Raw genomic sequence first — 57671 nt, 5'->3', positions numbered from 1 at the left:
ATTTTGATCATCCCAATCCAACCAAGCTTTTTGATAGGAGGGCGAATAAAAATGATGATGCGTATCAATTACTTGAGTATCAGCCGCCAATGCGGAACCAAAATTCAGAGCACTCGCACCACCAATTGCAGCGCCGGCACTGATACCCCCCAATTGCTTCATAAAACTTCTTCTAGTTGGCTTGCTTTCTTGACCATCATGCAACTGAATACCGTTACAAGAACAACTTAACTCACGACACTGTTCAAAAGGGTTGAGCATCTTGTTATTTCCTTTTATAGGCTTGGTGGAAATCCAACTTTTTGGGGCCATAAATTCTCAAATGGATATACGCTCACGGTGGCATAGACACCCGCTTTCGTAAATGGCTCATTACGAATCCACTCATTGGCAGATGCACGATCCGGGAAGTCAATCGCTAGCATGCTGCCAACCATTTCTTGGTCATCATCAGACTTTAAAGGGCCCGCGAAAGCAACGCGGTCCGCCATTTTAGCGAGATACTCTTTGTGAATAGGACGTAACTCTAGACGCATAGCGCTAGCATTTGGCTTGTCAATCAAATGAAATACAAAAATCATTACTATCTCCTAAAAAGGTTTTTTAACTTATGTTATGTGTTCTTTGCAGCAATCATCCTGATAAGAGTTTGATCACTTCTCTACTTGTTTTTAAAATTAGGCCCGGTTAGAAACAAACTCTTTGCCGCTTGCTTCATAATTCAAACCAAAGTCAGGCTTCACATCCGGACCCCAGGCGTATAAAGAGTCATCTGGTGGATGGTTCGCGGCAGGCCAATCAATCGTATGGGGCACAAAATCGATATCAAAACTATATTCACAAAAACCGCCCCATGGATCTTGAATATAACGGAAGTAATTCGATCCCAACACATGACGCCCCACACCCCAGCCTTCTTTAAAGCCCGCCGCTGCCATCTGCATGGACCCTAGGCCAACAGCATCAATCGACTCAACGGCCCAACTCGCATGATGAAAGCCATAATCGTCGGACTTTAGAAAAGCGAGTAAGTGATGGTCACTGCCGTGTGGTGAATGTACAAAAGCAATTAAGTCATCGCCAGCAGAATCGGAGAGTCTTAAGCCGAGTACATTTTCGTAAAAGGCCAATGACGCAGTCACTGATTTGGTAAACAACAATACATGGGATAAATACTGCGGATGAACTTTTTTTACCTTGGATTTATTCGGGGATCTACCAGCACCATTTGACTCTGGAGCAAAAGTTCTCATCGGTGGCATGGAGGGAGATGATTTTTGACAAGCCTTAATTTGCACAGGAAAGCCATCTGGAGTTTTAATCCAAATCCCATCAGAACTCGTTGGATCCAATGATTCGACAGTTTGAATACCTAAGGACTTGAAATGCTCTTTGAACGCATCAAAATCTTCCGCATACACACCCATCGTTAACCACTGAAGACGTTTCTTCGCGCCCAAAATGACTCGGCCATAACGGTGCGTTGTATCGAAGGTATAAAGTCCGAGAGCATTGCCTTCACGCTCTACCCGCAAGCCAAACAACGAATAAAATTCTGCAGCAACTTCTAAATCAGGCACGGCAATGACAAATTCATCTAGCGAGTGAACAGCTAAGACGCCAGGTCTCTTTGTTTGCGCCATGGTTAAAGGCTTATTCATGTCATATCCCCCTTTATATTTAAATATATTTTGTCTATTTTAATAATTGTTCTACTTTACTCCAAAATAGTTGTTTAAATGAAAAAAACCGCCTGTTTAAAGCGGTTTTTATCTGGTTTTGCTGCACCTAATCTTGAAAACGATCTGGCACATACATCTCCATAGGGATTGGCCCACGAATGTAATCGGGGTTATGCACCCGTTCTGGTAATTCAATATGTAGATGTTCCACTTCCTCATATGGAATTTGGGATAAAAGGTGGCTAATACAGTTAATTCTGGCTCGTTTTTTATCATTGGCGGCGACTAGCCACCAGGGCGAGGATGGTGTATGAGTTTTTTCCAACATCGTTTCTTTTGCTTTTGTATACATCTCCCAACGTGCTCGAGATTCCAGATCCATCGGCGAAAGCTTCCATTGTTTTAATGGATCGTTAATTCTCATCATAAAACGCAGGTGCTGCTCATCATCGGAAATTGAAAACCAATATTTGATCAGAATAATGCCAGATCGAAGTAACATATTTTCAAACTCAGGCACGTCGTTATAAAACTGTTCGGATTGTTCATCCGTGCAAAAGCCCATGACCTTTTCAACGCCAGCACGGTTATACCAACTTCGGTCAAACAAGACAATTTCACCGCCAGCCGGTAAATGGGACACATAACGCTGAAAATACCATTGGGTCCGTTCGCGTTCGTTAGGAGCTGGCAGCGCTGCCACTCTACATACGCGTGGATTCAAGCGCTGGGTAATCCGTTTGATCGCCCCACCCTTACCGGCTGAATCGCGTCCCTCAAATAGAACGACAACTTTCAACTTTTTATGCACTACCCAATCTTGCAACTTCACTAACTCGCCTTGTAAGCGCAACAACTCTCTAAAGTAGGTTAGTCTTTTTTCACGGGATTCAACTGAATCAGGATCGCCAAGACGTGCATCATCCAACTCCATCTCAAGCTCTTCGTCAAGACTGTCCAGCATTTCTTCATGCATTCGCTTCGATATATCAGAATTCGGCATAGCATTCCTCAAATTAGTTCAAATCTTCTTAAGTTTCCCAATTATTTATTACACTTTAGTGAAATTTAATAAAATGCATTTTTATGGCACATCATAAAAGGCTACTTTGCATGGATTTTGATATCATCAAATAATAGGGGAGCGGTATATTTTGTCTGCTTCTCCTCTCAATTTTTCACCATTTTGCGTCATTCAAAAAAAGGAAGATTTATGTCGAATGCTAAAACTGTTTTAGTTACTGGTTCAACGAGTGGTATTGGTGAAGGAATTGCAAAACATTTTGCTAGCCTAGGTCATAACGTGATTTTGAATGGTTTTGGTGATGCAAACGCCATCGAGACATTACGCAGTAGTATTTCAGAGCAATATGGTGTCAAGGTGCGTTACTACGGTGCAGATGCTGCAAAAGTTTCAGAAATTGAACAGATGATTGCGTCGATTGAAGCTGAATTTGGCTCTATTGATATTTTGGTGAACAATGCCGGCATCCAACAAGTTGCACCCGTTGAAGACTTTCCAGTAGACAAATGGGATGCTATCTTAGCCATTAATCTTTCGGCAAGTTTTCATACCATTCGCTGCGCATTGCCAAAAATGAAAGAAAAAAAATGGGGGCGAATCATTAATATTGCATCAGCTCATGCCTTGGTGGCTTCTCCCTACAAGTCAGCGTATGTAACCGCGAAACACGGTATCGCAGGGCTCACAAAAACTGTAGCTCTTGAAACGGCAACCTTTGGCATTACCATGAATGCAATTTGTCCTGGTTACGTTTGGACCCCACTTGTCCAAAAACAAATCCCAGAGACAGCAAAAACCAGAGGTATTACTGAAGAGCAAGTGATTAATGATGTGATGTTACATGCACAACCCACTAAAAAATTCGTGACGATTGAAGAAGTTGCCGCATTAGCAGGGTTTTTAGCTTCCGATATTGCGTCCTCCATCACTGGCTCGATGATTCCGATTGATGGCGGATGGACAGCCCAATAATGAATCCAGTGATGATGGATGAGATTTTAAAAAATCACGTTGCATTGATTGATCCATAATAATTTCATATGGTGAATCGATTTAACAAAATAACGTGATTCATTTAACCGATTTAACAGATTAATAGATGCATTTTTCTTGAATTAGTTTTAAAATATATAAAGGTTATTATTTATCGATTAATATATTATAATAATCAAAGTTTAAAGCTACATTTTTTTACTTTATTTTCAAAGACTTACTTAGGTTTCAAAGACGAATTAAAAGGGTCCCCTTATTAATCAAAAAACAGTAGTTTTTTGATTAATAACTTACAAAATATTCTAAAAAAATATATACTATCTACTAGTAGTATTTTTTTATCAAACACAGGGTTTGATGTAGTTCGTAAGCAGTATCAAGGGGGGTATTTCATGCTAACAAATAAAACTTATATGCAAAAAATAAACGAGCAGCGACAAGATTTAGAGTTACGCAATTCGGTAGACAGCTATCTTGAGTGGATCAAATCGCATTTCAAAGAAAGTCTCTATTCTTCTGGATCATGGGATGAAGACAAAGTGAAGTTGTACTGCGATGGTGTTTCTATTGCTAGTAGAGATAAATTCTTACAAGTCGTCGTCGGTAAAAACAAAACGCACATTTTTATTGCGAAGAGTAATAGCAATAGCAATGGTAACGTTCTTAAGCGTGGCGATTTAATTAAGAAAACTTTGCTAGGTAGTCCAAATCCAAAGGTTGTCATCGGCAATATCCTAGAAGATAACTTCGCGTTTAACTAATTCAATTTAGAAAAAACACCACAAGACTAGCAATAACAAATCTTATAAGCCCAGTCTGTAAAGTTTTTCTCGTCAATACCCAATAATTGTTGCTTCAATTATTACTCAGTAAGTAAGTCCTCTGTAACACCATCCTCAGTAAGTCAGCCAATTCAAAACAAAATTATTCTCTTCATTACCAATGGGTAATTAACGAAGCTCGTCTCAAAACTGCGCACGCCTATTTCTGTTTAGAGCTCCGTCGTATGCTTGATCCTACTGGCGTATCAAACCACTAGGCATCTGGCTGGACACTAGGTTGAGCCCGTTGGAACTCTGGCATACTTAAACAGTGTTGATTGATATTTGCAATGATTGGCCAAGCAGTGATGTCCACATTAAAGCGTAAGGCACTTTCAACTTGTGGAATCAAATACACGTCTGCTAAGCTTGGAGTATCGCCACAACAGAATTTTCCATAGTATCCGTGCCTACTGAGCTGGGCTTCAAAGGCATTGAAACCATCAATAATCCAAGTTTGACACCATTCATTAATCGCTGCTTCATTTTGACCTAAGACCTTACGCAGTCTCTCGAGGACCCTACGGTTGTTTAAGGGGTGCATATCGCAAGCCACAATAGCCGACAAAGTACGCACATAGATTCTTTGCTTACTATCGCTTGGTAGTAATGCAGGGTTTGGATACGTTTCTTCTAACCACTCAATAATTGCTGGAGTTTGTGTCAAGACTTCATCACCGACAATTAAGGCCGGTACAAAGCCCTGCGGATTGATTTGCCGAAATGCTTCACTAAAGTGTGCCTCTTTGCGTAAATCTACCGGTAAGTACTCAGTTTCTAAACCTTTTAAATTCAAGGCAATGCGTAATCGATGGGAAGTACCACTTCTAAAAAAACTATATAGTTGCATATTCGACTTTCAAATGTTATCGGGCTTGTTTGGTACGATTTTCAAACACCCCAAGTTTTTTATGAAGGGGGGTTTCATCCGTAATAAAAATAAAACAAGGTTGTGAACTCGATGGGTTTTCAATTTGAATCGGCGTATAACCTGGGGCACAACATGTGTCAGCTTGACCCATTTGATAGGTTTGTTGGGCAATCGCGACGACCGATTCACCTTCAATCATATGAAAGACCATCGCCGGAGACCTTACCGGTAATGAAACCTTTTGACCAGGGCGAATCATCATTGCGTAAAAACCTAAGATATTTTCAGCATCTAATCCTGTCTCTGGATTAATGTAAGTTACCTGTATTAAATCTGTCTCCGGGAAGTCTTGTCCCATGGTCACCAAGGTTTGGCGAACGTCGCACCATGGATATCGGTACATGGAGTAACGCTTCTCTGAACGTTCAAACATCGGCGTAGGTACCACGCCACCGAAACGATATTTAGATTCGTCAGATTTCTTAATCTGTTCTTGTTTACCACTTTCTTCATGGTAAGAAGCTTCAATGTAATACACAATCGGTAGATCCAATACATCTAACCAAATCACAGGCTCCGTACCGTCATGGCCATGTTCATGCCACATACCAGTGGGTGTAAGGATCAGATCTCCACGACTCATCGGGCACTTTTCTCCCTCAACAGTTGTGTATGCTCCCTCCCCCTCTACGATCATTCGAATCGCATTTGGAGTATGTCGGTGAGCCGGCGCCCATTCACCAGGTAGCAACAACTGCATCCCTAAATAAATCGCTGAGCTTGCCTGCATTTTTTCCAGAGTATGCCCCGGATTTGCTAACACTAAGACTCTTCTTTCGGCTTTTTCAATCGGCGTTAACTCGCCAGCCTCAATCAGTAATGGTTTGATATTGGCATAACGCCATACTGTCGCCTGGGTTCTTGGTTGTGGCTTGTGAGGAGGCATGACCCCTCGCAGACTTGGCCAGAGTGGTACCAAATTTTGCTCGGTTAACGCATCACGATATTCTTGAGGTAAATCTTCTAACTTTCCTAAGTCTCTCAAACTATTCTCCCAAATGAGTTAACTTTTAACTAAACAATTATCCACTTTCCAGCCATATAACCACTGACAGGCTTGATAAAACTCTTGTTGCGTGCGCCCTGCCCACAATGAGTTCCGTACTAATCTCTCCACCCCACTAGCATGATAAATACGCCCCATCTCCCTAGACCCCAGAACAATTCTAGCGGTTCGAGTGATGCGGGAACGCTGATATAAATCAAATGCTTTAGCAAAATCTAAATCATGGATGGTATCGCAGACTTTTAAGGCTTCGCCAAGCGTTACAGCATCTTCAATCGCCATACAGGCGCCTTGAGCAAGGTATTGGAGGGTGGCATGCGCTGCGTCGCCGAGAAGGGTGACATTACCAAAGGTCCACTGGGCAATCGGATCGCGATCGGCCGTGGCCCAGCGCTTCCAAGACTTTGGTAATTGAATCAACTGTCTCGCTTTAGGGCTAATTCCTTGAAAGTAGGTTTCAACTTCAGCATAACTACCCGTCGTTACACTCCACTCTTCTTTTTGACGACTATGGAAAGTAACTACGACGTTATATTGCTCTCCGCCACGCAGCGGATAATGCACGAGATGGCAATTGGGCCCGACCCAAATACTGGCCGAATTCCATTGCAAATCGACTGGAAAATCTTTTTTATCCACGACCGCGCGATATACCACGTGACCAGAAGCTCTCGGCTGATCTCCCACATATTGCTCTCGAATCACGGATTTCACGCCGTCAGCACCAATCACGGCTAAACCCTCATAACGATGACCTTGCGCATCAATGACCGTTACGCCCTGTGCATGTTGCTCAACGCGCTCAACCGTCGTAGCTGTCTTCACTTGTATCCGATCGGTCTCTAACGCACCTTCATACAATGACAAGTGCACATCAGCACGATGACAAACTGCATAGGGATTGCCAAAAAATTCAATAAATTCTTTACCAGTTTGAATTTCCCCAACTAATGATTCATCGACGGCATCATACATCGCCATGTTATCGGTATAAACAGCGCGAGCTCGTCCACGCTCACCAACCCCAAGTGCATCTAAGGCAGCAAAGGCATTCGGCCCGAACTGGACTCCAGCACCAATCTCACCCAGCTCAGCAGCTTGCTCTAAAACTAACACTTTAAAGCCTTGTTTTGTCAGGGCAAGTGCTGCGGCAAGACCACCAATACCTCCACCACAGACAATGACTGGTTTAGATAATGCATTAGACATCTGATTCTTTCCGAAAGTAATGAAGTAATTTTTCTAAAGATGATTTTATTCCAAACAGCTCTAACTCACCCAAGAAGCAGGTGCAATTCATCTAACACTTCATTTTCACTACGATGGCTGTGGCGATTGACGATTTTTTCTTAGAACCTGCAGAACAATTACCACAATAAAACCAACGATACCAACGATGTCAGCTTCGAAGGATGGGTAGGCTAAAGCAACGCCTGACAAAATCAACATCCAGCGTTCAACGAAATTATCTTTCACAATAAACCACCCCTGCAAACCACCCGCAAGTGCAATGACCCCAATCACTGCCGTCGCAAAAGATTCAAAAATCATGAACCAGTTCGCACTTGCAAGCGCGGTGGTTGAACCCATCAACAATAAACTGACACCAGATTTATCCAACACAAACATAAACGGTACCAAGATTGCTGGGGCAACATATTTCCAGGTTTGTAAAGTCGTCTTGTAGGGGTCACCTTTACAAATGGCAGCGGCAGCAAATGGCGATAAAGCAGTTGGTGGGGAAACCTCGGAAAGTACTGCGTAATAGAATATAAACATATGTGCAGCAAAAGCTGGCACGCCTAAATTAATGAGGGCTGGAGCGGCAATCACCGCACAGATAATGTAGGAAGCGGTCACTGGCACGGCTAGGCCGACAATCCAAACAATCAGCGCAGTGAAAATAGTGGTCAATAATAAAGAGCCGCCTGAATATTGGATCACAATACTACTAAACTTCAACCCTAAGCCCGTCAAAGTGACAGTACCGACGATTAGGCCAGCTCCCGCACAAGTCACAGCAATCGCAAGTACCCCAGTTGAGCCACTCGCTAAAGCTTTCACGAGGTTCGATTGATACAGACCCTTCCAAAAGGGTTCTTTACCTTTCATGAAAGCCCATGACAAGATTGCAGTATCAGCGCGAATCATACTTGAAATCGCTGAAGTAACCGTCGCCCAAAAGACTGCCATTACGGGTGAGAATCCAACCAACATAAAGACCACAATAGAGATCAACGAAAAGAAGTGGTACCAATATTTTTTGGTCAAATTCCAGGCCGTATCGACGGCATCAATTTTTTGTAAATGGAGGGAATATTTACGTACATCAATTTCTACCATGACAAACAAACCCAGATAAAACAAGATTGTCGGGATCGTCGCCATGAGCAAAACATCTAAATAAGATATTTTAAGAAAATCAGCAATTAAGAAGGCTGCCGCACCCAGAACAGGTGGCGAAATAATAGCCCCTAAACCACCAGCAGCTAAAAGTCCGCCCGCCGCATTTTTATCGTAACCAATTTTATTCAACATACTAGCGGCAACGGAACCCACTGTCACGGTCGTCGCAACCCCAGATCCTGAAGGACCGCCCAGTAAAAAAGAGGACATCACAATCGTGCGTCCTACTCCTGAACTTTTACCACCCATAGCAGCAAAAGAGAAATCAATAAAGAACTTACCAGCTCCCGTGAATTGTAAGAAGGCGCCAAAAATGGTAAACAGAATGATCAGGGTTGAAGAAACATCAATCGCCGTACTAAAAATGCCCTCCAAGGTCATATACATATAACCCACTAAGCGAGACACATCGTAGCCCTTATGTGTCCAGGGTGCTGGCAAATAGTTACCAAGTAATGCATAGGCTAAGAAGCTCAAGGTCACCGCTAATAAAATCAAACCGTTGGTACGTCTCAACGCTTCTAAAATGAGAAAAATAAAACCTAAACCAACATACAAATCGAAGGGATCTGGACTAGTATTGCGGTCCATAAAATCATCCCCACCTGACAAAATATAGTAGACCACCCCAAGTGATGCAAAAGCCATCAAAATATCCCACCACATTAATCGATTTTTAAATCGTGCGGCAATTGGGAAACTTAAATAAACTAAAAACAGGACGATACCGACGTGCACAGTACGCAGAACTTGTGTCGGCACGATCGAGTAAGCAGCATATAAATGAAATAAAGACATCCCCACCGCAACGAGCGTAATGACGACACCAATCCACCCCCTGTAATCGTTTGCATCTCCCTCTTCTTGTTTAATAAAAGAATCAAGTTGTGCTTGCGTTAAATCATCAATCTCCGTTGATGCAGTCGTCTGTGTCGTCATAGTTTTATTGATATGGGTGCTAATTTAGTGGGGATCATCCAGCAAATACAGATGCGTTAATCGACTTTAACCCCTTTTTCTTTAAAGTACTGCAAGGCCCCAGGGTGAAATGGGACAACTGCTGCATTCGATTTTTGAGCCTCAAGTTTGATATTTTTGTACTCTGAATGCACGTTAATTAATTCAGGCAATTTATCAAAAATGGTTTTTACAATGGTGTAAGCATCTTTATCTGACATACTGGCATTAACGAATAAGATATTTGCTACAGAAGCAATTTGATTATCCTTTGCCATACCAGAGTACATCGCTTTAGGAATCACATCTTTGAAATAAATGCTGCCGTACTTCTGATTCATTTTGGCGACATAGTCATCATGATCCACCATGGCAATTTTCATGCCAGGCGAATTAGCAAGGTCAGTCACTGCTGCCGTTGGTAAACCACCGACCCAGAAAAAGGCATCAATCTTGCGGTCTTTGATGGCGTTCACCGACTCAGCAGCACCCAAGCGCTCTCTTTTAATGTCTTTATCTTTATCTAAGCCCGCTGCTTCTAGTAATCTGAAAGCCATTACTTCTGTTGCACTACCTGGGCTACCTGTACTGACATGCTTCCCTTTGAGATCCGCGACAGATTTCACACCCGTACTTTCCACACTCACTAAATGCATCCGATTTGGGTACAGCACTAATAAGGCACGAATATTTTGTTTCTTATTAACGAATTTTCCTTGACCAGCAAAAGCATCTTGAGCAGCATCGGTCATTCCAAAACCAATATACGGCTTACCTGAGCCAACTAAATTAATATTATCTACGGTACCGCCAGTTACTTCGGCGGTAGCTTGCATCGTTGGCAAATACTTCGAGAGGACAGCTGCTAGACCGCCACCCATCGGATAGTAAACCCCGCCAGTACCACCGGTAGCAATCGAAACATTTTCAGCTTGAACATGGCAAGTTAAAGCGGTGAACCCTAAGGTAATACCCACGATAGTTTTAATTATTTTGAATTTCATGAACGTCTCCTAAGCATGATGAATTGTAAGAATCTAAATTAAAGGCCTGGCATAGCAAATTGAATCGTATCTAAATCCGTAAAAAGTTTTTCCTGAGTCTCTTGCGGTAAGGTCAGGAGTGGGGGGCACAATTGAGACCATTGATTGTTACCTGAGTATCTGGCACATGCAGCTTTCATGGCTGGAATCATCGGGTATTTAGCAAAGGTCGTTCTCACCACGTCTAAACCAGCTTGTAACTCATCGGCATTGTCATCTTGCCAATGGGTCGCTAAATGGGCAATTGCGGCAGGATTCACATTGGCAGTGGCAGAAATGCACCCGGCTCCACCAGCTCTTAATGTTCTCAGTAAAAAACTTTCGCTACCAGCGTAAACTCTAAAGCCTTTGGGACTTAAAGCATCTAAACAAGCTTTGGTATATTCCCAATCGCCGGAACTATCCTTCATGCCCACGACCGTATTCGGGTAAGCAGCGACGAGGCGCTCTAATAGCGTGACTGGAATGCCAAACTTTACAACGGGTGGAATGTTGTAAACATATATTTTTAATTGGTCACTGCCAATCTTTTCAATGATTTGGGCATAGTAAGCAAATAAGCCATCCTCTGCGGGATCCTTGTAATAAAAAGGCGGTAACATCAAAGCCCCTGAACAACCCAGTTCAAGAGTAGCGCGGGTCATGGTAACTGCATCCGCTACTGCACAAGCTCCCGTACCAGGCATCATTTGATTCGCTGCTAGGCCATGATTCACCAAATATTCTAGGGCATTAATCTTTTGAGATGCAGAAAAAGAATTCCCTTCGGAGTTGGTGCCAAACACCGCTAAACCGACATTGCTTTTTTGCAACCAACCACATTGCTTAGCAAAGAGTTCTAATAAAATTTCGCCATCACTTTGCACTGGTGTCAAAACTGGTGAAAGAACTGCGGGAAGGCTGCTAGGATGTAATGCCACTTTGATCTCCAAATAGATATTTTTTCATTAAGATTACACTAGTTTATTTGAGTTTTTTAGGTTATTTAAAAAATTAACCATAAATTCATTCAATTCAAGATTCCGCTTACTATTGCTCTGGCTTAATGTTGGCTTGTTTCACAATTTTTGACCAATTATTCGTTAAATTCTGCACCTCAGAGGTCCAAAGTTGTGCGCTTCCGCCATTCGGCGTAAACCCTAACTCGGATAAGCGTTGCTTCATTTCCGGCGACTGTAGACTGGCATTAAATGCCAAGTTAAGTTTTTGCACAATTTCTTTAGGAACACCAGCCGGTAAAAATATTCCCCAAACAATATTGGCATTGACTTCCGGATAACCTAATTCAGCAAAAGTGGGGACTTGAGGTAAGGCCTCTGAGCGCTTATCACTCGTAATTCCCAAACCCTGTATTTGACCAGCTTCCACGTAGGGTTTTGCTGCGCCAACGGTAGTGAAGAGAATACTTACGTGGCCGCCTAAAGTGTCTGTCATCGCAGGACCTGCACCTTTGTAGGGGATATGTACTAAATCAATCCCACCCACTACCTTGAGCATCTCACTAGCCATATGACCACCCGTACCAAAACCAGCAGAGGCGTAACTTAATTTACCAGGAGCAAGTTTGGCTTGTTGGATAAACTCCTTTAGATTTTTGAAAGGCATCTTCGTGGATGCCAACATAATGGAAGGTGTTGAAACGAGCTGTATGACAGGAATAAAGTCTTTTTGACTGTCATACGGCAACTTCGTAAATAAACTTGGATTGACTAAAAATGCCATATCGACAATGAGCGCTGTATAACCATCTGGATTACTTTTAGCAACCAAATCAGTTCCTAAAATCGTACTTGCGCCGGGCTTGTTTTCCACAATGATGGCTTGCCCCAAGTTTTCCGCAAGTTTATTCTGCAAAGCCCGAATAATAATATCGGACCCACCACCAGGGCCATAAGGCACAATGATCTTTACAGGTCGAGAGGGATAGGAATTCAGCGTTATTTCTGCCGCTAATACCATTGAATGAAATACTGTGAATGCAATGAAAGTAATCACTTTCATTAGAAAAGCTTGCCTCATGATTAATCCCCGATATTTTTAATATTTGAACTATTTTGTTCAGTTTTAGTTGTTCTTTGGGAATACTTTAGCATTTTTAGATCGGGTGATCCTGTAATTGAAATACATACGTAATTTTCAAACCATGGTAATTCATCAACTCCATAGACTAAAATAGGTATCTAATAATTAATTAATCAGAGACTAGCGCATGTTAAAAAGCTTCAAAATGAATGCCTTGCATTGGGTACTATCCTTTTTTTTATTCGTGTCCATGTCAAGTCACGCAGATCCTAGTTACCCGAACCGCTCAGTCCGTTTAGTGATTCCCTTTGCAACGGGTGGCAGTAATGATATTGTAGGCCGATTTATCGCTGATCAACTTACAAAGCGCTTAGGTGAGCCATTTGTGGTTGATAATCGTGGTGGTGCAGGCGGTACCATGGGGACCGATTTGGTTAACAAATCAAAGCCAGACGGCTATACCCTGCTATTGATTTCGACTCCGCACACGGCGAACGCATCTCTTTATAAGAAACTACCCTACCACCCACTCAAAGATTTTGCGCCAATTGCTCGGATTGGCACAGCGCCTCAAGTAATTAGCGTTTATCCTGGGCTACCTGTTAAAACCTTACCTGAATTAATTGCTTATGCAAAAGCTCGTCCTGGTCAAGTCAATTTCGTCTCTTCAGGTGTTGGTAGTTCTCAACATTTAGTCACTGAGATGTTCGCTAGTCAAGCTGACCTGCAATTAGTCCATGTTCCATATAAAGGGGCAGGGGCTGCCCTAGCAGACGTTGCAGCAGGTCATGCGCAAATTTCTGTAGGGACAATTTTGCAAGGCTTATCTTTAATCAAAGGTGATCGATTACGACCACTCGCAGTCAGTGGCAATAAACGTCAGGCAGTGTTACCAGATGTACCCACTGCCAGCGAAGTTGGTTTAAAAGGTTATGACGCCGATAATTGGTGGGGTATTTTGGCACCGGTTGGAACGCCACCAGAAGTCATCCAAAAATTATCAACCACTTTAGCCGACATCTTATCCAAGCCTGAAACCATTAAAAAATTAGCGGAAGAAAGTGCCACTGTAGCTTACCAGGGACCTGAAGATTTCAGCAAATTTATGGAAGCTGAAAGCCAAAAGTGGGCACAACTGATTAAAAAACTAAAGCTACAACCTGAATAAAGTATTTGGAAAACACATGAGCAATCCACACCCCCTCGTATCAGCAAAAATCATCAGAATTGAAACGATTCCACTCAGAGTAAAGATGGAGCGTTTAGCAACTGGCTCCACGCTCAAACTCTCACATCGTTGTACTATATTAACTCGGATTCATACCGATACAGGCATCATTGGTGAATGTTTTAACGGCAATGACGATGCTCTCCAAGCATCAGTGATTCAGATGATTCAAGAAGAAATGGCGCCGGCTTTAATTGGCAAATCTGTATCCTCGCTTGAGGACATTTGGGCACTTACCAGAAAAGCGACAGAACCTTTTTTACGGGATCGTAGAATCGCCTTGCGTGCTCAATCCTGTATTGATAGTGCCTTACATGATGCCATCGGTAAGTTGGTCAATTTACCGATTAATATTCTGTGGGGTGGCGCAAAAAAAGAAATCAAGGTATTTGCTTTAGGCGGATATTATCGTGAAAAAAATGATTTAGAAGGACTGGTTCAAGAGGTAGAAGAACTAAAAGCCTTTGGGATTTACGGCATCAAATTAAAACTAGGCGGAAAATCACCGAGCGAAGATGCCAAACGAGTTGAAGTCGTGCGCAAAGCCGCGGGTGATGACTTCATCTTGGGCTGTGATGCGAACCAAGGATGGACCATTGCACAGGCATTGGAATTCACAAGAATCACCAAAGATTTAAACATAGATTGGTTAGAAGAACCCTGCAAATGGGATAACGATCGAGCAGAAATGCCTTTAGTGCGCTCTATCTCTGGCGTGCCAATTACTGCTGGTCAAAGCGAGCTAACCCGCTTTGGGTGTCGGGACCTCATGCAAGCCAATGCGATTGATATTTGTAATTTTGATGGTAGCTGGGGAGGTGGTCCGACAGAGTGGCGCCGAGTTGCAACTCTTGCCAATTGTTTTGGTGTCAAAGTCATGCAACATTTAGAACCGCAATTTGGCCTCATGATGTCAGCAGGGGTTGCCAATGGTTTCTATGGTGAAGTGATGCTACCTTGGCGGGATCCATTTTTCTATCAGTTGATTGCAAATCAAGCACAACGGCCATTTAATCATGGTATTTACACATTGCCAACAGAACCTGGTTGGGGAATGGTGATTGATGAGGACTATTTAAAATCTGTCACGAGAGTCTAGTTTTTGAGGCAGGCTCAGGCAGAAAGCATCCCTTGTTTGAACAGGAGATGCATCAGAAACGTGTTGTCAAACGGGCTTGCATGAAATTAGCATGAATCGAATCCTTAGCTACGGGCATGAAGGTATATTGAAATGTTAAGAGGGAGTTAACTGAGGGTAACGGAAACACCACAAACGGTGAAATTGCCGTAAAGGTAGTCTTTTGCCCATCATCAATTGGTACAGAGGTCCCTAGCAGAGATGCCAAGCCACCAGGGCTTTGGGTAGTTGAAATACTAGTCACGGCACCTGAAAAACTATCCGCTGTGAGTTGATTGAACTGAATCACATTGACGCCAATGTTTGCCCAAGCAGCCATACGATACGCACCCAATAATTCAACGGCTAGAAAGTCTCCACTTTTATAACTGGTACTATTGTTCGTAGTGTTATATCCATAGGAAGCCCGCCCAGCCAGCGTCCATTCTTTCTCTTGGTAAATCACTGCCATCGCAGGTAGGAACGTGTAATATCCAAATCCGATATTGACCGGGTAATTTTCATTAAATGTCCCGGTTGGAGTTGTGACACTGAAGCTTGCCACATATTTGGTATTCACGCCATTAAAGTGTGACCAAGCTCCTGTTAACTGGATATCACCCAATCCTTCAGCGTTGCCAGACTTGCTTGCAGCCAATGATGCGGCCTGTGAAGTTAATGCGCGTATGGTGTTATTAACGTTGGCGGCAATACCGGGGTTGGCTACTGCATAAGCTTGCAACTGAGCAATTTGATTAGGATCAACCGTTGCGGTTACTTGACGACTCACGTTGGCATAGGGAATGTTAACCGCACCGATCAATTTTCCGCCCCAATACGAGTCTAAACTCACATATCCACCAATCAAATTGACTTGCCTCTGGGACTGTGTAAATGCTTGTCCAACACTTAAGGTGTTAGAACCCGTTGCATTTTGAAAAAGAGTGGCTATGCTTGGAAAAGATTTGATGTAAACACTCTGATTAGCAGCGTTATTACCCTCCTTATCATTAAGCTGATCGGTATTGATGAATGAGCCTGTCATTATCCCAAAAAAACCTGGTCGATCATTTAAGACCACAGCTGCTTCGCCAGTTAAGGCACCCGCTGGAGAGTAATGCGTACGAAACCCCTCTCCTGCAAAGGTTTTAAAGCTAATAAACAGAGAAAATACGAATAGTCCTAAACTTAAAAAAAGCTTCATAGAACGGTGCATGGAGTTCGATTATTTTTAAACAATTAATTCAATTAATTTTATCTTAATCCATATATTGTTGGGCAACTCGTTGGAAAGCCTCTGCTTCGACAATAAATGCGTCAACAATCAGCGGTTCAAATTGGGTTCTTCGCTTGGAAAGAATATACTGATAAGCCTCTTCATGTGACCAAGCTTTTTTGTAAGGGCGATCGCTGATCAGTGCATCGTACACATCAGCCAGCGCCATGATTCTTGCCTCTAGCGGAATAGCCTCTCCAGCTAAACCTCGAGGATAGCCCGTACCATCCCACTTTTCATGATGCCCGCCAGCAATCTTAATCGCCTTAGCAATCACCTTAGACTCACTAGCATTCTCTGGATTCGCTGCCCCTAGGACCGATTCACCAATGAGAGCATGCGTTTTCATGATTTCCCACTCTTCTGGATTCAATGGGCCTCCTTTCAGAAGGATGCTATCAGGAATACCCACCTTGCCAATATCGTGCAGAGGAGCCGCTTTAAATAACAAATCGATACAATCATCGGTTAAATAATCGGTGTAATGACCATTTTCTTTGAGGCGCACAGCAATAATCTTGACATAATTTTGGGTTCGAACAATATGGTTACCCGTTTCATTGTCACGAGCACTTGCTAGCGCATTGAGTGTGACAAGAAATTGCTCTTCAGATTGCTTCAGCTTATTACTTGCCAACTCTGCCCGAATTAAATGATTTTCAACCATCAATTCCCCCTTGGCAATAGACTCAACGGAGGCTAATAAACTGAACATACCTACATAACGTAGCAGAATCAGCCCAATAATCGCTCCATAACAAATCAGATTCGAGACCGTATTTACCTCTGGAGGTTGTACAAAAAAATAAAGGACGATACTAACTAAGTGAGTTGCACAAATTGGTAAGGCTACACTGAGTTGGTATTTTTGATAGGTTTTAAAGGAAAGAAATGCGAGGATAAAATTAAACACAATTCCACAGAAACCAACTAGATATTGAACTTTAGCAAAGCCAATTTGATCAAAAAGAACCTTTACTAAAATCACATAAACGGTGCCGAACAGCAAAGACCTTGTCACCAATCGTTTAAAAGAAATTTTATTACCTAAGAGAATTTGATAGGAATAAATAAAGCAAACCCATGAGGAGGTAGTAAAAAAGAGTCCCACTCTGTAGGGTGTATCTGCATAGTGCGGTAAACGAATGGCAGTGGATAAGCCTGCAAGGCCCGCTAATAAGCAACCCAGTGCAAAGGCATCTGCAGAGTATTTTTCATTATTTTTGAATGCAAATAACAGCAAAATAGATACGCTTGCTGAAAATACCCCAAAGAATATGAGCAATGTGAATACAAGGTTGCTAACAGATAATTCCATAATGCCCCACTTAGTCATCTAATTTATAAGTTTTATTGTGATGTATTCTAGCAAAGCTCCATTCCTTGAACCAAAGTAGTGTTAATTTTTTATAGTAATTTTCTTTAGGTACTATTGCAATTAATTGATTAATTTGATTAATCTGGGGAAAAAATCATCCCCAAAAGTACTCTTTTCAAGTTAATACCTATTGTTGTTCGAGGGTGGTAATTTTCAAAATCTAACGAAATCACAGAGTTTTTCTATTTTTAAATGAAAATGATTTTTTGAAGAGCTACTGGTTTTAGGAATTTCCAAAACTACAGACCAAGATTCTTCGTTTTAGGCTCCTGGTATGGAAAGGTTTCTAATTATGCTCATCCCCCGATGATGGTGATGAGCCATTTTTAGTTGGTATTTAATTCCCAAAACTTTTCCAAGGATTGATGACTTTAAGACCAGCAGCCGCGAAAGGTGATGTGTCGCGAGTGGCAACCGCAAAATTATTTGCCGCAGCAATAGCTGCGATATATCCATCTGCGGTAGCAATAGCGAGTCCAGAGGCTCGAGCCCTTGAGCGAAGGATTGCATAAAATTGAGACGCGGCTTCATTAAACGGCAGAATGCGCTCAGAGAACAAAGGTAACACTCGTTGCTCGAATGTAGAATGAAGCGTGTCACGACGCTTCCCATCCGGCAAAACCGCGATACCAAAACGAATTTCAGCCAGACTGATTGTCGAAAGGTACAGAGTTTCAATCATTTGTGCATCCAACCAAGCAAGAACGCTTTGGTCTCTGGCTGTTTTAAGAGCTTCAGAAATAATATTGGTATCAAGCAAGATCATTCAAAACTCATCGGTTCGCTTGGCGTTTTATCACGCTCTATCTCAATATCAAAACCTCCAACCTCACGGCCAATCTCAGCCAGCAAGCTACCTAGCTTAATTCTACTCTCTGGGCGGACTGCGCCTTCGAGGATTGATCTGATTTCAGCCTCCGTACTACGACCATGCATAGCAGCACGGACCCGCAAAGCACGATGCGTTTCATCAGATAAGTTACGAACAGTGACAGATGCCATCGTATTCACCCTAAATTTGATATCAATGATAGCATTATAGGTGAAATGATTAAAGCTAACAAAACCAATAGAGAAAATAAGGTTAAATTGCTTTGTTTAGATGAAATGGACTCAACGTATCAATCAACGCCCCCACCCAGATGATGGTGAAGAGCCGATTTTTTATTCTTTGGAATAAGAGGTAATGGCGGAAGCTGTGAGATTCGAACTCACGGAGGACGTTAATCCTCGTCAGTTTTCAAGACTGATGCATTCAACCGCTCTGCCAAGCTTCCCGCGTAGGATAAACATCGTATTGAACAATGATTGGTTTGCACTACAGTGAAGTATTATAACTGTAAAAATATTTTTTAGTCTGTATTATTCTTATTACTGGTTAAGTTTTGCACAGTTGTGCTGTTTTATTGAGTTTTTTATCTTTAGATTTCAATGAGTAGCAACAATAGATTGCTAGAATAAGTACACATGACAAATACCGCACACAATACTGAATCCCCACTTTATGTTGATACCCTTTATCAAGGCATCAACAGTTTTCAATGGCGAGAATTATTTGATATTGTTGAAAAAAAAGGCTTCTCTGAAAAGAGGAAGGCCCTTTTCTCTGGCAAAAAAATCAATCAATCAGAAAACCGTGCAGTACTTCATACTGCACTGCGTAATTTGCAAGGTGATCCCGTCCTAGTGGATGGCGAAGATATCATGCCTGCCATTCAAACAGTTTGGCGCCAAATAGAACAATGTTGTAATAAATTTGTCGGTATTACTGACATTATTCATATTGGCATCGGTGGTTCTGATTTTGGACCACGCTTGGTCTGTGATGCATTGTGGACTGATGACTCTGTAGCAAAGACCTCCGTAAATGTTCATTTTTTGTCGAATATTGATAGCGCAGACTTAGCAAGAACGCTTGCGCGGGCAAAACCACAAAGTACTAGGGTGATTATTGTCTCGAAAACATTTACAACCCTAGAAACCATGCAAAATGCCCAGTCTGTTTTGAAGTGGTTAACAGAAGCCAAGCTCACAAAAACTCAACTTTCCAATTTGCTGTATGCAGTGACCACCAATACCGATGCGGCATTACAGTTTGGTGTCAAAGAAGAAAATATTTTGCCCTTTTGGGATTGGGTGGGCGGCAGATTTTCTGTCTGGTCAGCTGTCGGGCTGCCAATCGCCTTAAAGTTTGGGTTTGATACTTTTAAACAGTTCTTGGCAGGCGCTCATGCCATGGATCAACATTTTTTAAATGCTCCGATTGAACAAAATCAACCACTAGCATTAGCGCTATCTCTGTATCGTAATCAATTAAAGCGTGACGTCAAATCGCAAGCGATTATTCCTTATGCCCAGGCTTTGAACCTATTCCCAACATGGCTTCAACAGTTAGAAATGGAAAGCAATGGAAAGACTTTTGGGCTAGATCATCAACCTGTTGCCACGAGTTCAGTTAGCGTGTTTGGTTCAGCGGGTACTAATGCGCAACATTCCTACTTTCAAATGCTTCATCAAGGTACTCAAGTGGTCCCCGTTGACTTCATCGCAATTAAGGCACCCTTGAGTAATTTACCCTGTGCTGAAGAACATCATCGTCAATTAATTGCTAATTGTTTAGCCCAGTCCCAAGCACTCGCCCAAGGTTTTCGGCACCCCACTGATCAAAACCACACTTATTCTGGGAATAGACCAAACACTCTCATTTGGTTAGCGCGTTTGGATGCCTATAACTTAGGTGCATTAATGGCCTTATATGAACACCGCACATTTTGTCTCGGGGTTCTCTATGGAGTGAACTCCTTCGATCAACCAGGAGTTGAACTCGGTAAAAAATTAGCAAAACCAATTGATCAAGCTTTAGCAAATCCTGAAGATACCAATTTACTGGCTGGTTTTGATGACATTACCAAATCGCGTATTCAGTGGTTTAATCTCCCATAACTTATTTCAAATACATTTAGGAAAATCATGCTGTCACTATCACCATCCATTTTTAAAGCCTATGACATCAGAGGCATCATTGATAAAACACTAGATCGCCATGTCGCAATGCAAATTGGCCAGGCCTTTGGTTCATGCATGGTTGAAATGGGTGAGAAGACGGTAGTCGTTGGTCGCGATGGCCGTTTATCTGGTCCTGATTTAATGCTAGGATTAACTGAAGGACTGATGTCCGTTGGTTTACATGTGATTGATTTAGGGGTGGTTGCTACACCGATGGTTTACTTTGGAACAAATGTGCCTATTAATGGCGTCCAAGCAAAATCGGGCATCATGATTACCGGTAGCCATAATCCTCCTGACTACAACGGCTTCAAAATGGTTTTGGGTGGTCAAGCAATTTATGGTGAGCAAATTAAAGCCCTCTATCAACGCATTATCGACCTAAAGTTTGCGCCAACGATGGATGGTACTCGGGAAGATTTTGATATTTTCCCAACTTATTTGGCAAGAATCACGAGCGACGTCAAGCTCAAACGCCCAATGAAGATTGTGGTTGATTGTGGCAACGGTGTAGGTGGTGCTTTTGCTGGGAAACTATTCCGTGCCTTAGGCTGTGAAGTGACTGAACTATTTTGCGAAGTCGATGGAAACTTCCCAAATCATCATCCAGATCCAGCGCATTTAGAAAACCTACAAGACCTGATGGTGGAATTAACCAAATCAGATGCTGAACTTGGTTTAGCCTTTGATGGGGATGCAGACCGTTTAGGCGTTGTTACTAAAGATGGATCAGTGATTTTCCCAGATCGTCAAATGATGTTGTTTGCCAAAGATGTTTTATCAAGAAATCCCGGTGGCGAAATTATTTATGATGTGAAATGTACGCGTAACTTAGGTATCTGGGTTGAACAACATGGTGGTAAAGCCACGATGTGGAAAACGGGTCACTCTCTAGTAAAAGCAAAACTCAAAGAAACTGGTGCTCCTTTAGCGGGTGAAATGAGTGGTCATATTTTCTTTAAAGATCGTTGGTACGGATTTGATGATGGTTTATACACAGGTGCCCGTCTTCTTGAGATTCTGTCTCAAGAACAAGATCCAAATGCCACGCTCAATAACTTACCGAATGCTATTTGCACACCAGAGTTACAGATTCCATGCATGGAAGGCGAACCCTTCAGCTTATTAGATACCATCAAAGCCAATGCAAGTTTTGATGATGCATTGACCGTGAACACCATTGATGGTATCCGGGTTGAATATGCAGATGGTTTTGGCTTAGCAAGACCCTCAAACACGACCCCAGTAGTAGTCATGCGCTTTGAAGCGGATTCAGAAGTCGCTATTGCCAGAATTCAAGCAGATTTCAAAAAAGTGATTTTGGCAGCTAAACCAGATGCAAAACTACCTTTTTGAAAACCACTAAGTTGTAAAGTCATGAGAAAATAAGACTTCGATAGATGCTCCACTTTTGAAATCTTATTCTTATGACTTTATCAGCAGAACCACAAGCAATTAGCTACGATTTTTCACTACCTAGCGTGGATGGACCGACTTGTATTGCAAGTGCTTGGGCGAAAACGCCAACACCTTTAAATGCAGCGGAAAAATCAGTCACCAAAGATAAAATTAAACGTCTTTTAAAAGCACAAAATGCTGTGATTGTCGCTCACTATTATGTGGATCCTGATATTCAGGATTTAGCGCTTGAAACAGGCGGCTGTGTTGCTGACTCACTGGAAATGGCCAAATTTGGTCGGGAACATCCTGCACAAACCTTGATTGTGGCTGGGGTTCGTTTCATGGGTGAGACTTCAAAAATTTTATCTCCCCAAAAAAAGGTGTTGATGCCAGATCTTGATGCAACCTGTTCATTAGATTTGGGCTGTCCAAGCGAACAGTTTAATCAATTTTGTGATGCCCACCCCGACCGAACCGTGGTGGTTTACGCCAATACCAGTGCTGCTGTAAAAGCACGCGCCGACTGGATGGTTACTAGCTCTTGTGCACTAGCCATTGTTTACGAACTTAAAAAACAAAACAAGAAAATACTGTGGGCGCCAGATCGACACTTAGGCAAATATATCCAAGAACAAACTGGCGCGGACATGATTTTGTGGGATGGCGACTGTATTGTGCACAATGAATTCAAAGCGGAAGAGTTACAGTTATTAAAAGAACGCTACCCGAATGCGCAAGTTTTAGTGCACCCAGAGTCTCCCGCAAGTGTTGTATCGATTGCCGATGTGGTTGGTTCCACAGCTGCCATGCTCAAAGCCGTCGTAGAAGGAACTGCCTCTGAGTATATTGTGGCAACTGACCAGGGCATTTTGCATCGGATGCGTCAGTTGGCACCCAATAAAACCTTGATTGAAGCACCAACTGCTGGTCAAAGTGCAACGTGTAAAAGTTGTGCAAATTGCCCTTGGATGGCGATGAATGGACTCGCCAATTTATTAAATTGCTTAGAAAACGGTGCTGGTGCAATTAGCGTCGAAGAATCTACTCGTAGTAAGGCACAGGCCTGTATTGAGCGGATGTTGGACTTTACAAAAAATCATCCGGATTTATTAGCGAAAGCTCAACATGGCTTTGTTAAAAATATTGGTGCTGCCTAAATCCATTTTTTAAAAGAATAATTTATGTTTTCCTACAATGAAACACTAGAGCAAGCGATTGAACGTAATGTTAAAGATGCTTTGCTAGAAGATATTGGTATCTCTGACTGGACAGCCATGCTGGTGCCAAGCAATGAGATTGTCGAAGCTCACGTCATCGTGAAGCAAGATGGCGCCGTTTTATGTGGCCGACCTTGGTTTGATAGGTGCGTTCTCAGTTTAGATCCACAAGCTAAAATCACTTGGAATTTTGCTGAGGGTGATGTGATGCCTGATCGTGCCGTTGTATGCACGATTATTAGCAATGGCAGAGCCATTCTTTCGGCGGAACGGCCTGCTCTGAATTTCTTACAAACATTGTCCTATACAGCTAGCGTTACCCATTCCTATATGCAAGCGATTGCAGATATCCAAGTGAATCCAAAGGGTTGCAAGATGTTGGATACCAGAAAAACCTTACCGGGTTTGCGCCAGGCCCAAAAATATGCCGTTCGAATTGGTGGTGGACACAATCACCGCATGGCCTTATGGGATGGCATTTTAATTAAAGAAAACCATATCATGGCAGCGGGTAGTATTACAGCGGCCGTTAAGGCTGCAATTGGTTTAAATGCAAATGTAAGTATTCAAGTTGAAGTGGAATCTATTACAGAAATGGAAGAAGCTTTAGCTGCTGGTGCACAAAGTATTTTGATTGATGATTTCAGCTTAGAGCAAATGCGTCAAGCAGTCGAAATCAATCAAGGACGCGCTCTGTTAGAGGTTTCCGGTGGTGTCGATATCGAGCAACTGAGAAAAATTGCGATGACCGGAGTCGATCGGATCTCAAGCGGAAAACTTACCAAAAATGTGGAAGCGATTGACTATTCAATGCGAGTCATTGCTCGCATTGAATAAGCTATTTATGCTTCTTCAGCAACTTTAATACCATCTTTCTTCCGAACAGGGGTCAGGATGGTTGGGTAAGAGACTGCAAATGTATCAGGGTAGTCGCGGTTGTAATGTAAGCCACGACTTTCTTTTCTAGCAAGTGCTGAGCGAACAATTAATTCAGCGCAATCTAACAGGTTGCGCAATTCGATTAAATCACGGTTCACTTTAAAATTCGAATAATACTCATCAACCTCTGTCTTCAGAAATTCAATGCGGTGTAAGGCACGTTCAAGACGACGTGTTGTTCTTACGATGCCAACGTAGTTCCACATGAGAGATCTGAGTTCATCCCAGTTATGTGAAATGACCACTAATTCGTCAGCATCCTCCACTTGACTATCATCCCATTGTTTTACTAAGGGAATGGAAGATTGATGCTCTTCCAAGATTTTTTTGGCCGTAGATTTGCCAATTACCACACACTCTAATAAAGAGTTACTAGCCAAGCGATTAGCGCCATGTAATCCCGTGCAAGTTGCTTCTCCAACCGAATACAAATGTGGCAAGTCGGTTTGTCCATTTAAATCAGTCACTACCCCACCGCATGTGTAGTGTGCTGCAGGAACGACTGGAATAGCTTGTTTCGTAATATCGATCCCAACCGATAAACACTTTGCATAAATCGTTGGAAAGTGTTCCTTTAGAAAGTCAGCTCCCAAATGGGTGGCATCTAACAAGACATACTCAAGACCATGCTTTTTAATTTCAAAATCAATTGCACGAGCCACAATATCCCTAGGCGCAAGTTCCATTCTCTCATCATGGTCCGCCATAAATCTCGTGCCATCAGGTAACTTAAGTTGACCGCCCTCACCTCTTAAAGCTTCGGTAATCAGAAAACTTCTTTCTTCAGGATGGTATAAACAAGTTGGATGGAATTGCATGAACTCCATATTGCCAACCCGACAGCCAGCACGCCAGGCCATGGCAATTCCGTCGCCAGTAGAGGTATCTGGGTTAGTCGTATATTTATAGACTTTACCAACGCCACCAGTCGCTAAAACCACGGCATCAGCCGTTAATGTCTTCACTTTGTTTTCTTTAATATCTAAGGCGTAAACCCCTAAACACTGATCTTTTTGAATTGATTTTTTATAGTCTTTATTCGGTTTTTGTACTAGGTGTCGGTTCGTGATTAAATCGAGTGCAATCCAGTGCTCAAGCAAATCAATATTGGGATGATTTTTTACTTTAGCAAGGAGTGCGTCATGGATAGCCTTACCAGTAGCATCAGCCGCATGCGCAATTCGACGATGGGTATGTCCACCCTCTCTCGTTAAATGCAAGCCTAATGGACCCTCTGGATCCGTAGTAAATTCAACGCCCTGCTCAACTAACCATTCAATCGCGTTGAAGCTATTTTCAGCGATATAGCGTGCGGTTGATTCTGAAACAATCCCAGCTCCCGCCTCAAGCGTATCCCCAATATGAGACTCAAAACTATCTTTTTTATCCAATACACCGACGATTCCACCTTGTGCCCAAGCTGTTGCTGCTTCGGTTAATTGACGCTTGGCTAAGATGGCGATTTTCTTGTGAGAGGCAACTTCAAGAGCTACAGTTAATCCAGCTAAACCCGCACCGACCACAATTAAGTCATATTGATCGTTTTGCTGACTCAATTGCATTTGATTTTTATCTTTCAAACTCTTCACCCTAAATTTTTTATCTAAACGACTTGATTGTGTATTTGGAAAGTACCATTACTATTACCAAATATTTCGATTTCTCTAGGATAAACCATTCTTAGAAGAAGGATTTAAGATGTGTAAATTATCAGAGCCAGTTTTTTGCAGAGAAATGCTTTAATTTCAACAAGATAAGATCTCAGGCCACCAAAATTTGCACAAAATGGTGTTTTTGGACAAAAATTAGGCCATTTTTCGTGCTACAGCACCAACTAAACTAGACATTCCTGCATGCCCACTACCTTCGGCAATTTCCGATTCATAGGTTTTTAAGACTAGGAATTCGAAATTTGGTAATAAATTGAGTAGCAATTCTTCTTCGTACAAATGATCTAACTCCCCAGGTCCTCCGGTTTTAAAGCGCAATTGCTCTTTGCCATAACCTTGCAAAATGATCAAACCTCCTACTTTTAAAGAGTTAATCATCTTCTGGAAAAGTTGTAAGCGTTTTTCTGGGTTTACAAACTGAAAAAAGATCCCTACAACATAGTCATATTGTTCTTCTGGCCATAAAAACTCTTGCCATGAGGCACAGGTAAAGTTAACACTTACTTGGTGTTTTTGGGCTAATAAATAGGCTTTTTGCAAGGCTTTCTCAGAAAAATCAAAAGCATCCACAGTCAAACCTAAAGTCGCCAACCACACGCTATTACGTCCCTCACCATCTGCAATCGACAGGACTTTGCCACTTTGTAAATAGGACTGTTGTTGTTTTAAAAATTGGTTTGGTTCTTCTCCAAACAAATAATCCGTAGTTGCAAACCGGGAATTCCAGCGTTCTAGAGGATTTGCAAACTCCGCCATTAATCTTCCTCGATATTTACTTTAGAAGGGAACGAGGAGGATGCGTAGCGCACCACTAAATTAGCCAAGGCAAGTACCAAAATGGTTCCTCCCAAGAAAACAACCTCAATACTTGCCTCATGCTTGACATTAACCAAATCAATAATTAGCCTTGTTACAGCAGTAATGGCCAAGTAGATTAAAAAGCGCACTGGCATATGATTTGTTTTAAAGTAAATCCCCACCATTGCGCCTATTTCCAAATAAATAAAAAGTAACAATAAATCTTCAATTGAGGCATGTGATTTTTTTGCCATATCAATCGCTGCATAAGCAGCTGACCACACTGTAGCAATTCCAATCACAAATAAAGCGAGATGGTGAAATACCGACACCAAAATATTGCCGACAATTTTGACCCAATGTTCTAAGTTACGCTCGAAGCGTGCCAACTTGGAGTCTATTTGATTATTTTCAGGCTTATTCATATTAATATTAATGACCTCAATCTATGTATTTACTCATGATAATTCAAAAATGGTTTAATATTCAACTCAAGGAGAAGTGGCAGAGTGGTCGAATGTACCTGACTCGAAATCAGGCGTACTAGCAATAGTACCGTGGGTTCGAATCCCACCTTCTCCGCCACCAAATTGCATGTTTACCATCACTTGAGCTTGGGTATCAATAATTACGATTGGTTCCGGCATACCAAATTAAGAATACTAATAACAACATTCAGTTTTAAGTATTCCAAACTCACTAGTCTTTTTCAATAACGCTTCAAGACGAAGTTAGAAATCTTTAATTAATAAAATTATCAAATAGTAATCGGTTCTACAAACAATGATTTGAAACACAACTTAGGTTGCACTCCTGAAACACTGCTATCTCGCATACTTCTGTATAAGATAAAAAATACTCTAAAGCATCGTCAAGCCCAATTTGAGCTTTAGTCCTATCTTAAATATTCTACATCTCAACTCATTGCTATTGATTTGATATTTCTCAATATTATTTTTTCATAAATATTTAAATTATTAATTCATCTCTAACTTTTATTAGGAGATTCAGCAATGAGATATTTCAAAGAAAAAATGATGTGGTGCTATGAATAAAATTTTCACACCCATAATGACCGATAGAACTCTTCATGAAAAGAGGGAATATCTAGTATCCGACGTAGAAAACGCCAATCTGAGTATATTACCTGTTCAAGTTCAGATAATTCTGCAAACGCCATACGCATCTGATTACATTCGAATTAATCAATTTATCAAAGATGTAATTAACTACTGTCATTTTTCTAGTAATTCTATAACTAAGGTAAGGATAAAAAATTGTTCCATCAGACTTTCTGGAACTATAGAGGGAAGTTTGATCAAAGATCTATTTGATCAAAGAATTAATGATTTAAATTCACTGTTCAAATTCAAGAATAATTCAGCAGTAGAACCAATCCTATTCAGAGTAGAAATTAAAGAAGATAGGATCCAAGAATTGAAACGCCCGATGTTTAATACAGAAAATACTATCGATGTTGTTGTGCATGATGAAATTGTTATTATGAAGGGCAATCTTTTTAACAGATACTCCTCTAAAGGAATTACATGAAAAGTAATAATTTTATGGAACACATTCAATCTACTAAAGCTGTAGCAGCTGTTGAATTTGCTTTGATACTTCCAATATTGCTCATTATTCTATTTGCAACTGTAGAACTCAGCACCCTTCTTTATGATAAGAGCGTGATCACTAACGCCGGAAGGGAAGCAACTAGAGCTGGCATAGTAAGTAGTTCAAAAACTGATGCAGAGATACAAGCATATGTACAAAATTACTGCCTTAACCGGTTAATTACTTTCGGAAGTAATGCAACTCCAACTGTAACAATTACTAGGCCATTAGGATCTAGTTCAGGTAATCCACTAATAGTTACAGTCACTTATTCATTTACAGGATTGGTACTTGGTCAACTTGTACAACCCAAAAATTGGACGCAAATGTTAACTTCAACAACCATCATGAATTATGAATAAAAGACGTCTATTGCTCTAACTAAGAACAAGAGTGGATCAACCAGTATGCAAGACACATGATCCGAAGATAAGTTACAAGGATCATCTTAGAATATGTATAAGATTTTTTTGCAACGAGTGCTCTTGTTTTCTATTTACTTATTCATATTTTTTAAAGTTCATCTCTCACCAAGACGCTGGAAAAAAGATGTTTAAATATCTATTTTTTTGATTCTTAGAAATTAAAAACTACGTCATCAAATTTTATGACGGAGAAAAATACTTAGCGTAGATTGCATTAAAGATAATCAAAACACTCCATAATTATTTGCCCAAAGGATTTCCAGTATTTTGAAGCGTATTAAACAAACTAATAATTGCAGGGCCAATAATTACCACAAATAGGGCTGGAAAAATACATAAAATGATTGGTATTGAAATTTTAACGGGTATTTTAGCTGCTAATTCTTGAGATCTAACTTTACGTTTTGCTCTTAAGTCCTCAGCAAAAACATGCAATGATTCGGTCACGTTAGTACCAAAGCGATTAGCTTGTTTTAACATTGCAACCAGTGCCTCAATATCTTTGATTCCCGTCCGAATCGCTAAATTAGTTAAAGCATTATCTCTAGAGCTTCCAGCTCTAAGCTCAATGCTTAGTTGCTCAAATTCTTCAGCCAAAATAGGACTAACGATTCTAACTTCATCACCCACTCGAGAAATTGCGGCGTCTAATCCTAAACCAGTATCGACACAAATCCTTACTAAGTCTAGGGCATCCGGAAAACTATTAATTAATGCTGTTTGTCTTTTACGAATTTTATAATTGAGCATTAAATCTGGAATTATGTATCCCACGATTGCTAAAGCGGTTGCCAATAGAAAAGCATTAGATATGGTGTGCCCTTGCTTATAAGAATAAATAAAAGAGGCCGCAGGAATAATGAGTGTAAAAAAAGTCTTAGAGGCATAGTATATTAATATTGATTTTTCGCCATGTAGCCCTGCGTTTAATAATCTAATTTTAATTTTTGAGCTCTGCCAAGCGTCAACTGGCATTGAAAATTTCCCTAAGAGATTTAAAATTCCTGTGAATGATTCTCCACTTAATATAGTGTTATTTGATAATCGTTCAACCCGTATTTTTTTAAACGAATCTAACCGATTATCAAAGTTAGGAATTAATAATCTCTTAATCACAACAAAAGCTATTCCTGTGATTGTTAACCATATGATAATTAAAATAAGTGCATTTTTCATCTTTTCATCCTTTATTATTCTTCAATAACACACATTCTATTTATCCAAAAATACCCTATGAGCATTAAAACTCCGGCATACATAAATAGTTTTCTTCCAAGGGGATCATGAATCATCAATGTATAAGATTCAGGATTAATATAAAAAATAAGAGCGCCGATCACAAATGGTAAGACCCCTAGGACCATTCCGGATGCACGACCTTCCGACGTTAATACCCGAATTGTTTGCCTTAGTTCCATACGCTCACGAATTAATTTACTTACTTTTCTTAAAATTTCAGCTAAATCACCACCTATTTCACGATTTACAACTACAGCAATGACAAAAAATCTAACTTCTGCGCACTCAATGCGATCTGCTAATCCCGATAAAACTTTTTCAATTGGCAAACCATAATTTAATTCTTCAAAAACTTTTTTAAACTCTCCTGATATTGGCATTGGGGATTCATTTGATACCATCTGTAAAGAATTATTAAGCGAATGTCCGACTTGCAAAGACCTCGCCATAAATTCAAGTAAGTCTGGTAATTGACTTTCCAATAAGCTTTGACGGCGTCGAACCAAATATTTAAGAATTAAATACGGAAAAATAAAACCCAAAAAAGCTGATACAAGAACGATTTGAATGTTACCTACTAATGCGTATGAAAGAAGTGATAAAAATATTCCTGCTAATAAACTTAACCCTAAAAATACATCAGCTTTTAGCACCAAACCACTTTTAAGAATCTGATCGTGAAGATTTGAATATAGTTTTGTATTGTGTAAATTTTCTATTAGTACAGTCTGAAAATCCTGCGCATCAATATTTAAAGGGGTGTAGCCCATCGATTGGTTTGCCAATAATATCTGCCTCGTATTAATCCTCCTTACTTTCAAACCTAAATAGGTATCGATATATTTGTAGGTAAACCAAAGTAGTGAAATTAATGATAGAAGCCCGGTGCATACTAAAGCAGTAGTTATCATGAATTGCATATTTAACCCCCAACTTTTAAAAACAATGCATCGGGTAATGGAGACCCACGTGCAAGCAATTTATCTGCAAATCTGGGTCGTATCCCTGTAGCAATAAATTTGCCCATTACGGAACCATCTGAATCTACTCCGGTTTGTTTATATCCATAAATTTCTTGCATGACGACAACATCCCCCTCCATCCCCGTAATTTCATCAATGCTTAATATCTTCCTACGACCGTCACTTAATCGCGCGATATGAACTACCACAGAGATAGCAGATGAAATTTGTTGTCTTAACGATTTTTGTACAACAGGAACTCCTGTTAAACCGACCATATTTTCCACCCTGGTTAAGGCATCTCTTGAAGAGTTAGCATGAACGGTAGTCAATGATCCTTCGTGACCAGTATTCATCGCTTGTAACATATCAAGTACTTCTGCCCCCCTAATTTCACCAAGAACAATTCTGTCAGGTCTCATTCTCAAAGAATTTTTTACTAAGGCACGTTGATTAATTTCACCTTTTCCCTCTAAATTTGGAGGTCTTGTTTCTAAACGTACGACATGGGATTGTTGAAGCCTTAACTCTGCAGCATCTTCAATTGTTATGATGCGCTCGTTATTGGGAATAAATCCTGACATAATATTTAGCAATGTAGTTTTTCCGCTACCAGTGCCTCCAGAAACCAAAATGTTGGTCTTGGACTTTACTAATGCTGCCAGTATCAATGCCATATCATGGGTTAAAGAACCAAATTGAATGAGATTTTCCATGGTGTATGGTATATCTGAAAATCTTCGGATAGAAAGAGCCGGCCCATCAAGTGCTAGTGGAGGAATAATTGCATTTACCCTAGAACCATCAGAAAGTCGAGCATCCACCATCGGACTAGACTCATCAATTCGACGTCCAATTTTTGCAACGATCTTTTCAATGATTTTTAATAAATGGTTATTGTCATCAAACTGATAATTTACTCGCTCTAATCGACCAGCTCGTTCTACAAAAATTGTGGAATATGTATTTACTAAAATGTCAGAAATTGTTTTATCTGCTAATAATGGTTCTAAAGGACCAAGGCCGAAAATTTCATTTTTGATTTCGTTAACTATATTAATTAAGTCAATCTGATTTATTACTAGTTGATCTTTTTTTACAATACGCTCTATTGCATTAACTAACTGGTCAAATATTTGTCCCTCACTTAAATTCTCCATACTATTAAAATCGACGTCTTCTAATAATCTAGAATGTATCGTTTGTTTTAGTTTATTTTGATCAGAATGATTTCCTTTGACAACAAGGGGCTTAGTAGTCTTTGATTCGACTTCTTTCTGTGAGAGAGTTTGCCTTAATGACACAATTAGCTCGCTTTCAAATGGAATATTTTAGAAATAATAGATTCGGACTTTTCAGCAATATTATTTCCCTCTAGAGTATTTACTAAATTCTCAATTGCATGTGAAACTGCATTCATCTTAGCCATTTTGACGATTGGGATGCCAGCATTGAGAGATTCATCAACAACTGAAGATTCATATGGAATTTCAGAATCTACTTTTCTACTAAATAATTGATTGATTTTTTCAACCGGTAATGCAGCATCAACGTCACATTTATTCATAACGAGTTTCATACGTTGTGAAGGATAGCTTAACTCGGAAAATACTGAATATATATTTACTAATGCCTTTAAATAAGCCAAGGTTGGTTGAGTAATGATATAAATCAGATCACTGCGATCTAATGCTCTCATTGCAATAGAGTCTAATGTATAACTCACATCTAAAAATATATAATCATATTCATAGGCTGCTACCGATAAAAGCGTATCGATATGATGTGGTTGAATGCCAGAGGACTTTTCAATACTGTTAGAAGAAGGCAACAAATAATAATTATCAGAAACTTGAATTGCTGCTGCCGCTATCGTGACCGAATTCAGATAGGGTTGGGCAACGATATCTGCAACATTGCTAGCTGCAATAGTATCAGTTAGATAGTAAGCTGCATCTCCATATTGGGGGTGTAAATCAATAAATAATACTTTTTTGTCATATTTTTCAGAAAGGAGATAAGCCATATTTACACCTACCATCGTTGCCCCGGCTCCCCCTTTACAAGAAATGCAACTAATGATTTTTCCTCTTTGTTTATAATATGACGCAATATTTGCTTTCTGACGAATACGCTCTATTGCATCTAATAAATCTTCACTAGTACCGTTCAAAGGTAAATGGATTACTTCATTGACACCAGCTCTCATTAATTCGATAAGTTGATCTTCAGACCAAGCCGTAGCTAAGTAAATAATTGTTGGAGGAATTCGTTCTTTATTCAATAAAGAGATATCATCTAAATCTTTTTGTGAAATTTGCTCAGAGTCAACTATTAAAATATTACTTTTTTCTATATTAATTCTATTTAAACGTAATTCATGATCGAAACGCGTTAAGTAAATATATTCATCATTACTGGGTTTTCTTGCAAAAACTTGTTGTAAATTTTTAACCATCTCTTCATTGCTTGCCACCACATTAATTATTAATTGTTTATTAATATTTTTCATATTAGCGTCCTGTAATAGAGGGTAAGGAACTATTGCTAGATCCCATTGGGTTTACAAACGCACCTGAATTACCACCGTATACCGATGATCCTCCAACTTGCTCAAATGATCTTTGATAGTTATCGATGGATGATTTTGCTGTAGGTCCATCCATTCCCATTGAGTCTCTATCTACAGATTCAGGAGAATTTTTATTAGCAGTTTGGTCATAAATAGCCTTATTTACTGTAGAACCAAAATTAGACTCTGGATACCAGCCTGCTTGACAACCTTGAAGAATAATCAGCACTAAAAAAAATCCACCTAATTTGTAACTAGTAAGTAGTTGTAAGCCGTATTTCATCATCTTCATTTTTTAACTCCATCATTAGATAGTTCAACATTACGAGGGGATTGCAAGCTACTTTTAGTTTCCGATTCTGGTAAGGTTAAAACTTGACCCTTATTGGGTTTTTCTTCCCGAATAATCTCTTTAGTTGGAGGTGGATCGCCTTCTAACTTGCCATTGAATAGAAATTCATTTTGTGAAGGTTGAATAAACTTATCGGTTGGTAACTCAGGTTTATTATTTAATGGCTTAACAATCCTAGGGGTCACAATAATTAATAATTCAGTTCGATCATTTTGGAATGAACTACTTCTAAATAATGCTCCTAAGATGGGCACATTTGCCAACCAAGGAAATGCACTGATTACTTCGACCACATTATTCTTAATCAAACCACCTATTGCAAAGCTTTGTCCATCATTAAGTTGAACTGTAGTGGAGGCTTGTCGAGTATTAATCGATGGTAAAACTGTGGTTGAACCATTTGAAGAAACTGTAATTCCTGTAGGATTTACTTCTGATACTTCTGGAGCTACCTTAAGATTAATTTTTCCACCACGCAATACCGTCGGTGTAAACTTGACTCCAACACCATATGGTTGTTGTTGTAAAGTAATAACCGATCCACCGCCCGTACTACTACTTTGCGGTATTGGTAGAAAAACAATCCCACCTGCTAAAAACTTACCTTCTTGTCCGCTAATTGCAACAATATTGGGTTCAGCCAAAATCTTGACCAACCCAGATTGAACATTAGCTTGTAAAAAAGCATCCGTCGAACCTATTGAACCAATCAAATTTGAAGTAGCTGTTGCAGAAGCGGCACCAAGAATACCAATCGGATTAAATGAAAAATTACTGCCATTAATTTGAATGCCTAATTTATTAGCAATGGTTTTGTCGATCTCAGCAACTTTTACTTCTATTAATACCTGGGGTAAATCTTCAGTTACCAACATATTTAAAACTTTTTTTCCAGAGTACTCCTCTGAAATTTTTACAACTTGCTGAACTCCTAGAGCATCACTAATTTTTCCACTCAAAACAAGAAAATCACCGGCGGTAGAAACACTGTAAGATTTTTCGGTTGGGAATAAGTTATCTAGTAGGGTTCGTAAAGATAAAGTGTCCGAACCAACCGTTACATTAAGGACTAATATTTTTGAACCTTCTTGCCAGATTGAAATATTCGTAGTTCCTGGTTTTTTACCTAGGACATAAATTTCTTTATTACTAATCAAACGAACATCCGCAATTGACGGATCTCCAACTGCCACTCTATATGCGGATTCACTGAGATCATACACAGCAGATTTTCCAATCGCCACAGGAAAGTTGGCATGAACAACACGATTAATTGGACGGTTTTCAACTCCATAAGAGTTAGTATGTATCCCTAAAATGCTAAAAGAGAGAATATTAGCAATGGCAACTGATATTACCGACTTAGATATATTATTCATTTGCATCCTTTAAATTAATTTGCAGATTCTTTTGATAAACCACGAATCACCTCAACAGATTTCCCCTTAATTTCTTTGATGATTGGTGGTTTAGTTTGTGCAATATTAAATACCAAGTCTTTTTTAGTAACGCCACTACTTTCCCAATAGGAGTTATCATTTTGTTGGCGTAAAACCAAAGAGACAGATCCAATTGATCTAGCCAAATCTAATATTTCGGCTTGGGATGGTGTCAGTTCAATTGTTATTGCATTAACGACCTTAGGTTTACTATCATCTGATAAACGGTCTTGTGCTACAGCTAGTACTAAGATCTTATGTATGATAATTCTTGATATCTCTTGGCTGTTTTGATCCTTGCTATTTAACATCACATCAACAAAATTTCCTGGCATAGCAAATCCTGCAACTCCAGCAGCTTCATTGACACTCATTGTGAAGGCGCGTTTACCTGGTGAAATCTGTACTGATAAACTACCATTTGAACTAATAGGAAATAACATTCTTTCTAGAATTACCTCACCCTTCGCTATCTCCATCTTCGGTGTTCTATTTATTAATTGATCAATACTTTTAACTGCTCCAACAGGAATGTTACCTTTTGGCCAGTTACTTAATTGCAAGTCTTTCTTATCCAACTTCACACCTAAATCTAATTTATCCGCTGCCACAACAATTTCACTCATCTCAACGGAATCAATTTTCTTCAACCAGATGGCAGCGACAATTACTACAGAAACTCCAATGAAGGCTGAAGCTAATATTGCAATTAAAAACTTATTATTTGGCAAAATATTCATGCTAATCTTTCTATTAATAAAGTAAAAATTACTCCACCAAAAATTGCTACAGCATAAGGAATTTCAATAGAGCGAAAATGCATTAATTGAAATTTATTTCCTCTTAAAAACATAAGAAATAAATCATTCAATAAGTAGATTAATGCTAATAACCCACCAAAAATTGCGATATTTAATGCGACTGTGAAAACCTTATCTGCGCCAAGAAAAAAACCAGATGCTGCAAACGCTTTTACATCTGCTGCCCCCATCACCCTCACAAAATATGGCGGAAGGAATAAAGCAAAGGCTAATAAACTACCTAAATAGGAATTAGTAACCTCGCTCCATCCTCCAAATATCCATGGGAAAATTAAACCAACAATGATTGCAAGGCTAATCCAATAATTTGAAATTTTTCTACAATAAAAATCATTTATTGCGGAAACCCCCAAAAAGATGAGCAAAAGATAAGCAGAGAAAATCATCATTGACTAATCTTCTTTTATAGTGCGGTAGCAATACTTTGGAAAATACTAGCTAATGAGGTTTTAATAGATCCTAGAGCCACGATGATTGCAACAGCGGTTGCAGCGGCAATAAGACCATACTCAACAGCAGTTACTGCTTTTTCTTCATGAATCAAAGTTTGTGTACGAAACTTAATAAGTTGAATAATGTTTTTCATTTGATATCCTCTCGATTAATAAAAGTGAAGTACTACGAGATCAATTTATCAATGAAGAACAATTTCAATTTGACTAATATCAATTTATGAGAATTAAACTTATTTAAAGAAATAAATTTATAAATTTATCGTACCGAATAAATATATCTGGAGTCTGAATACAACATTCAGGCATTTGAAATATCAATACATAAGCCAATAGAATTAGAAATGTATATGATGTCTTATTAATTTTTAACTTTGATTCAACTAAAATTAAAATTAGTCGTTGAAAGAATGTCGTTCTATTCTTAAAAATTAACGAGTCTTTAATGGCAAATGCAAATAGTAAAGATAAATTAGAGGCGCATGCAATCCATCTTCCGTAATCAGATGCAATCAATAACATTGATAACGAGATAACATAACTAAACATCACAACAATGAAATAGCTGGAATTTATATTTTGCTTTTTATTTTCGTTTGATTTTTCTTGTTCAAATTTATTTTGTATCTGAAATACAATCCAACCCAAGAGCCATCCATTCATTAAGATAAAAAATATCCAATATACCCAAGTTCCAGATATAAACACCCCGTAAATGGTTGATAAATGTTGCATCAATGTCCAACCAAGTCCACCAGTTGCAAAGCTTGAGGTATATGGCGCATAGGGGGCTAAAGTCAATCGATCTGCTAAGGCATACGAGTCCCATATCGTTTGTGCTATCTTTGGGTCGCCATGATGAACGGAACAAATGATAAATACAAATGGAATTAAAAGAGCATATATTCCAATCAACCACTTTAACAAGATTGAATTTTTATTTTCTATTACCGCAATTGCCATCAATAATATTGTGATGGGAAATGCCATGAACATATATGGCTCATGTATTAATGTTAAAAAAGTCCCGCCAATAATTGCATGTAGACCAAATATCCACTTTGACAATAAGTTCTTGTCAGCTAAGTTTAAATAAAAAACACAAAGTATCCCAAAGTGAATTAGGAATAATATTTCTTTTCTGGTAAAAAAAATTGCACCAATAGCCATATGAAATATTCCTCCAGGCATTAACAATGCAATAACGAATACAGCCGTAGATTTCACTCTCGATCTCAAATACACGTAGGTAAATATTGTTATATATGCATAGAAGAACCCAAGTACTAACTTATTCAATAGTGGTATTACACCATTCAACAGATGCAATCGATGTAATATTTCTCCAAATAACCCCCTCCGCACGAACCCGGCTTGATAATTAATTAACCATTCTGAAATTGGCCAAACATTAAATCTTTTTATTTCATAATCTCCGAGCATCCAGAATCCTGTCAAGAAGATTGAAAATTCAATAATGACTAGTGGAATAAATACTTTCAAATACTCTTTATTTACTTTCAAGATTCATATCCTTATAAGAATATCTATAGCCAAGATACCTGCAAGAATAAGCTCCGCTAGATATGATTTTTTTATCTTCTAAGGTTCGTTCCTCATCAAAAAATAAGAAACCTGTGTTTTTACTGAGAACACCTTCCCTTTGATACTCTTTTAAGACACCATTCTGATCTTCCATAGAAGAACAATTGGGATATTTAAAAATGACTTTTTCTGAATTATTGATACAAATTTCATATCGACCAAATGTAGCTGGTGCTGCAAATTGAGAAAGTGATTGATTAAAAATTTCTATCATTAGAACCTGACGCCCCTCGTAAATCTCTAATTTATTTTTGTTTTTATTAATTACGACTTGAGTATTTGTGCCATGACAATTCCAATATTCAGGTTGTTTTGGATATCGGCATGAATCCAATAGGAAAGACATGCATAATAAGATTGATAATTTAAGCCACATAAACCTTAGTGGAAACAATACGCGTTGGGTAGATTTTTGAATTTTTTTCACTCGAGAAATTTTCATTAAATCAGTATTCAGTATGTTTAAATCCAAAATTTGAGATTTATCAAAATTTTAAAAACACAAATGAAAAACCTATTGCCAAGTAAGTTCTAATAATTTGATTATTGTCAAACTTTAGGTAGGGAATCAATTTACATTGAGTAAAGATTCTTAAGTTCTAAGTTAAATAATTTTTTTAGGAACTACTCAATAATGATTTCACATCTAAAAAAGATTCGAACTGAGGAAAATGCCTCTGTAATTGTAATTTCAGCGTTATTGCTTGCAATTCTGATTGGCTTTATGGGTCTTGCCATAGATATTTCATATGCTTTTTATGCGAGGACAAAAATGCAATCAGCTGCGGATGCCTCTGCTTTAGGAGCTGCTTCTAGCCTAGCGAATGGTGGTTCAATTGAAAATGCACTTTTAACCGCACAGTCACTATCAGCAGGGAATGGATTTTCGAATGGATCCTCTTCAGTAATCACTACCCCAACGATTCCTCCAGGCCCTAATCCTGATGGATCAGTACCAAGTTATTCTAACGACACCTCTTACGCAAGAGTCAAAATTAGCCAAAATATTCCTTTATTTTTTGCTCCTGTTATTGGCTTTAGTAATACATGGGCAATACAAGTAAATGCTGTTGCTGGAATAAAATCATCTCCCGCTTGCCTTGTTACCATTGCTGGTTTTACGATAAATGGCACGAACATTGCTAATTTAAATAATTGTTCAGCTGCCATTGGTAGGAATTTACAGGCAACCAATCAGTCGAAAATAGTTATTAGTGGAACAGGATCAACAAGCGTATTCAATGGTGGCTCAATTAACTGTAATTCTTGCTCACCAACACCAGTTAGTAAATCTGGAACACTACCAACTTTGCCTGTTGTTAATATTCCTACTGGTCTTTCTCCAGTGGTAGACCCGACATGTTCGAATCATATATGTCAACCCGGTATATACAATGCCCAACTGATTCTTAACAAAGGGGTTAGCTACACTTTTACTTCAGGATTCTATTTATTCAATAATGGAATATCTACAAATTCGGCAATTGTAACTAGCGCTCCAAATGGAGTAACGCTCTATGTCGCCGCAAATCAACCGATTGATTTATCTGGCACTTTAAATCTCTCAGCTCAGACACCAAGTGGCTGCACTCCCGGCAGTGGTATTTTGATTTATCAGAGTCCTTCTACTATTACATCGTTTGCCCTCGCTGGTTCAAAAGATCAACTCAATTTTAATGGGATTATAGATTTGCCGTCCCTTGATATTAAAGTAAGTGGTACATCAAGTAACCTTACTTTAAATGGAAGCATCATCGCTCACTCGTTAGATTTAAACGGAAATATGAGTCCAAGTGCTTCTTCTAATTCTTGTAATAATTTCATATCTGAAAATAAAGTTTCACTCTTTCAATAAATCTTGAATACCTGATTTAATTTTGATTTTTTTTATAGCTTTATTTACTGATGCATGAATTCGATTTTAGTTTAGTCACCCATTTACATAACATTGTTAGATTTTGATGATATGCGAGAAATTAATATTGAACATCAGAAATATGCTCCTAATAATTTTAGGATTTTCACTAATACTTATCATGTTTCTAATTTTTTAATAAAGTCACTCTCAAGAAAAACTGTTTTCCAAGTTGATATTGATACTGTATTTATATATTTTAAAAAGCACGTCGATGTAAAGTCTGCGCTTCAAACAAAAAATAAGATTTATTTAACTTTTTTATTCGAATGGTAAATCATGAAATCCTATTCTAATCATATGAATAACTCTTTTTTTCATATTCTATATTCAAGAAGGTCCATTCGAAATTTCAAACCAGATTCCATTGACTCTGAGTTGATTGTTCAATTATTAGATGCAGCTACTCAGGCGCCATCAGCTATGCATGCTCAACCGTGTGCTTTTGTAATTATTCAAGATCCAGCCCTCCTCAAAACAATATCTTCAGATGTCAAAAATAACATACGCGGCCAATGTAAAAAGTTGAATGAAGTTTCAAACCACACTTTAGAGATTATTAACCAAATGAATTATGAAGTATTTTATAACGCACCCGCTTTGATTCTTATTTGTAGTCAATTTTTTAGTAAGTTTAGCGCTGCAGATTGTTGGCTAGCGGCAGAAAATTTAATGCTGTGTGCGCAAGCAAAAGGACTAGGGAGTTGCATCATTGGATTATCTATCGAAACGTTTAATTTGGATAAGTGGAAGACCCTATTAGATATTCCTGATAATGTAGAGGTAATTGTTCCTATAATAATTGGTAAGCCCGATGAAAATCCTCTTACTCCACAGAGAAGACCTGTAAAAATTATTTCCTGGAAAACTCAAACTTTAATCGATTAGTTTTTTTAATTAAATTTGGGCTTTAATATTTTTTAATCTGAATATATTCACCATCGCCTCAAAGATGAAGATGAATATATTTGATGTTTTACTTAGTCAAACGATCTCTTGAATTTCCCGTAAAACCTTTTGAACTAATTGCTTCATTAGCCTCAGGCTCCATAGAATTATTGATATTTTTTGATAAATTTACGACTTGCTCTAAACCTAGGAGCGTAGCATTAATTACTGACTGATAGGGCTTTATGAATAAACCATTTCCATTAGGCACATTAGCGATTGTTATATTAAACCATTCGTCTATACCTGTCTTAGTTTGCATTAATAATTCATCGGAATATTCCGACATATCCTGAGTATATTTTTTAAAAATATTTTTCAACTCATTTTGATATTCATTCATTTCCTTCATAAATTCATTCGAGCTTTCATTATTCAATAAATCAACAATCGCGACTGGTGATTTGATTGCTAATATTTCAATTGATTTTTTTTGCAAATTCTTCACTACACTATGGGTCAATGAGGAATGAGCCAAAGATATTTTCTTTGCGCTTTCTCCAGCTTTTTTAGAAAGGTCTTGAGACGCCTTAATTGTGGTATTTTGAATTTTTGCAATTGTTTCATTGTATTGATTTTGAGTCATTTTCTTCTCCAAATATCTAATGCCATAATAATGAAATGATGCTAATAGTTTTAATTAAAAGATTTTACTTTTTTAGACTTTTCGATTCATTTCTATAAAGTTTTCAATTCTTTTTAATTTTTAGTTGTAAGCTTAAATTTTGAAATTACATCTGATAATTAATTCATCAATGCAGCAGTAAGAATAAAATTGACGAATAAACCGTCTCAGTAATGTATCTTTCTAAGTTCACCCTACATTTATATATTTATCAATAATTTTTATCTTGATAAATATCAATTTTATTTCGACTGACTATAAATTTTTTTTAAATTTTGTTGTTCTTTTTTTTTTAAGTTAATTCGAATTTTTCACGATTGTGAAATACAACAGGCAATGGTTTCAAAGAACTCTTTTTTTAATTTTTATTGAGTTTAGTCAAAAATATTTTCTGTTAAAAATTCATCATGTGAGTTATTGACAACTACATGGAGTCTAAGTAATCATGACTTTTCGAACAAATGAATCTATTCATACCTCAACCAATAGATTTTCAAAAGATGTTGGAAATCATGTAACAAATAATTTTATTCTTGATAAATCAAATCTTCATCGGAGAATTCAATTCATTAATAGTCTTCATTGTGCATTTTATGAGGGTGACATTAGTTTTATTTGTAATTATCTTGATAGGCTTAGAGAAGAGAATGGGGGATGGCAAATAAATAAAATTGAATATGTAGATGTGGAAATTTTTTATCGCCATTATTTAAGTCAACATCCTCCAGATGGGATTTTACGAACAGCCCAATTTATAGTTGCTGCTATTGATCGTTTTTGTTAACTGTTCCCATTAAATCTATTGAGCAGAGTTGTTCAATGAGAAATGTTTTAACGCCTACATAAAAGATCTTCTTTAAACCATGTTGAGAAACCACCTTGGTTGAGTGAATGGCATTCACTCCATGTATAAGATTTATCCGGATAAATCTTCTCGACGGTTTTTTGTTTCAGACACTCGTCTAAAAGCACCTAACCTCCTAAACGTTTTACTTTCTATATTTGTTCCATAGAAGGATATTTCAGACTTTAGTGAGATATTTATCTTTTTTTTCAAGAAATAAACCTTCAATAATTGAGGTATTTAGGTTACTTTATTATAGATTTAATAATATAGAATCTAAAATATTGATTTATATCATTTTTTTCATTTTAAATTTTATTAATCTAATTTTGTTGTCATTCTAAAATTTATAATTTTAAAAAATAGAAGGGTCTAAGATGGAATCACTCCAACTAGGTAGTACCGTTACGATCAATCTTTTAACTGAAAAACGTAATTTAAGCCCGTGTACATGCTGCATTAGTAAATCAAGCTGCCTGCATAAACAACTTGATATTTATCAAGTAGAATCATTAACTGGCCAGTACACCCATAAATTTAAAGTTAAAGCTGGAGATGCAATTTTTCATAATGGCGACCCGATTGCATCTATATATAGTGTCCGAGTTGGGTTTTTGAAAGTAGAGTTTAGTCTCCCAAATGGTCAACATCAAGTAACCCGTTTTGTTGGGCAAGGGGAATTATTTGGAGTTGATGGCCTTGCAGATGGCAAACACCATTTAGATGCTTATGCGCTAACCGATGGTGAAGTATGTGGCTTGAATAATGCGCGACTTCATGAACTCATGAAAAGGGATGACGCTCTGAATAAAGCGCTTGAATGCGCAATGAGTAATGAATTAGTTAGATCTCAAGAGCATCTTTTTTCTTTAGGTACGCACACCGTTGAACAAAAGTTGGGGTATTTTATTCTTGAGATATTCCAAAAAATGGGTAAACATCACTCTAAACCTAATTACATATCTTTACCAATGAACAGGGAGGATTTAAGAAGTTATTTAGGCATGACTACTGAATCTTTGAGTCGAGCTTTAACAAGTCTTGAGAACAAAAATTTCTTTAAAGTAAAGAATCGTGAAATATCTAACATTGATGTTGAAGCTCTTACAAAACTCATCGACATGGCTGAAATCAATCAAAACAATATCGCCTCAGGACTCTCAGATCAGTCGTACGGCAACCATCAACACCCAACTTTTCATCAACAGCTTAAATTGAATTAATAAATCAAGAAAAGTAATTTTGGCTTGGGTTTATTTGACTATCTTCGATAACATGTGCTTCTGGAAAAATCGAAACACTTAATTAGAAGATGGAAAAATCTATTTGAATTCAATTGTTTAGTATGCTGAATGGATTTTAATTCAAGCATACAATTATTCTAAAATGAAGCATTCTGCTTCAAATTAGGGGATTAAAGATTAGACATTCTTAATCTTCCTTACGCTGCTTGTTTATTTCTTGACACATTGGATGAAACTTATAGCACCCAAATCCTTGATTTTATTAGCAGCAACCAGATGCTAGCTTTTATGGGTAAAACATTTCTAAGGATGAATCACCAAAAGTGCCTTAGTTAGTGAAAATTGTTTTAACCTAGCAATTTAATGAGGATCCCCTTTATTTTGAGAAGGAAAACGAGGTCATCCAGTTTTTGAGGATTAATGCGACTTCCACAGCCAATCTTTTAAATGATTACAATCAAAGATAATTATTATAAATAAATGAGATTAGACAAAGTATGAAAATATTGTCCATTAACTCCTTGTTTTTTTCATACGCGTTTCTCCACCTTTTTGTGGGAGCGTTGCTGTTAGCATTCTTAAAAAAAACTAAAAATAAATCACTGCAATTCATTGTATATAGTTGTTTTTCTCATGCCACTCTTTACTTCCTTCTGGTATCTAGGCCAAGTATTCCTGATTTGATCGGGCTGACTCTGCCAAATTTTCTTTCAGTTTATACATTGTATTTTTTTTATAAAGCCCTCAATAATGATTTATTAGACAACCAAGATAAATCAACCTTTAATTTCTATATTTTTGTTTTTGCGATTGGATATGCAACGAGCATTTATCTTATCAGTCAAACCCCCTATCAGGCATTTACTCCTTTAATCGTTGGGCTTTACCAAGGAGCTGGGAACTTAATCATAGCAAGGGCTCTTCTTAGACTAAAGAAAAAGACGCAAAGTTTTTTCATTCAAAACATGTACCTCATTAGTGTAATGATCACGATGCTTTGGATTACAAGAGCAATACTGAGTTTCTTTTTTGAAATCAGATTAGCTGTAGATCAGACTCTGATTAATTCTTTATTTTTCTTAGTGATTCTTTTGTTGGTTTTTGTCCGCGTTATTTGCTTTATTGGACTACATCTCGACAATTCAATTCAATACCAATTTCGTTTAGAAAAATACAACGGAACATTACTTCAACTGGTTGAGGAAGTAAAAAAGGTTGAAGGCTTTGCTAAAGGTATTGAAGATGGCATGCTTAATGTTTTAAACCAACTTTCAAAAGAACGGGATAATGAAACAGGAAATCATATCATTCGTACCCAACATTTTGTAAGACTGATTGCGAATCGATTAGATGAGTTAGGAAAATTTGAAATTAAACAATCAGAAGATTGGCTCAACATCTTATTCAAAGCAGCACCACTCCATGATATCGGCAAGGTTGGCATACCAGATAATATTTTGTTAAAAAATGGCAGATTAAGTCCTGTAGAGTGGGAGGTAATGAAATCACATGCGTTGATTGGAGAGAGAATCTTATCTTCTATGGACGCTGATGGTCAAATAAGTTCTCAAATCATCAAAACAGCCATTGAAATTGCGGGCTCACATCACGAAAATTGGGATGGCACGGGTTATCCAAGAGGACTTAGCGGAAAAGACATCCCGCAGTCAGCAAGAATCATGGCATTAGCAGATGTTTATGATGCATTACTTTCTACGAGGCCGTATAAAAAACCGTGGAGTTACAAAGAAACCGTAAATTACATCATCTCATTAAAAGGAACTAAATTTGATCCCGATGTAGTAGATGCGTTTATAGATTTAAAAGCTGAATTTAGGTTAATAAGAAAACAGTTTAAAGAAGATTAAGCAAACGCATCATTCTATTAAAGTCGAATGAAGTAGTTAAAATCTTTTATACCTTTGGAAAGGCATGTGCTTAGCATCTTAGACCTAAAAATTGAATACTAGGTCTAAGAAAAAAATCAAAAGGACTGTGACCTGCCTCAACAGTTACCTCATTTTTTATTTTTTGCATCCAAGAATAAATCGAGTGGAATTGAATTTCCCATGATTTGATATCCAATTCGATTAGGATGTAATTTATCACCAGCTCCACCAGTTGTACTTTCGGGTACAAACTCAGGCTTCATCTCCCCAGTTTTCATATCCACAATAACTGCATCAAAATCGATAACACCATCAAAGATTGGGGAGGATTTAATAAATTGATTGAGTGATTTGCGTTTCTCATCTTGCTCTTTGAAACCATGGGCCGCGCTTGAACTGCCCAAAGCCGTAGTAACGGTAGCACCAATAACACTAATACCTGCTTTTTTTAAGCGCTTTACACCCTCAGTCATTTTTTCAATAACGAAGTCTGCACTTGCATTCCCATTTTTACTAAAGTCATTAATCCCCTCTAACCAAATTACGGTATTAATACCAGACATACTTAAAACATCACGCTCAAGACGCATCACAGAAGATGGACCGCCCAAAAATGGCTTTGTTAGCGAATAGTCACTTGGACCGGCAATTTGATTTCCGCCAATTCCAGCATTCACCACAGCAAATTGATGGCCACCTACTTTTCTTAATCTTCTATTCAGAACATCTGGCCAACGATCATCGCCGTTCATCGTCGAGGCGGTACCATCGGTAATAGAGTCGCCAAAAGCCAAAATGCCAATCGTGTTTATAGGCACAAACATATCTAAGGCATCAACGAAAAACCAAGAAGCTGTACTAAACGGAAAATCCGCTTCAACTTCGCTTTTAGAGACATCTCCTGCACCAGGCAATGTGACATATGAGGTTTGTAAAGCTTTTGCATGCCAAGTCATCGGTCCACTCGCATTAGGGACATAAAAGCTAATGGCAAGTTTTTTGCCAAATAAATATTCGGGATCTATCCTCGAGACAAATGGCAAAGTAGTTGGATCACTCCAAACAGACTCGCCAGGAGCAACCGTGATGGTGTTTTTACCGGAAAAAAGTAAGGGGCGGTTGGTTCCTTTAACGATTTCTGCTCCACCAGATTGCAAACCAACAAATACATTAGAAAAAGTGACTGGCTGTGTACCAAGAGCATTAGATAATCGGATACGTGTCTTACTTGACCAAATACTAGGTTTAACAACCATCCTAAAGCTTTGATTTTCAGCACCACTTTCAGGCTTTGGGAAAACTAAAGACATATTTGGTTGGGCTGATGGATTGCCAAATGGATAGGGGCCTTGCACAGAACCCGTCCAACTGGTCATCCATTTGTAAGTTGGCTGAGCATACGCACTAAACATACTACTCAGAAGAAAAACTGCACATAACCAATTTTTACTCATCTTTACTCTCCATTAAGAAGGTGCTAACTCATCGCTCTCAAAAAATTACGGGCAATGGTCAGAAATAAGTGACATTCGCCCACAACTATTGATGACAAACTGTTTAGTTTATTAAAACATTCAAACTCGGAACCTATGGCAAACCCTTAGATGAAAAGTTTGGAGTAATATTTAATAAATTAATTTTAATATTAATCACATCGGGGACCTTTGGGCATGCGCAGTTTTTTTACTGTCATCTTCTTTATCATCATTTCAACATTTTGTTCTGCACAAAATGTAAAAGCTATCGACCTGCCTGCTTTGACTTCGACATCTAATTTAGAGTTAAAAAACCTCATGGAATGGCTCATTGATCCTGCAGCAGATGCTATTTGGGATTCCGTTTCAACTATTATTGATAGAAATGGTACAACGAATATTTCACCAAAAAATGATGCGGAATGGGAAACCCTGCGACAACAGGCAGCAGTATTAACTGAAGCAGGGAATTTATTGATGATGTCTGACAGAGTTCGGCCCGGCAAAATTTGGCCACTTGCAGCTAAAAAATTAAAGACCTCTGGTCTTTTAGCCCTGCAAGCTACGATGAATAAAGATCCGGATTTGTTATTTAAAGCTGGAGAAGAAATTTATAAATCTTGCGCAGGTTGTCATCATGCCTATGCTAATTTTGAAAAGTCGACTAGCTCCATTCCGCAGGGAAGTAATAGTGTCCTTCACTTAAGTCGTCAATCTCAACCATTCCAGTTTGCTAGTCACTAATTCATGATCAATCCCTTTCTAAAACAACTCTCCTTAACTATCGAGCAAACTGCGATGAGCCAGTCTTTGCAAGGAGTTGAATGGGTGGTTGCTGTCGTACAAACAATCCATATTTTCGCGGTTTGCACCTTAATGACAGCAATGATGCTGAGCAACTTTAAAGCCCTTGGGGTATTGAAAAGGGGGCATGTTTTATACCCTCTAGCAAGCGCCCTCAAAGGACCAGCGCATATAGCGCTTTTTATCTTACTGTTAACTGGACTCGTAATGATTATCGGTGAGCCAGCACGTGCCTTACTGAATCCAATTTTCCAACTCAAGATGCTATTACTATTAGTTGCTACTGTTTGTTCAGTGAATGTCGCAATTCAACAAAAGAAATTTGAAAATAATTTTTTTTCTAACTCTGGTAACAACCTTTTACAAAAACTTTTAGCACTTATTGCAATTTCTCTCTGGATATCGATCCTTTTTGCTGGACGCTGGATTGCTTACACTTAATATGAATTTCATCTCAAACATCGCAAACTTTCTGCAGGATTTACCGCTTGCCATCCTCATTAGTGAACATGAATCTCTATTTCCATGGATAGAATCATTTCATGTACTGGCTATTACGATGGTGATTGGCTCCATCTTTTTGGTCGATTTCAGACTTACTGGTATTGCTTTTAAAAGTTTTGAGTTCAGCACCTTCTCTCGGGCTTTAACTCGAGTCACTTGGCTTGGCTTTAGTCTTGCCGTGGTTACTGGATCTCTATTGTTTATTTCGAATGCCAATACCTACCTGAACAACACAGCCTTCCAGTTGAAGTTTTTATTTCTGTTTTTGGCAGGTTTAAATATGCTATTTTTTCAATTCATCTCTTCTAGAGAAATGAGTGTTTGGGGACACCCGGATTATCGAGTACCGCCGCTTGGAAAAATTGCAGGATTTTTCTCTCTCACCTTCTGGTTGATTGTAGTTGCTTGCGGAAGGTGGATTGGTTTCACCTTGTAATTTTGCGATATTTAAGTAGTATCAATAATAGTCAATATTAAGGAGATCATTGACATGAAAAAAAGTCTGAAAATGATGTTGGGGATCACTATCGCCTTTGGTTCTGTGCTTGGTGGAGCTGTTGCTTACGCGCAAACTAAACCGAAAGCACCCGTGATTATTAACCCGGCCCCAACTGCAAAAGATTGGGCCGATATTGCTAAGCTACCAGATTGGAGCGGCGTTTGGAATCCAAATATCACAGATCAAGATAAAAAAGCTGTTACAGAAATGCCACCATGGCAAGAAAGACAAGCTAAGATCATTGCCTTTCAAAATGCTGAAGAAAAGGCTGGTAGACCAACTCCTTTATTTACCAATTGTCTGCCAGAAGCGATGCCTTCATGGATGTTAATTACCCATAATGCAATGGAGATCCTATTTACTCCTGGAAGAGTCACTATGCTGGGAGAATCTGACGGCAATCGTCTTCGTAGAATTTATACAGACGGCAGAGATCATCCCAAAGATCCTGATCCTACTTTTCATGGTCACTCAATTGGTCACTGGGAGGGGGACACTCTCGTAGTTGACACAACGGATATCATCCCAGAATCGCTATTAGCGATCAGCGAAGCTGCTGGTGTGCCAAATAATGGTGATATGCGCATTAAAGAACGTATTTATTTAAAAGATAAGGATCTATTAGTCGATGAAATAGAAGTGATTGCGCCAAAAATCCTCACAAAACCATGGAAAACTACTCGCTTTTTCTTTAGACAAAGAAACCGTAAATTTGATATCGTTGAAGGTGTATGCTTGGAAGGTTATTTTGTACCTAAAGTCGATAAGAATGGTGATCATGTTTTTGAAGCGATCAAACATGATGTTGGTGGTAACAGATTAGTCAATTAAGGAGAATATTTATGAAATCATTCAATAAAATTATTGGTAGTACGATCGCTGCAACTGCAGTAGTGGCATCTTTTGCAGCTTTTGCACATCACTCAACCACCATGTTTGAGCACTCAAAGACTCTGCAAATTACTGGCGTGGTTGAACAAATGCACTGGACGAATCCTCACGTCGCGGTCATCATCAAGGGTAAAGAAGCCGGTAGTGCAGAAGAGACTACTTGGCTCATGGAAATGACTAGTCCAGGTAACTTAATCCGTGCCGGTGGTTGGTCTCGAAATGCCGTGAAGCCTGGTGATAAAGTGGTTGTCGACTTTAGTCCTTTGCGTGATGGGAAAAAAGGTGGGGCCCTTAAGAAGTTAGTGAAGTCTGATAGTGGGGAAGTATTCACTGCGAATATTCGTGCACAAGAAGCAGCTAATTTAGAGTAACTCTCTTTATTCATCACAAGCAACTAGGGTTGAAGTCCATTCAATCCTAGTTGTTTTTCTTTGTAAATTAAGTCCTTCAATTTCAATCAAGGGAAAACGCCTATTTTCTTTTTCCTCTGCCTTAGAAATAATATTTATTCTATAAATCACTTAGCAAGCTTTGTATTTTTTTATGAAAATTCGATTAAATTTTTTCAACAAGAAAGTGCCAAGTCCGTTTCCCAAAAAGCTCTATTCTTTTTTTCAAATAGGTATCAAATTAACGCTAGTTGGTTTCATTATTTTTGTTTTATTTAAAATCATTTTTGAAAATAATTCAATACACTAGTTTTCATCTTGAGATGAGTGACTTTGCAGTAAAAGAATCATAAAAATAACTCATCATTCGATTTCAAAATTTAGGCGATAAAATAAAATTCAACAGAATTTTTACTACCGCATTACTAGGTTGTTACCTTTCTTTGTCAACGCAGACGTCACTGAAAGAGCCATTGAAGAATTAAAAGTGGAATCGCAATTAAGGGCTGATCGCACAGCCTACCCGATGGGTGGTATTAATTCCGCAGATGCGCAAGAAACGCTAGCATGGATCTCCACTCGTGACCGTGAAATGAGCTAAGGGCTGGAGTTAAGTTGCACAAAAGTATTTAGATGAAGTTGCTAAGGCTCCTGATCAACAAAGTGCAGGATGTTCTCAATAAACCTTCAGTGCCAATGCTGATTATTGGTGGTACCAATGATACCCAAGTACACATCTCAGACCTTGAGCTGGTGACACGTTCTGGTACCAACCCCAACTACTCTTGGGTTAATCCAAAAGCTGGGCATTTAGGTCGTGAGGCAAGAGGATGGACTGACCCAGTGATTTTTGAGAAAGTCATTATTCATTGGGAAGTAGACCTCTTCAAAAATTATTTAGTCCCTAAAAAATAATTTTTGAAGTGTTGTAGCAAATGGTATCGAATCATATTCAACCCCATTTGCCACCTTCATCATTTTTACACCGGTATGATGTTAAATTTTCTTTAGTCGCCTTGTATAGCTATGTAGATGGTAACTAATCTGCAGTAGCGCCAGATTCTTTTACTACCTTACCCCAGCGCGTCAGTTCAGTTGCAACAAATAGTTTTGCGGCCTCGGGAGAAGCAGAAACTACTGCGTTTGCACCACCATTTGAAATTTTCTCTTTAATTTCTGCTGAATCTAAAGCTTTCGTAATCGCTATAAACAGTTGATTAACAATTGCTGGCGGCGTGCCGACAGGCACAAAAATACATTGCCATGAACCAGTCACCAAGTCGGGATATCCTTGCTCCAGCATCGTCGGAACATTCGGTAAGCCTGGTTGTCGAGTGGTACTTGTCACGCCATAACTTTTAACCTTACCAGCAATCATAAATTGTTTAACAGAGGGTAAGGTGGTGAACATGAGTTGGGTATCTGTGCCGATTAATCCAACCACAGCTGGGCCCGCTCCACCCTTGTAGGGTACATGCGTCATCGTACTACCTACAAGCTTCATGAACACTTCCATCTCTAAGCGATTAGCGCTACCTGAACCAGGAGAGGCATAGTTAAATTTATTAGGATTGGCTTTTAAGTAGGTCGCCAACTCAGCGGTATTTTTTGGTGGGAAGTCCACGTTGGCAACCAGTGCGCTCGGCACATCCGCCACCTGAGTAACCGGGATAAAGTCTCGTAGTGGATTGATATTTAAATGAGGATATAGGGCTGGGTTAATTGCAGAAGTACCAATATTACCTAAGAAAATAGTATATCCATCTGGTGCTGACTTAGCAGCCATTTCCATGCCCAGATTACCAGCAACTCCCGTACGATTATCAATCACAATTTGTTGACCGAGAATTTCTCCTAACTTAACCGCTAAAATTCGGCCAATAAAGTCTGAAGCTCCACCGGGTGCAAAGGGAATTATCATTTTAATCGATTTACTCGGATAATCAGCTGCAACGCTTGGGCTGGCAATACTGATTACCACGAAGGAACTTATCAACAACTTCAACCATGCACCGTGGAACATTGATTTCATTTTGTCTCACCTATCATTCTTTTTGAAAGGGCCACTGATTCATGGAATGAACCAGTTATTTGAATTTAATAAATATCGTCTTTTGCATCAATTGGCAGAGAGATTGGTTTTTTCAATCTTGCTGATAAATCAAATGCTTTAGTCATCATTAAATTAAAATGCGCTTCTTTGGCCGTAGCAGCTGGTGTTGGGACATTGAGTGCGACCCGATTGAGCCAAGACTCTGTCTCTTCTCGCATAGGGCCACGTAATTCACCCAAAGCCATATCGCCAGGCGGATAGCTACCCATAAAATCGACCCGCCTTGATTGGTCTGGCGCATACCCCTCACTTTGTGATTTGCTCGTGGCGAGAACGATATCGCGGTGTGTATCATCAATCGTCAATACCCCCTCCGTGCCGACAATACCAACATCTAAACTATAGACCGCGCCAGGCCAGACCACTGGTAATGCCCATGAAATCGTGGCTTGATAAATCGTGCCGTCGGAATAAGTAATGACCCCACTCGTCGCATCAATCCCCTTCCAATCAGGTCCCAAGGCTTTATCAATAGAGCGGGCATAAATCTCCACCGGTGTTTTTCCTTGCATCATCCACATGACGATATCTAGTGCATGCGTACCAGAAATTACCATGGGGGATATCTTTTCAGGATGATTGGTACGCTTATAGTTATCGATAGCAACTAAGCGGTTCATAAATGCTCTTGAGGTTACAAGCGTGACATCACCTAATTGGCCGGAGGAAACTTTTTCTTTGGCTGCTAGCCAACGACGACGAAAACGCTGGGTATAGCCGACCACCGCGTCGACGCCGGCCTTCTCAATCGCCTCTAGAACTCTGGCAGAATCAGCAAGATCAGTTGCTAAGGGTTTTTCAATTAAAAGAGAATGGCCACGTTCCGCAGCTTTTAAGATGGGGTCGACATGCAAGTGTTCATCCGTGGCAATAATAGTTGCGTTTACCTCCGGTCGATTTAATAACTCTTCGTAGGAATCAGTTACAAAATCGGCTTTAATTTTTTCCGCAACAAACTTTGCTCTTTCAGGATTTTTTTCAGCAATACCAATCCATCCCACTTGTGCATGGCGAGCAGCTACTTCACCACGAAATAAACCGACTCGACCTGCACCAACAATCGCTAATCCAATATTTTTTGCTTGACGATCACGCATACTTTACCCTGCCATTCAATTGATTGAAGAACTTGATCCAAATAAAACCACCCAATCAGGATGGTTTAACCATTCGCTGCTTTAAGGATCTCGTTAGGCAGTGGTAAATAGACAGGCTCGCCAGTTTCTGCGGATAAGTCAGCAGCCATATAGACCTCCATGACTTGACGCGCTTGTTCACCCGTCACGAGTACGTCACGATCCAAGGCAACAGCTTCTAAAAAATGTACTGTTTCGTAAGCCATTGGGCCGGCATAAATATGATCGACTTGCTCGCCTGGCATCGTTGACATTGGTAATTGCATACCATTCTTCATCGTGTTCAAGACCACATCCTTGTGACTATCATCGACCATTAAGGCACCCTCAGAACCAACAAACTCAATCCATGTAGAGGAGAAGTTTGGATATCCTGGAGGCAAACTCCAGCCGCCGCCAACCACAAAGGATAAGCCGTTATCCATCGTCACCATCATCCATTGCGTATCAGGGATGTCACCACCCGTGCTTTCACGCATCGCACCATAATTCACTTGTGAATATACTTTCACTGGTTTTGCTGGCTCTAAACACCAGAACACAAAATCTAAGTCATGGGTTGATTCCATCGCCGCTGGCGAAAGTTTTACACGTCCACTGATTTTTTTACCTAAACTACGAGTGATATGACGACTGACCAAAATACTCACTGGTTTGCCAATCGTACCGTCATTAATAGCCTTTTTTACATAGGCATATTTAGGGTTAAATCGTTGTGAATAACCAATGGTAAATTTCAGATTCTTTTTCTTGGCCAGTGCAATTAACTCATCAGCTTGTTCGAGTTCAATCGCAATAGGTTTTTCTAGAAATACATGCTTACCAGCAATCAAGGCGTCTCTAGCCATTGGGAAGTGGGTTGTTTCTGGAGTTGCCGAAATAATGACAGCATCAATGCTATCAATTTTCAATAAATCCTGGTAATTCGTGGTGGCCGTCTTGGCGCCAACGAGCTGGGCCATTTCGTGCAAACGAATCTCGTTCGTTTCCGCAATGTGGATTTCATTCACTAATGGATTTCTGCGGGCAGTTTCGGTCCGAATACCACCACACCAGCCAGTACCAATAACACCAATATTGATTTGTTTCATTTTTGTCTCCTAAAGGATTTGTACCTATTATTTAATTAACTATGATGCTAACTTTTGTACTAATACTTTACAACAAATTTAAACCAAATCTGTAATTTTTAGGGGGTTAATACTGCAATTCCCGCCAAATATGGTCTCAACGCGACTGGAATCTTAATGCTGCCATCAGCTTGTTGGTTATTTTCCAATAAAGCAACTAGACAACGGCCAACGGCTAATCCCGATCCATTTAAGGTATGAATTAATTGTGGTTTGGCTTGTCCAACTTTAAAACGAGCCTGCATCCGACGCGCCTGAAAATCACCCATGGTGGAGCAAGAACTAATTTCACGATAAGTGTTTTGTGAGGGTATCCAAGCTTCTAAATCGTAAGTTTTAGCACTCCCAAAGCCCATGTCACCGGTACAAAGTAGCACTTTTCTGTATGGGATTTCTAACTTTTCTAAAACTGCTTGAGCGTGACCAACCAGTTCTTCGAGAGCAGTTAAAGAATCTTCGGGTTTAACGAACTGGACTAGCTCTACCTTTTCGAACTGGTGCTGTCGAATCATGCCCCGGACATCACGACCATGACTTCCTGCCTCAGATCTGAAACAAGGGGTATGAGCAACATATTTTTGTGGCAATTGCTCTTCGCTAAAGATCACATCACGAGCCATATTGGTGACAGGGACTTCAGCAGTAGGGATGAGGTAGAAGTTTTCAATCCGAGCTTCACCAGCCTCCCCTTCTTCAACGCCACCCATTTTGCGAGGGACTTTAAATAGATCCTCCTCAAACTTTGGTAATTGTCCGGTGCCACGCATACTATCTGCATTGACGATAAAAGGAACGTTAATCTCTTCGTAAGCATGATGCTCACTATGCAAATCCAACATAAATTGTGCTAAGGCGCGATGCAATCTTGCAATGGAGCCTCTCAACACAACAAAGCGCGATCCGGTAATTTTCGTAGCTGATTCAAAATCAAGCCCGTACATGGAGCCTAAGTCCACGTGATCTTTAATCGGAAAATCAAAAGAGGGAACATCACCCCAACGAGAAATCTCTACGTTATCAGTTTCATCTTTGCCAAAAGGAACCGTCTCATGCGGCAAATTCGGAATACCCATGACAAACTGTTGAATCTGTAATTGCAGAACTTCTAACTGTTCTGAACTTGTTTTTAACTCTTCATTGATTTGGTTAGAGAGGGCTAGTTCACTCGTCGCATCCTCCCCTTTACCCTTTTTCATACCAATTGATTTTGCTAACTGGTTACGCTTCGCCTGCAATTCTTCGGTAGCCGCCTGTAACTGTTTACGTGTATTTTCTAACTGTGAGAATTTTTCACAATCAAGGATGAATTTACGGTCGGCTAAACGTTTGGCTACGAGCTCGATATCTTTACGAAGTAACAGGGAATCAATCATATTGTCAATCTAAGGTTTAATTTGAAGAGGAGATCATTTTAATTTAACGATTTCTGCATTTGGTGGAACGCTAAAGTTAAATTCGTCATTGCTAATCGGTAGATTTGTTTTTACTTGGGAAAACGTCAGCAAAATCGTATTATCCAGCGCATCTCTTAACTCCATAGCAACTGGTAAATTATCCTTCATTCCTATCCCAATTTTATTAAATGCTAGATCATCGAGACCTTTTTTTGCGGCTTTTGGTATCAGTTCTACCCAAGAAATACCGTTATTCTCACCTTTATTCATCAATTCAAAGAACTCATCTAATTGATTTGTGCCAAATAAAATAGCGATTGGCGTAGTTGCCAAAGCCTTACCTGCTGGACGATAGGTCACTTGATTGAGATCTTTATCCCACATGATTAATTGCTTACCATCCGAAATCAACTTTTGTTCATAGGGCTTGATCGTTATCCAAGTAAATTTACTTGGCCGCACAAAGTTAAATTGTCCAGAAAATTGCCGTAAGATTTTTGGCTTATTATCAGCGCCTAATTGATTGGCAATTTGTTGTTGTAGAAATTCACCGCGAGCAGATTGAACGGTTTTCGTAAATGTCTTGAGTTGTGAAATGCCGTCCAATGCCTGAACAGGGGTATTCAGCAATAGGAGGCTAAAAAATAGAAGGATCGACTGGAAAAGTTTTTTCATAGAGTTTCTAGAAACAAAGATCTCAAAGATGCTCTGAGCGGGGAGCTAAGATCTCACGTGTCCCAGATCCGGACATTTTCGACACTAATCCAGCACGTTCCATATCTTCCAGTAATCTAGCGGCTCGGTTATAGCCAATCCTTAAGTGGCGTTGGACAAGTGAAATTGACGCCCGCTTATTTTCTAAAACAATCGCCACGGCTTGATCATATAAAGGATCAGATTCACCACCGGCTTCACCACCAGCACCCTCAGCACTTTCATCGCTACTACCATCGATGATCTCATCTACATAGTTTGCTGTTCCTCTTTCTTTAAGCCAGTTCACGACGCGTTGCACCTCGTCATCCGAGACGAAAGCGCCGTGCATTCGCTGGGGATGGCCACTGCCTGGCGGCATAAATAGCATGTCGCCCATCCCTAAGAGTGCTTCGGCACCCTGTTGATCTAGAATCGTACGACTATCAATCCGGCTGCTAACCTGAAAGGAAAGACGAGTCGGAACGTTAGCTTTAATTAACCCTGTAATCACATCAACGCTTGGACGCTGGGTGGCAAGAATTAAATGGATACCTGCTGCCCTTGCTTTTTGAGCAATACGAGCGATTAATTCTTCTAATTTTTTACCAACCACCATCATTAAATCAGCCAACTCATCAATGATAATTACAATCGTCGGTGCTTTTTGTAATGGTTCTGGATCTTCTGGTGTCAAGCTAAAGGGATTAAATAGGTGTGTGCCTGCAGCTTGCGCATCAGCAATTTTTTTATTAAAACCAGCTAAATTTCGAACGCCAAAT

Annotated in this window: 59 protein-coding genes and 2 tRNA genes (2 of these 61 cut by a window edge); 23 read left to right on the top strand and 38 right to left on the bottom strand. The window is 39.2% G+C overall.

All coding sequences use genetic code 11. The features are described from left to right. The 4 genes from B8983_RS01665 to ppk2 all read right to left on the bottom strand — a co-directional run. On the bottom strand, positions 1–261 hold the start of the coding sequence (locus B8983_RS01665; protein ID WP_143736059.1) for an amidohydrolase family protein. The gene continues 864 nt to the left of window position 1, outside the view; only the first 261 of its 1125 coding nucleotides appear in the window; it begins with the start codon at positions 259–261; its stop codon lies beyond the left edge, outside the window. Positions 262–275: 14 nt separating this feature from the next. Next, positions 276–581, bottom strand: coding sequence for a YciI family protein (locus B8983_RS01660; protein ID WP_084282114.1), 306 nt, complete (start codon positions 579–581; stop codon positions 276–278). A gap of 96 nt (positions 582–677) precedes the next feature. Further along, positions 678–1661 (bottom strand): VOC family protein, encoded by a 984-nt coding sequence (locus B8983_RS01655; protein WP_234986843.1) that lies wholly within the window; start codon positions 1659–1661, stop codon positions 678–680. Positions 1662–1788: 127 nt separating this feature from the next. Next, positions 1789–2685 (bottom strand): polyphosphate kinase 2, encoded by an 897-nt coding sequence (gene ppk2, locus B8983_RS01650; RefSeq protein WP_084282113.1) that lies wholly within the window; start codon positions 2683–2685, stop codon positions 1789–1791. 210 nt (positions 2686–2895) lie between these two features. Here ppk2 and B8983_RS01645 point away from each other — a divergent pair, with 210 nt between their 5' ends. Next, on the top strand, positions 2896–3678 hold the full coding sequence (locus B8983_RS01645) for a 3-hydroxybutyrate dehydrogenase (protein WP_084282112.1): 783 nt from the start codon (positions 2896–2898) through the stop codon (positions 3676–3678). Positions 3679–4091: 413 nt separating this feature from the next. Further along, a complete protein-coding gene (locus B8983_RS01640) occupies positions 4092–4460 on the top strand; it encodes a hypothetical protein (RefSeq protein WP_084282111.1) in 369 nt (122 codons plus the stop codon). 274 nt (positions 4461–4734) lie between these two features. Here the strand turns inward: B8983_RS01640 and maiA are convergent, their stop codons facing one another. The 7 genes from maiA to B8983_RS01605 all read right to left on the bottom strand — a co-directional run bounded on the left by maiA (position 4735) and on the right by B8983_RS01605 (position 12882). Beyond that, positions 4735–5370 carry a maleylacetoacetate isomerase gene (maiA, locus tag B8983_RS01635; RefSeq protein WP_084282110.1) on the bottom strand — a complete coding sequence of 212 codons (636 nt, stop codon included), beginning with the start codon at positions 5368–5370 and terminating at the stop codon, positions 4735–4737. A gap of 16 nt (positions 5371–5386) precedes the next feature. Beyond that, positions 5387–6436, bottom strand: coding sequence for a cupin domain-containing protein (locus B8983_RS01630; RefSeq protein ID WP_084282109.1), 1050 nt, complete (start codon positions 6434–6436; stop codon positions 5387–5389). An 18-nt stretch (positions 6437–6454) separates the two neighbouring features. Continuing rightward, entirely contained in the window at positions 6455–7666 is a 1212-nt protein-coding gene (locus B8983_RS01625; RefSeq protein ID WP_084282108.1) for a 3-hydroxybenzoate 6-monooxygenase, read from the bottom strand. 108 nt (positions 7667–7774) lie between these two features. Continuing rightward, entirely contained in the window at positions 7775–9802 is a 2028-nt protein-coding gene (locus B8983_RS01620; protein ID WP_084282107.1) for a TRAP transporter permease, read from the bottom strand. A 56-nt stretch (positions 9803–9858) separates the two neighbouring features. Beyond that, a complete protein-coding gene (locus B8983_RS01615) occupies positions 9859–10824 on the bottom strand; it encodes a TAXI family TRAP transporter solute-binding subunit (protein WP_084282106.1) in 966 nt (321 codons plus the stop codon). 38 nt (positions 10825–10862) lie between these two features. Further along, positions 10863–11783 carry a dihydrodipicolinate synthase family protein gene (locus B8983_RS01610; protein WP_234986841.1) on the bottom strand — a complete coding sequence of 307 codons (921 nt, stop codon included), beginning with the start codon at positions 11781–11783 and terminating at the stop codon, positions 10863–10865. A 109-nt stretch (positions 11784–11892) separates the two neighbouring features. Then, a complete protein-coding gene (locus tag B8983_RS01605) occupies positions 11893–12882 on the bottom strand; it encodes a tripartite tricarboxylate transporter substrate binding protein (RefSeq protein ID WP_084282105.1) in 990 nt (329 codons plus the stop codon). A 190-nt stretch (positions 12883–13072) separates the two neighbouring features. On the opposite strand from B8983_RS01605, the gene B8983_RS01600 reads away from it, so the two are divergent. Then, positions 13073–14053 (top strand): tripartite tricarboxylate transporter substrate binding protein, encoded by a 981-nt coding sequence (locus tag B8983_RS01600; RefSeq protein WP_084282104.1) that lies wholly within the window; start codon positions 13073–13075, stop codon positions 14051–14053. Positions 14054–14069: 16 nt separating this feature from the next. Beyond that, positions 14070–15212, top strand: a complete 1143-nt coding sequence (locus B8983_RS01595; protein ID WP_084282103.1) for a mandelate racemase/muconate lactonizing enzyme family protein — start codon at positions 14070–14072, stop codon at positions 15210–15212. Between the two features lie 52 nt (positions 15213–15264). Here B8983_RS01595 and B8983_RS01590 read toward each other — a convergent pair whose 3' ends face one another. The 5 genes from B8983_RS01590 to B8983_RS01570 form a co-directional block, all read right to left on the bottom strand. Next, complete coding sequence (locus tag B8983_RS01590) at positions 15265–16434, bottom strand: transporter (protein ID WP_159460785.1); 1170 nt, start codon at positions 16432–16434, stop codon at positions 15265–15267. A gap of 55 nt (positions 16435–16489) precedes the next feature. Then, complete coding sequence (locus B8983_RS01585; protein ID WP_159460784.1) at positions 16490–17824, bottom strand: HD-GYP domain-containing protein; 1335 nt, start codon at positions 17822–17824, stop codon at positions 16490–16492. Between the two features lie 397 nt (positions 17825–18221). Continuing rightward, on the bottom strand, positions 18222–18650 hold the full coding sequence (locus tag B8983_RS01580) for a type II toxin-antitoxin system VapC family toxin (protein WP_084282100.1): 429 nt from the start codon (positions 18648–18650) through the stop codon (positions 18222–18224). Next, positions 18647–18886 (bottom strand): FitA-like ribbon-helix-helix domain-containing protein, encoded by a 240-nt coding sequence (locus B8983_RS01575; RefSeq protein ID WP_084282099.1) that lies wholly within the window; start codon positions 18884–18886, stop codon positions 18647–18649. Before B8983_RS01575 ends, B8983_RS01580 begins: the two co-directional genes overlap by 4 nt. A gap of 185 nt (positions 18887–19071) precedes the next feature. Beyond that, positions 19072–19161, bottom strand: a tRNA-Ser gene (locus B8983_RS01570). A gap of 190 nt (positions 19162–19351) precedes the next feature. Between B8983_RS01570 and pgi the strand changes: the two genes are divergently transcribed. From pgi to nadC, 4 genes are all read left to right on the top strand, one after another. Next, positions 19352–20827 carry a glucose-6-phosphate isomerase gene (gene pgi, locus B8983_RS01565; protein ID WP_084282098.1) on the top strand — a complete coding sequence of 492 codons (1476 nt, stop codon included), beginning with the start codon at positions 19352–19354 and terminating at the stop codon, positions 20825–20827. 30 nt (positions 20828–20857) lie between these two features. Beyond that, positions 20858–22246, top strand: a complete 1389-nt coding sequence (locus B8983_RS01560; protein WP_084282196.1) for a phosphomannomutase/phosphoglucomutase — start codon at positions 20858–20860, stop codon at positions 22244–22246. 71 nt (positions 22247–22317) lie between these two features. Further along, complete coding sequence (gene nadA / locus B8983_RS01555; protein ID WP_084282097.1) at positions 22318–23448, top strand: quinolinate synthase NadA; 1131 nt, start codon at positions 22318–22320, stop codon at positions 23446–23448. A gap of 24 nt (positions 23449–23472) precedes the next feature. After that, positions 23473–24345, top strand: coding sequence for a carboxylating nicotinate-nucleotide diphosphorylase (gene nadC / locus B8983_RS01550; protein WP_084282096.1), 873 nt, complete (start codon positions 23473–23475; stop codon positions 24343–24345). 5 nt (positions 24346–24350) lie between these two features. On the opposite strand, the gene nadB is transcribed toward nadC, so the two are convergent. The 3 genes from nadB to B8983_RS01535 all read right to left on the bottom strand — a co-directional run bounded on the left by nadB (position 24351) and on the right by B8983_RS01535 (position 27340). Then, positions 24351–26009, bottom strand: coding sequence for an L-aspartate oxidase (gene nadB / locus B8983_RS01545; protein ID WP_084282195.1), 1659 nt, complete (start codon positions 26007–26009; stop codon positions 24351–24353). A 243-nt stretch (positions 26010–26252) separates the two neighbouring features. Next, on the bottom strand, positions 26253–26873 hold the full coding sequence (locus B8983_RS01540) for a class I SAM-dependent methyltransferase (RefSeq protein WP_084282095.1): 621 nt from the start codon (positions 26871–26873) through the stop codon (positions 26253–26255). After that, positions 26873–27340, bottom strand: coding sequence for a phosphate-starvation-inducible protein PsiE (locus tag B8983_RS01535; protein ID WP_084282094.1), 468 nt, complete (start codon positions 27338–27340; stop codon positions 26873–26875). The genes B8983_RS01540 and B8983_RS01535 overlap by 1 nt, the downstream gene beginning before the upstream one ends. Positions 27341–27410: 70 nt before the next feature. On the opposite strand from B8983_RS01535, the gene B8983_RS01530 reads away from it, so the two are divergent. From B8983_RS01530 to B8983_RS01520, 3 genes are all read left to right on the top strand, one after another. Then, positions 27411–27500: transfer RNA gene (locus B8983_RS01530), tRNA-Ser, on the top strand. Positions 27501–27962: 462 nt separating this feature from the next. Next, the gene (locus B8983_RS01525; protein ID WP_084282093.1) at positions 27963–28466 is read left to right on the top strand and encodes a hypothetical protein; all 504 of its coding nucleotides are present in this window, start codon (positions 27963–27965) and stop codon (positions 28464–28466) included. After that, positions 28463–28891, top strand: coding sequence for a TadE/TadG family type IV pilus assembly protein (locus tag B8983_RS01520; RefSeq protein WP_084282092.1), 429 nt, complete (start codon positions 28463–28465; stop codon positions 28889–28891). The genes B8983_RS01525 and B8983_RS01520 overlap by 4 nt, the downstream gene beginning before the upstream one ends. 303 nt (positions 28892–29194) lie before the next feature. Here the strand turns inward: B8983_RS01520 and B8983_RS01515 are convergent, their stop codons facing one another. The 11 genes from B8983_RS01515 to B8983_RS01465 all read right to left on the bottom strand — a co-directional run bounded on the left by B8983_RS01515 (position 29195) and on the right by B8983_RS01465 (position 38838). Further along, positions 29195–30130, bottom strand: coding sequence for a type II secretion system F family protein (locus B8983_RS01515; protein ID WP_084282091.1), 936 nt, complete (start codon positions 30128–30130; stop codon positions 29195–29197). Between the two features lie 14 nt (positions 30131–30144). Next, positions 30145–31113: a type II secretion system F family protein gene (locus tag B8983_RS01510; RefSeq protein ID WP_084282090.1), complete on the bottom strand. Its 969-nt coding sequence runs from the start codon at positions 31111–31113 to the stop codon at positions 30145–30147. Between the two features lie 2 nt (positions 31114–31115). Continuing rightward, positions 31116–32459 (bottom strand): TadA family conjugal transfer-associated ATPase, encoded by a 1344-nt coding sequence (locus tag B8983_RS01505; protein WP_234986839.1) that lies wholly within the window; start codon positions 32457–32459, stop codon positions 31116–31118. 2 nt (positions 32460–32461) lie between these two features. After that, on the bottom strand, positions 32462–33667 hold the full coding sequence (locus B8983_RS01500) for a CpaE/TadZ family protein (protein ID WP_084282089.1): 1206 nt from the start codon (positions 33665–33667) through the stop codon (positions 32462–32464). Between the two features lies 1 nt (position 33668). Further along, on the bottom strand, positions 33669–34019 hold the full coding sequence (locus B8983_RS01495) for a hypothetical protein (protein WP_084282088.1): 351 nt from the start codon (positions 34017–34019) through the stop codon (positions 33669–33671). Continuing rightward, positions 34016–35458, bottom strand: a complete 1443-nt coding sequence (locus B8983_RS01490) for a type II and III secretion system protein family protein (RefSeq protein WP_159460783.1) — start codon at positions 35456–35458, stop codon at positions 34016–34018. The genes B8983_RS01495 and B8983_RS01490 overlap by 4 nt, the downstream gene beginning before the upstream one ends. Before the next feature lie 14 nt (positions 35459–35472). Then, positions 35473–36258, bottom strand: coding sequence for a Flp pilus assembly protein CpaB (cpaB, locus tag B8983_RS01485; protein WP_084282086.1), 786 nt, complete (start codon positions 36256–36258; stop codon positions 35473–35475). After that, positions 36255–36728, bottom strand: a complete 474-nt coding sequence (locus B8983_RS01480; protein ID WP_084282085.1) for an A24 family peptidase — start codon at positions 36726–36728, stop codon at positions 36255–36257. Before B8983_RS01480 ends, cpaB begins: the two co-directional genes overlap by 4 nt. A 14-nt stretch (positions 36729–36742) precedes the next feature. After that, on the bottom strand, positions 36743–36925 hold the full coding sequence (locus tag B8983_RS01475) for a Flp family type IVb pilin (RefSeq protein ID WP_084282084.1): 183 nt from the start codon (positions 36923–36925) through the stop codon (positions 36743–36745). A 103-nt stretch (positions 36926–37028) separates the two neighbouring features. After that, on the bottom strand, positions 37029–38315 hold the full coding sequence (locus B8983_RS01470) for a hypothetical protein (RefSeq protein WP_084282083.1): 1287 nt from the start codon (positions 38313–38315) through the stop codon (positions 37029–37031). After that, positions 38302–38838, bottom strand: a complete 537-nt coding sequence (locus B8983_RS01465; protein WP_084282082.1) for a hypothetical protein — start codon at positions 38836–38838, stop codon at positions 38302–38304. Before B8983_RS01465 ends, B8983_RS01470 begins: the two co-directional genes overlap by 14 nt. Before the next feature lie 192 nt (positions 38839–39030). Here B8983_RS01465 and B8983_RS01460 point away from each other — a divergent pair, with 192 nt between their 5' ends. Next, on the top strand, positions 39031–40251 hold the full coding sequence (locus B8983_RS01460) for a pilus assembly protein TadG-related protein (RefSeq protein WP_084282081.1): 1221 nt from the start codon (positions 39031–39033) through the stop codon (positions 40249–40251). A gap of 339 nt (positions 40252–40590) precedes the next feature. Further along, a complete protein-coding gene (locus B8983_RS01450; RefSeq protein ID WP_084282079.1) occupies positions 40591–41199 on the top strand; it encodes a nitroreductase family protein in 609 nt (202 codons plus the stop codon). 88 nt (positions 41200–41287) lie between these two features. Here B8983_RS01450 and B8983_RS01445 read toward each other — a convergent pair whose 3' ends face one another. Further along, entirely contained in the window at positions 41288–41845 is a 558-nt protein-coding gene (locus tag B8983_RS01445) for a hypothetical protein (protein ID WP_084282078.1), read from the bottom strand. Positions 41846–42329: 484 nt separating this feature from the next. On the opposite strand from B8983_RS01445, the gene B8983_RS01440 reads away from it, so the two are divergent. The 3 genes from B8983_RS01440 to B8983_RS01430 all read left to right on the top strand — a co-directional run bounded on the left by B8983_RS01440 (position 42330) and on the right by B8983_RS01430 (position 45840). After that, positions 42330–42668, top strand: a complete 339-nt coding sequence (locus B8983_RS01440) for a hypothetical protein (RefSeq protein ID WP_084282077.1) — start codon at positions 42330–42332, stop codon at positions 42666–42668. A gap of 437 nt (positions 42669–43105) precedes the next feature. After that, positions 43106–43951, top strand: coding sequence for a Crp/Fnr family transcriptional regulator (locus B8983_RS01435; RefSeq protein WP_084282076.1), 846 nt, complete (start codon positions 43106–43108; stop codon positions 43949–43951). Positions 43952–44469: 518 nt separating this feature from the next. Then, positions 44470–45840, top strand: coding sequence for an HD-GYP domain-containing protein (locus B8983_RS01430; protein WP_084282075.1), 1371 nt, complete (start codon positions 44470–44472; stop codon positions 45838–45840). Positions 45841–45989: 149 nt separating this feature from the next. On the opposite strand, the gene B8983_RS01425 is transcribed toward B8983_RS01430, so the two are convergent. Continuing rightward, positions 45990–47315, bottom strand: coding sequence for a GDSL-type esterase/lipase family protein (locus B8983_RS01425; protein ID WP_084282074.1), 1326 nt, complete (start codon positions 47313–47315; stop codon positions 45990–45992). Between the two features lie 216 nt (positions 47316–47531). On the opposite strand from B8983_RS01425, the gene B8983_RS01420 reads away from it, so the two are divergent. The 7 genes from B8983_RS01420 (at position 47532) to B8983_RS01395 (ending at position 51338) form a co-directional block, all read left to right on the top strand. Beyond that, positions 47532–48080 (top strand): hypothetical protein, encoded by a 549-nt coding sequence (locus tag B8983_RS01420; RefSeq protein WP_084282073.1) that lies wholly within the window; start codon positions 47532–47534, stop codon positions 48078–48080. A gap of 3 nt (positions 48081–48083) precedes the next feature. Then, positions 48084–48581: a DUF6644 family protein gene (locus tag B8983_RS01415; protein ID WP_084282072.1), complete on the top strand. Its 498-nt coding sequence runs from the start codon at positions 48084–48086 to the stop codon at positions 48579–48581. Position 48582: 1 nt separating this feature from the next. Next, positions 48583–49080 carry a DUF6644 family protein gene (locus B8983_RS01410; protein WP_084282071.1) on the top strand — a complete coding sequence of 166 codons (498 nt, stop codon included), beginning with the start codon at positions 48583–48585 and terminating at the stop codon, positions 49078–49080. Positions 49081–49134: 54 nt separating this feature from the next. After that, positions 49135–49974: a hypothetical protein gene (locus B8983_RS01405; RefSeq protein ID WP_084282070.1), complete on the top strand. Its 840-nt coding sequence runs from the start codon at positions 49135–49137 to the stop codon at positions 49972–49974. An 11-nt stretch (positions 49975–49985) separates the two neighbouring features. Continuing rightward, positions 49986–50405, top strand: a complete 420-nt coding sequence (locus B8983_RS01400) for a DUF6152 family protein (protein WP_084282069.1) — start codon at positions 49986–49988, stop codon at positions 50403–50405. Between the two features lie 448 nt (positions 50406–50853). After that, positions 50854–51024, top strand: coding sequence for a hypothetical protein (locus tag B8983_RS13965; RefSeq protein WP_159460782.1), 171 nt, complete (start codon positions 50854–50856; stop codon positions 51022–51024). Between the two features lie 32 nt (positions 51025–51056). Beyond that, complete coding sequence (locus tag B8983_RS01395; RefSeq protein WP_084282068.1) at positions 51057–51338, top strand: hypothetical protein; 282 nt, start codon at positions 51057–51059, stop codon at positions 51336–51338. Between the two features lie 124 nt (positions 51339–51462). Here B8983_RS01395 and B8983_RS01390 read toward each other — a convergent pair whose 3' ends face one another. The 6 genes from B8983_RS01390 to B8983_RS01365 form a co-directional block, all read right to left on the bottom strand. Beyond that, a complete protein-coding gene (locus tag B8983_RS01390; protein WP_084282067.1) occupies positions 51463–52455 on the bottom strand; it encodes a Bug family tripartite tricarboxylate transporter substrate binding protein in 993 nt (330 codons plus the stop codon). 65 nt (positions 52456–52520) lie between these two features. Beyond that, positions 52521–53633 (bottom strand): Gfo/Idh/MocA family protein, encoded by a 1113-nt coding sequence (locus B8983_RS01385; RefSeq protein ID WP_084282066.1) that lies wholly within the window; start codon positions 53631–53633, stop codon positions 52521–52523. A gap of 65 nt (positions 53634–53698) precedes the next feature. Further along, on the bottom strand, positions 53699–54763 hold the full coding sequence (locus B8983_RS01380) for a Gfo/Idh/MocA family protein (protein WP_084282065.1): 1065 nt from the start codon (positions 54761–54763) through the stop codon (positions 53699–53701). Between the two features lie 98 nt (positions 54764–54861). Further along, on the bottom strand, positions 54862–56175 hold the full coding sequence (gene serS, locus B8983_RS01375) for a serine--tRNA ligase (RefSeq protein WP_084282064.1): 1314 nt from the start codon (positions 56173–56175) through the stop codon (positions 54862–54864). Between the two features lie 33 nt (positions 56176–56208). Further along, positions 56209–56871 (bottom strand): outer membrane lipoprotein periplasmic chaperone LolA, encoded by a 663-nt coding sequence (lolA, locus tag B8983_RS01370; protein WP_084282063.1) that lies wholly within the window; start codon positions 56869–56871, stop codon positions 56209–56211. A gap of 22 nt (positions 56872–56893) precedes the next feature. Continuing rightward, positions 56894–57671 carry the 3' portion of a DNA translocase FtsK gene (locus B8983_RS01365; protein ID WP_084282193.1) on the bottom strand. 1589 nt of this gene lie beyond the right edge of the window, so only the last 778 of its 2367 coding nucleotides appear in the window; the start codon falls outside the window, past its right edge — the gene reads right to left on this strand; its stop codon occupies positions 56894–56896.

It is taken from the genome of Polynucleobacter kasalickyi, assembly GCF_900176405.1.
Classification (GTDB): domain Bacteria; phylum Pseudomonadota; class Gammaproteobacteria; order Burkholderiales; family Burkholderiaceae; genus Polynucleobacter; species Polynucleobacter kasalickyi.
Note: the sequence above shows the minus strand (reverse complement) of the source record. Positions and strands in the feature narration are given on the sequence as shown.

Excerpts from the sequence above, each read along its gene's own strand:
- B8983_RS01660 (WP_084282114.1), bottom strand. The coding sequence starts at position 581 with ATGATTTTTGTATTTCATTTGATTGACAAGCCAAATGCTAGCGCTATG.
- B8983_RS01655 (WP_234986843.1), bottom strand. The coding sequence starts at position 1,661 with ATGAATAAGCCTTTAACCATGGCGCAAACAAAGAGACCTGGCGTCTTA.
- ppk2 (WP_084282113.1), bottom strand. The coding sequence starts at position 2,685 with ATGCCGAATTCTGATATATCGAAGCGAATGCATGAAGAAATGCTGGAC.
- B8983_RS01645 (WP_084282112.1), top strand. The coding sequence starts at position 2,896 with ATGTCGAATGCTAAAACTGTTTTAGTTACTGGTTCAACGAGTGGTATT.
- B8983_RS01640 (WP_084282111.1), top strand. The coding sequence starts at position 4,092 with ATGCTAACAAATAAAACTTATATGCAAAAAATAAACGAGCAGCGACAA.
- maiA (WP_084282110.1), bottom strand. The coding sequence starts at position 5,370 with ATGCAACTATATAGTTTTTTTAGAAGTGGTACTTCCCATCGATTACGC.
- B8983_RS01625 (WP_084282108.1), bottom strand. The coding sequence starts at position 7,666 with ATGTCTAATGCATTATCTAAACCAGTCATTGTCTGTGGTGGAGGTATT.
- B8983_RS01620 (WP_084282107.1), bottom strand. The coding sequence starts at position 9,802 with ATGACGACACAGACGACTGCATCAACGGAGATTGATGATTTAACGCAA.
- B8983_RS01615 (WP_084282106.1), bottom strand. The coding sequence starts at position 10,824 with ATGAAATTCAAAATAATTAAAACTATCGTGGGTATTACCTTAGGGTTC.
- B8983_RS01605 (WP_084282105.1), bottom strand. The coding sequence starts at position 12,882 with ATGAGGCAAGCTTTTCTAATGAAAGTGATTACTTTCATTGCATTCACA.
- B8983_RS01600 (WP_084282104.1), top strand. The coding sequence starts at position 13,073 with ATGTTAAAAAGCTTCAAAATGAATGCCTTGCATTGGGTACTATCCTTT.
- B8983_RS01595 (WP_084282103.1), top strand. The coding sequence starts at position 14,070 with ATGAGCAATCCACACCCCCTCGTATCAGCAAAAATCATCAGAATTGAA.
- B8983_RS01590 (WP_159460785.1), bottom strand. The coding sequence starts at position 16,434 with ATGAAGCTTTTTTTAAGTTTAGGACTATTCGTATTTTCTCTGTTTATT.
- B8983_RS01585 (WP_159460784.1), bottom strand. The coding sequence starts at position 17,824 with ATGGAATTATCTGTTAGCAACCTTGTATTCACATTGCTCATATTCTTT.
- B8983_RS01580 (WP_084282100.1), bottom strand. The coding sequence starts at position 18,650 with ATGATCTTGCTTGATACCAATATTATTTCTGAAGCTCTTAAAACAGCC.
- B8983_RS01575 (WP_084282099.1), bottom strand. The coding sequence starts at position 18,886 with ATGGCATCTGTCACTGTTCGTAACTTATCTGATGAAACGCATCGTGCT.
- pgi (WP_084282098.1), top strand. The coding sequence starts at position 19,352 with ATGACAAATACCGCACACAATACTGAATCCCCACTTTATGTTGATACC.
- nadA (WP_084282097.1), top strand. The coding sequence starts at position 22,318 with ATGACTTTATCAGCAGAACCACAAGCAATTAGCTACGATTTTTCACTA.
- nadC (WP_084282096.1), top strand. The coding sequence starts at position 23,473 with ATGTTTTCCTACAATGAAACACTAGAGCAAGCGATTGAACGTAATGTT.
- nadB (WP_084282195.1), bottom strand. The coding sequence starts at position 26,009 with ATGCAATTGAGTCAGCAAAACGATCAATATGACTTAATTGTGGTCGGT.
- B8983_RS01540 (WP_084282095.1), bottom strand. The coding sequence starts at position 26,873 with ATGGCGGAGTTTGCAAATCCTCTAGAACGCTGGAATTCCCGGTTTGCA.
- B8983_RS01535 (WP_084282094.1), bottom strand. The coding sequence starts at position 27,340 with ATGAATAAGCCTGAAAATAATCAAATAGACTCCAAGTTGGCACGCTTC.
- B8983_RS01525 (WP_084282093.1), top strand. The coding sequence starts at position 27,963 with ATGAATAAAATTTTCACACCCATAATGACCGATAGAACTCTTCATGAA.
- B8983_RS01520 (WP_084282092.1), top strand. The coding sequence starts at position 28,463 with ATGAAAAGTAATAATTTTATGGAACACATTCAATCTACTAAAGCTGTA.
- B8983_RS01515 (WP_084282091.1), bottom strand. The coding sequence starts at position 30,130 with ATGAAAAATGCACTTATTTTAATTATCATATGGTTAACAATCACAGGA.
- B8983_RS01510 (WP_084282090.1), bottom strand. The coding sequence starts at position 31,113 with ATGCAATTCATGATAACTACTGCTTTAGTATGCACCGGGCTTCTATCA.
- B8983_RS01500 (WP_084282089.1), bottom strand. The coding sequence starts at position 33,667 with ATGAAAAATATTAATAAACAATTAATAATTAATGTGGTGGCAAGCAAT.
- B8983_RS01495 (WP_084282088.1), bottom strand. The coding sequence starts at position 34,019 with ATGAAGATGATGAAATACGGCTTACAACTACTTACTAGTTACAAATTA.
- B8983_RS01490 (WP_159460783.1), bottom strand. The coding sequence starts at position 35,458 with ATGAATAATATATCTAAGTCGGTAATATCAGTTGCCATTGCTAATATT.
- cpaB (WP_084282086.1), bottom strand. The coding sequence starts at position 36,258 with ATGAATATTTTGCCAAATAATAAGTTTTTAATTGCAATATTAGCTTCA.
- B8983_RS01480 (WP_084282085.1), bottom strand. The coding sequence starts at position 36,728 with ATGATGATTTTCTCTGCTTATCTTTTGCTCATCTTTTTGGGGGTTTCC.
- B8983_RS01475 (WP_084282084.1), bottom strand. The coding sequence starts at position 36,925 with ATGAAAAACATTATTCAACTTATTAAGTTTCGTACACAAACTTTGATT.
- B8983_RS01465 (WP_084282082.1), bottom strand. The coding sequence starts at position 38,838 with ATGAAAATTTCTCGAGTGAAAAAAATTCAAAAATCTACCCAACGCGTA.
- B8983_RS01460 (WP_084282081.1), top strand. The coding sequence starts at position 39,031 with ATGATTTCACATCTAAAAAAGATTCGAACTGAGGAAAATGCCTCTGTA.
- B8983_RS01450 (WP_084282079.1), top strand. The coding sequence starts at position 40,591 with ATGAAATCCTATTCTAATCATATGAATAACTCTTTTTTTCATATTCTA.
- B8983_RS01445 (WP_084282078.1), bottom strand. The coding sequence starts at position 41,845 with ATGACTCAAAATCAATACAATGAAACAATTGCAAAAATTCAAAATACC.
- B8983_RS01440 (WP_084282077.1), top strand. The coding sequence starts at position 42,330 with ATGACTTTTCGAACAAATGAATCTATTCATACCTCAACCAATAGATTT.
- B8983_RS01435 (WP_084282076.1), top strand. The coding sequence starts at position 43,106 with ATGGAATCACTCCAACTAGGTAGTACCGTTACGATCAATCTTTTAACT.
- B8983_RS01430 (WP_084282075.1), top strand. The coding sequence starts at position 44,470 with ATGAAAATATTGTCCATTAACTCCTTGTTTTTTTCATACGCGTTTCTC.
- B8983_RS01425 (WP_084282074.1), bottom strand. The coding sequence starts at position 47,315 with ATGAGTAAAAATTGGTTATGTGCAGTTTTTCTTCTGAGTAGTATGTTT.
- B8983_RS01420 (WP_084282073.1), top strand. The coding sequence starts at position 47,532 with ATGCGCAGTTTTTTTACTGTCATCTTCTTTATCATCATTTCAACATTT.
- B8983_RS01415 (WP_084282072.1), top strand. The coding sequence starts at position 48,084 with ATGATCAATCCCTTTCTAAAACAACTCTCCTTAACTATCGAGCAAACT.
- B8983_RS01410 (WP_084282071.1), top strand. The coding sequence starts at position 48,583 with ATGAATTTCATCTCAAACATCGCAAACTTTCTGCAGGATTTACCGCTT.
- B8983_RS01405 (WP_084282070.1), top strand. The coding sequence starts at position 49,135 with ATGAAAAAAAGTCTGAAAATGATGTTGGGGATCACTATCGCCTTTGGT.
- B8983_RS01400 (WP_084282069.1), top strand. The coding sequence starts at position 49,986 with ATGAAATCATTCAATAAAATTATTGGTAGTACGATCGCTGCAACTGCA.
- B8983_RS01395 (WP_084282068.1), top strand. The coding sequence starts at position 51,057 with ATGAAGTTGCTAAGGCTCCTGATCAACAAAGTGCAGGATGTTCTCAAT.
- B8983_RS01390 (WP_084282067.1), bottom strand. The coding sequence starts at position 52,455 with ATGAAATCAATGTTCCACGGTGCATGGTTGAAGTTGTTGATAAGTTCC.
- B8983_RS01385 (WP_084282066.1), bottom strand. The coding sequence starts at position 53,633 with ATGCGTGATCGTCAAGCAAAAAATATTGGATTAGCGATTGTTGGTGCA.
- B8983_RS01380 (WP_084282065.1), bottom strand. The coding sequence starts at position 54,763 with ATGAAACAAATCAATATTGGTGTTATTGGTACTGGCTGGTGTGGTGGT.
- serS (WP_084282064.1), bottom strand. The coding sequence starts at position 56,175 with ATGATTGATTCCCTGTTACTTCGTAAAGATATCGAGCTCGTAGCCAAA.
- lolA (WP_084282063.1), bottom strand. The coding sequence starts at position 56,871 with ATGAAAAAACTTTTCCAGTCGATCCTTCTATTTTTTAGCCTCCTATTG.